At 69.8% G+C, this 46,948-nt stretch carries 31 protein-coding genes and 1 pseudogene; 13 read left to right on the forward strand and 19 right to left on the reverse strand.

The features are described from left to right. Positions 1-467: putative sugar O-methyltransferase (locus FXF52_RS27305; RefSeq protein ID WP_187413730.1), on the reverse strand; the 467-nt coding region annotated here is incomplete at its 3' end. A gap of 208 nt (positions 468-675) precedes the next feature. Here FXF52_RS27305 and rfbA point away from each other — a divergent pair. The 4 genes from rfbA to FXF52_RS27325 all read left to right on the forward strand — a co-directional run bounded on the left by rfbA (position 676) and on the right by FXF52_RS27325 (position 5,640). After that, positions 676-1,548 carry a glucose-1-phosphate thymidylyltransferase RfbA gene (gene rfbA, locus FXF52_RS27310; RefSeq protein WP_148801228.1) on the forward strand — a complete coding sequence of 291 codons (873 nt, stop codon included), beginning with the start codon at positions 676-678 and terminating at the stop codon, positions 1,546-1,548. Positions 1,549-1,556: 8 nt separating this feature from the next. Beyond that, entirely contained in the window at positions 1,557-2,624 is a 1,068-nt protein-coding gene (locus tag FXF52_RS27315; RefSeq protein WP_148801199.1) for a carboxymuconolactone decarboxylase family protein, read from the forward strand. Between the two features lie 235 nt (positions 2,625-2,859). Further along, positions 2,860-4,236 carry an NAD(P)/FAD-dependent oxidoreductase gene (locus FXF52_RS27320; protein ID WP_148801200.1) on the forward strand — a complete coding sequence of 459 codons (1,377 nt, stop codon included), beginning with the start codon at positions 2,860-2,862 and terminating at the stop codon, positions 4,234-4,236. Between the two features lie 258 nt (positions 4,237-4,494). Then, positions 4,495-5,640, forward strand: coding sequence for a hypothetical protein (locus tag FXF52_RS27325; RefSeq protein WP_148801201.1), 1,146 nt, complete (start codon positions 4,495-4,497; stop codon positions 5,638-5,640). 63 nt (positions 5,641-5,703) lie between these two features. On the opposite strand, the gene FXF52_RS27330 is transcribed toward FXF52_RS27325, so the two are convergent. The 4 genes from FXF52_RS27330 to cmdF (FXF52_RS27345) form a co-directional block, all read right to left on the reverse strand. Then, the gene (locus tag FXF52_RS27330; RefSeq protein WP_148801202.1) at positions 5,704-7,206 is read right to left on the reverse strand and encodes a 4-hydroxyphenylacetate 3-hydroxylase family protein; all 1,503 of its coding nucleotides are present in this window, start codon (positions 7,204-7,206) and stop codon (positions 5,704-5,706) included. A gap of 265 nt (positions 7,207-7,471) precedes the next feature. Beyond that, positions 7,472-8,935 carry a multicopper oxidase family protein gene (locus tag FXF52_RS27335; RefSeq protein WP_148801203.1) on the reverse strand — a complete coding sequence of 488 codons (1,464 nt, stop codon included), beginning with the start codon at positions 8,933-8,935 and terminating at the stop codon, positions 7,472-7,474. A gap of 56 nt (positions 8,936-8,991) precedes the next feature. Then, a complete protein-coding gene (locus FXF52_RS27340) occupies positions 8,992-11,154 on the reverse strand; it encodes a molybdopterin oxidoreductase family protein (RefSeq protein WP_148801204.1) in 2,163 nt (720 codons plus the stop codon). Positions 11,155-11,167: 13 nt separating this feature from the next. Then, positions 11,168-12,787, reverse strand: coding sequence for a tyrosine 2,3-aminomutase (gene cmdF, locus FXF52_RS27345; protein WP_148801205.1), 1,620 nt, complete (start codon positions 12,785-12,787; stop codon positions 11,168-11,170). 400 nt (positions 12,788-13,187) lie between these two features. On the opposite strand from cmdF (FXF52_RS27345), the gene FXF52_RS27350 reads away from it, so the two are divergent. The 4 genes from FXF52_RS27350 to FXF52_RS27365 all read left to right on the forward strand — a co-directional run bounded on the left by FXF52_RS27350 (position 13,188) and on the right by FXF52_RS27365 (position 18,083). Beyond that, complete coding sequence (locus tag FXF52_RS27350; protein ID WP_148801206.1) at positions 13,188-14,339, forward strand: DegT/DnrJ/EryC1/StrS aminotransferase family protein; 1,152 nt, start codon at positions 13,188-13,190, stop codon at positions 14,337-14,339. A gap of 204 nt (positions 14,340-14,543) precedes the next feature. After that, positions 14,544-15,800, forward strand: a complete 1,257-nt coding sequence (locus tag FXF52_RS27355) for a class I SAM-dependent methyltransferase (RefSeq protein ID WP_148801207.1) — start codon at positions 14,544-14,546, stop codon at positions 15,798-15,800. Next, a complete protein-coding gene (locus tag FXF52_RS27360; protein WP_148801208.1) occupies positions 15,800-17,146 on the forward strand; it encodes an NDP-hexose 2,3-dehydratase family protein in 1,347 nt (448 codons plus the stop codon). The genes FXF52_RS27355 and FXF52_RS27360 overlap by 1 nt, the downstream gene beginning before the upstream one ends. A gap of 7 nt (positions 17,147-17,153) precedes the next feature. Beyond that, positions 17,154-18,083 carry a Gfo/Idh/MocA family protein gene (locus FXF52_RS27365; RefSeq protein WP_148801209.1) on the forward strand — a complete coding sequence of 310 codons (930 nt, stop codon included), beginning with the start codon at positions 17,154-17,156 and terminating at the stop codon, positions 18,081-18,083. 19 nt (positions 18,084-18,102) lie between these two features. On the opposite strand, the gene FXF52_RS27370 is transcribed toward FXF52_RS27365, so the two are convergent. After that, positions 18,103-18,696, reverse strand: coding sequence for a dihydrofolate reductase family protein (locus FXF52_RS27370; protein WP_148801210.1), 594 nt, complete (start codon positions 18,694-18,696; stop codon positions 18,103-18,105). Between the two features lie 73 nt (positions 18,697-18,769). Between FXF52_RS27370 and FXF52_RS27375 the strand changes: the two genes are divergently transcribed. Beyond that, positions 18,770-19,294 (forward strand): helix-turn-helix domain-containing protein, encoded by a 525-nt coding sequence (locus FXF52_RS27375; protein WP_222870705.1) that lies wholly within the window; start codon positions 18,770-18,772, stop codon positions 19,292-19,294. Between the two features lie 199 nt (positions 19,295-19,493). Here the strand turns inward: FXF52_RS27375 and FXF52_RS27380 are convergent, their stop codons facing one another. The 4 genes from FXF52_RS27380 to FXF52_RS27395 are packed head-to-tail and all read right to left on the reverse strand — an operon-like array spanning position 19,494 to position 23,439. Beyond that, positions 19,494-20,375, reverse strand: a complete 882-nt coding sequence (locus FXF52_RS27380; RefSeq protein WP_148801212.1) for a phytanoyl-CoA dioxygenase family protein — start codon at positions 20,373-20,375, stop codon at positions 19,494-19,496. 5 nt (positions 20,376-20,380) lie between these two features. Then, positions 20,381-20,623, reverse strand: a complete 243-nt coding sequence (locus FXF52_RS27385; RefSeq protein WP_148801213.1) for a phosphopantetheine-binding protein — start codon at positions 20,621-20,623, stop codon at positions 20,381-20,383. A gap of 21 nt (positions 20,624-20,644) precedes the next feature. Further along, on the reverse strand, positions 20,645-21,826 hold the full coding sequence (locus FXF52_RS27390; protein ID WP_148801214.1) for an acyl-CoA dehydrogenase family protein: 1,182 nt from the start codon (positions 21,824-21,826) through the stop codon (positions 20,645-20,647). A 50-nt stretch (positions 21,827-21,876) separates the two neighbouring features. Beyond that, positions 21,877-23,439 (reverse strand): amino acid adenylation domain-containing protein, encoded by a 1,563-nt coding sequence (locus FXF52_RS27395; protein ID WP_148801215.1) that lies wholly within the window; start codon positions 23,437-23,439, stop codon positions 21,877-21,879. Between the two features lie 188 nt (positions 23,440-23,627). Here FXF52_RS27395 and FXF52_RS27400 point away from each other — a divergent pair, with 188 nt between their 5' ends. Further along, positions 23,628-24,998: an extracellular solute-binding protein gene (locus FXF52_RS27400; RefSeq protein ID WP_148801216.1), complete on the forward strand. Its 1,371-nt coding sequence runs from the start codon at positions 23,628-23,630 to the stop codon at positions 24,996-24,998. 360 nt (positions 24,999-25,358) lie between these two features. Here the strand turns inward: FXF52_RS27400 and FXF52_RS27405 are convergent, their stop codons facing one another. The 4 genes from FXF52_RS27405 to FXF52_RS27420 form a co-directional block, all read right to left on the reverse strand. Beyond that, entirely contained in the window at positions 25,359-26,597 is a 1,239-nt protein-coding gene (locus tag FXF52_RS27405) for an acyl-CoA dehydrogenase family protein (RefSeq protein ID WP_148801217.1), read from the reverse strand. A gap of 12 nt (positions 26,598-26,609) precedes the next feature. Further along, positions 26,610-27,950, reverse strand: coding sequence for a condensation domain-containing protein (locus FXF52_RS27410; protein ID WP_148801218.1), 1,341 nt, complete (start codon positions 27,948-27,950; stop codon positions 26,610-26,612). A gap of 12 nt (positions 27,951-27,962) precedes the next feature. Then, a complete protein-coding gene (gene cmdF / locus FXF52_RS27415; protein WP_148801219.1) occupies positions 27,963-29,555 on the reverse strand; it encodes a tyrosine 2,3-aminomutase in 1,593 nt (530 codons plus the stop codon). 251 nt (positions 29,556-29,806) lie between these two features. After that, positions 29,807-30,619, reverse strand: a complete 813-nt coding sequence (locus FXF52_RS27420) for a helix-turn-helix domain-containing protein (protein ID WP_148801220.1) — start codon at positions 30,617-30,619, stop codon at positions 29,807-29,809. A 1,495-nt stretch (positions 30,620-32,114) separates the two neighbouring features. Here FXF52_RS27420 and FXF52_RS27425 point away from each other — a divergent pair. Next, the gene (locus FXF52_RS27425) at positions 32,115-32,735 is read left to right on the forward strand and encodes a MerR family transcriptional regulator (protein WP_148801221.1); all 621 of its coding nucleotides are present in this window, start codon (positions 32,115-32,117) and stop codon (positions 32,733-32,735) included. 136 nt (positions 32,736-32,871) lie between these two features. On the opposite strand, the gene FXF52_RS27430 is transcribed toward FXF52_RS27425, so the two are convergent. The 3 genes from FXF52_RS27430 to FXF52_RS27440 all read right to left on the reverse strand — a co-directional run bounded on the left by FXF52_RS27430 (position 32,872) and on the right by FXF52_RS27440 (position 42,343). Beyond that, positions 32,872-39,057 carry a S8 family serine peptidase gene (locus FXF52_RS27430; protein WP_148801222.1) on the reverse strand — a complete coding sequence of 2,062 codons (6,186 nt, stop codon included), beginning with the start codon at positions 39,055-39,057 and terminating at the stop codon, positions 32,872-32,874. A gap of 14 nt (positions 39,058-39,071) precedes the next feature. After that, positions 39,072-39,326 carry a hypothetical protein gene (locus FXF52_RS41865; RefSeq protein ID WP_187413731.1) on the reverse strand — a complete coding sequence of 85 codons (255 nt, stop codon included), beginning with the start codon at positions 39,324-39,326 and terminating at the stop codon, positions 39,072-39,074. A gap of 62 nt (positions 39,327-39,388) precedes the next feature. After that, positions 39,389-42,343: an AAA family ATPase gene (locus FXF52_RS27440; protein WP_148801224.1), complete on the reverse strand. Its 2,955-nt coding sequence runs from the start codon at positions 42,341-42,343 to the stop codon at positions 39,389-39,391. Positions 42,344-42,609: 266 nt separating this feature from the next. On the opposite strand from FXF52_RS27440, the gene FXF52_RS27445 reads away from it, so the two are divergent. Further along, positions 42,610-43,524: a DMT family transporter gene (locus FXF52_RS27445; protein WP_148801225.1), complete on the forward strand. Its 915-nt coding sequence runs from the start codon at positions 42,610-42,612 to the stop codon at positions 43,522-43,524. A gap of 151 nt (positions 43,525-43,675) precedes the next feature. Here FXF52_RS27445 and FXF52_RS27450 read toward each other — a convergent pair whose 3' ends face one another. Next, positions 43,676-44,800, reverse strand: coding sequence for a pyridoxal phosphate-dependent aminotransferase (locus tag FXF52_RS27450; protein WP_187413732.1), 1,125 nt, complete (start codon positions 44,798-44,800; stop codon positions 43,676-43,678). Positions 44,801-45,134: 334 nt separating this feature from the next. Further along, positions 45,135-46,133 (reverse strand): dTDP-glucose 4,6-dehydratase, encoded by a 999-nt coding sequence (gene rfbB, locus FXF52_RS27455; protein ID WP_148801227.1) that lies wholly within the window; start codon positions 46,131-46,133, stop codon positions 45,135-45,137. Between the two features lie 364 nt (positions 46,134-46,497). Between rfbB and FXF52_RS27460 the strand changes: the two are divergent. Then, positions 46,498-46,948: pseudogene (locus FXF52_RS27460) on the forward strand (cyclase family protein); the annotation flags it as partial.

A 46,948-nucleotide genomic window follows, 5' to 3' on the forward strand; every position in this document is an offset into this window, starting at 1 on the left:
GCCGCGTGAAACGACACCTTGGCGAACTGCGCGGGCTCGAGCACCGCGCGCAGGTACGCGCGGGCCAGCCGCAGCGAGCCCTCCTGCTCCACGATGTGGTACTCCGCGACGTCGTGGTTGGCGATCAGCGCGTGGCACGTACGGCCGTACCCCGCGCCGATCTCGACGATCCGCGCGCCATCCAGCCGCACCCGGTCGGCAAGGAAACCGACCTCCTGCACCGCCCGCAGGTAGTCCATGTCGATCTCGTCGCCCTCGTGCCGGACGGTGATCGGATTGCCGACGTCCCGGTTCCGGGTTCGGCGCAGCCGCTCGCGGTCCAGCGGGCTCAGCCGGCCGCTGACACGGTACAGCAGCGCTTTGAGGTAACGAACCCCATTGGCCCGCGGATCCCACAGCGTCAACTTGAAGTTGGCGTCACCGGACCGGAATCCGGCCAGAATCTCCGTGTCGTGATCGACAGTCACTGTTACCGACCTCCTGGATGAGCGGAGCCCGAACGGCCCGGCGAACTGGAGTATTCGCCGTTTCCCGGACGGTTGCGCCTTTGAGAATGCGCACCGCCGGGCCGCTCGCGGGAGGGCCGAGCGCACCGCATTTCAGGAGACCTGGGGCGCCGGTCGCCCGCCACATACTGGTGCTCCGGCAGATCCGACTCGACGAACGGACCCGATGGTGAAGGGAATTGTTCTCGCCGGTGGCACCGGTACGCGGCTATACCCGCTCACGCTGGCGACGTCCAAACAGCTGCTGCCCGTCTACGACAAACCGATGCTCTACTACCCGCTCTCGGTGCTCATGCTGGCCGGGATCCGGGACATCCTGATCATCTCAAACCCGGACGTGGTCCCGCACATGCGGCACCTGCTCGGCGACGGGTCTCGGCTGGGCCTGAACGTCAGCTACGCCGAGCAGAAGGAGCCGCGCGGCATCGCGGAGGCGTTCCTGATCGGCGCCGGCCACATCGGGCACGACCGGTCCGCGCTGATCCTCGGCGACAACCTTTTCCACGGCGCCGGCTTCTACAACCTGTTGCAGCGGGAGGCCCACTCGGTCGAGGGCTGCACGCTGTTCGGCTACTCCGTCTCGGACCCCGAGCGCTACGGCATCGCCGAGACCGACGCGGACGGCCGGCTGATCTCGATTTCCGAGAAGCCCCGCCGGCCGCGCTCCAACCAGGCGATCACCGGCCTTTACTTCTACGACAACGACGTGGTGAGCATCGCCGCCGGCCTGAGCCCGTCGGATCGCGGCGAACTGGAGATCACCGACGTCAACCAGGAGTACCTGCGGCAGCGCCGGGCCGGGTTGGTGCCGCTGAGCCGCGGCTACACCTGGATGGACTGCGGCACGCACGCCAGCCTGCTCGCCGCCAGCCAGTACGTGCAGGTGATCCAGGAGCGGCAGGGGGTGCGGGTGGCCTGCCTCGAGGAGATCGCCCTGCGCATGGGCTTCATCGACGCCGAGACCTGCTACGAGCTCGGTGCCGGCATGCGCCAGTCGGACTACGGCCGCTACCTCACCGAGATCGCCTACGCACTCGATTAAGGACGACGATGGGAAGACTGCTGAGAGCGGCGACCCGCCGCATCGCGCCGGCCCACATCCGGTACGTCCGGCCGGTGCCGCCGGAGACCGCCGCCGAACCGGTCGCGCGGGTCTACCGCCAGGTCGAGGCGGACTTCGGGATGCTGGCCCCGCCGGTGGCGCTGCACGCCCCGGCACCACCGGTGCTCGCCGCGTGCTGGAGCATCCTGCGCGAGACGCTGCTGGTGCCCGGCCGGGCAAGCCGCGCCGACAAAGAGGCGGTCGCCGCGGCCGTCTCGGTGGCCAACCGCTGCCCGTACTGCCTGGACGTGCACGGCGCCGCGCTGACGGGCCTGCTCGCCGGCCCGGACGCCGCCCGCATCGCGGCCGGTGGGATCGACAAGGTGATCGACCCCCGGCTGCGCGCCCTGGTCCGCTGGGCGCGGACCGGCGAGGGGCCGGAGCCGTTCCCACCCGCGCAGCGGCCCGAACTGGCCGGGGTCGCGCTGATCTTCCACTACATAAACCGCATGGTCAACGTGTTCCTGCGGGACTCACCGCTCCCGGCCGTGCCGAGGCCGGCCGAGCGGGTCCTGCGGCGCACCGCGGCGTCGGTGCTGGGCCGGCTCGGCCGGGTCCAGGTCGCGGCGGGCTCGTCGCTGGACCTGCTGCCCGACGCCGGCCCGCTGGAGGGCACCGCCTGGGCCGCGACCGTGCCGCACATCGCCCAGGCCTTGAACCGCGGCGGTGCCGCCATCGCCGCCGCCGGCGAACGAAGTGTCCCGACCCGCGTGCGGGAACTCGTCGAGGCCCGGCTGGACGACCCGGACTTCGAGGGGCCCGGCATCAGCGCCCGGGCGTGGCTGGACGGGACGGTCCGGCCGCTGCCGCCGGCGGATCGACCGGCCGCGCGGGTGGCAATGCTGACCGCGTACGCGTCCTATCGAGTCACCCCGGAACTGGTCGCGCAGTGTCGCTCGGACGACGCGCAGCTCATCGAACTGACTGCCTGGGCGGCGTTCGCCGCGGCCCGTCGGACCGCCGGCCGGCTCGAGCCGCATGAGGGCAAGCGAGGAGATGTGAGCCCGCCCGTCTGACTGCCACGCTCATCCCGATGGCTGAGCTGTTCGCAGCCAGGGAGCGCTGGTCCCGTTCGGTGACCCCGCCGACGTGTCCGAGGCCGTGCTGTTCCCTCCTATCGTCCCGCTCGGCGTATCTCACCGGCCAGGACCTCGCCGTGGAGGACGGCCCGCTCGGTTCCGTCCCGATGACCCAGATGCCCGGCTGACCCACCAAGCAGCCGAATCGCACAGAGAAAGGGTGGATCCACCGATGGGGAAGAAACCACGCCGGGCGCTGGTGCTCGGCGGCAGCTACGCCGGCCTGTTCGCCGCGCGAGTGCTGACTGAGCAGTACGACGAGGTCCTGATCGTCGATCGGGACAAGCTGGTCGGTGAGCGGGGACCGCGCCGCGGTCGCCCGCAAGGCAAGCACATCAACGCCATGCACGTCCGCGGCCTGCAGGTGACCGAGGAGCTGTTCCCCGGCTTCATCGACGAGCTCATCGCGGACGGCTGCCCGACCGGCGACTACGCCGGCTCGTGCCGCTGGTATTTCAACGGCAAGCCGCTGGTCCGCGAGGACATCGGCTACATCGCGGTGCCGGCCACGGCCCCGCTGATGGAACGACACCTCCGGGAGCGCGTCGAGCAGCTGCCCCGCGTGCGGTTCGTCGAGCGCCGCGACATCGTTGGGCTGGAGGCCACGCCGGACCGTTCGCGGATCACCGGCGCCCGGCTGCGCGATCTGGACAACGACCGGGACGAGGTGATCGAGGCCGATCTGGTCATCGACGCCACCGGGCGCGGCTCGCGGACCCCGGCGATGCTGGAGCGGTTCGGCTACGAGCGGGTTCCCGAGGAGCGCATCAAGATCAACCTCGGGTACGTGACGCAGCACTACGAACTGGACGACGACCCGTGGGACGGCGACCTGGCCATTATCCCGGTGGCGTTCCCCGCCTCGCCGCGCGGCGCGATCTTCACCCAGACCGACCACGGCAAGGTGGAGCTCACCACCTACGGCCTGCTCGGCGACCACCCGCCGACCGACCAGGAGGGCTTCTACGACTTCATCCGGTCGTTGGCGATCCCGGATATCGCCGACGCCCTCAAGTCGGCCCGCCCGATCGACGAGCCCGTCCCCTTCCACTACCCGGTCACGCTGCGCCGGCGCTACGAGCGGATGTCCCGCCTGCCGGCCGGTCTGCTGGTCACCGGCGACGCGGTCACCAGTTTCAACCCGGTGTACGCGCAGGGCATGACGGTGGCCGCGGTCGCCGCCCTGACGATCCGCCGTCACCTGAGCCGGCACGGCGAGCCCGACCCGGCCGCGTACTTCCGGGACCTGGCCCGCGACTGCATCGATGCGCCGTGGGAGATGACCACGACGGTCGACCTGAACTTCCCGGACGTGCCCGGCCACCGTTCCTTCAAGATGCGCCTGGTGCAGCGCTACCTGCGGCTCGTGCAGGCGGCGGCGACCCGCGACCCGAAGGTCACCACGGCGTACCTACGGGCCGCGGGCATGGTCGACACCCCGCAGTCGCTGATGCGCCCCGCGACGCTGTGGCGCGTGCTGCGCGGCGCTTTCGCGCGGACCTCCCCCACCGACCGGCCGCGTCAGCCGACCCTCGCCCAGTCGAGCTGAGCCCCGCCGGTCCGGACCGGGCCCGTCGTGCATCCCCCCGCACGACGGGCCCTCTCTGTGCGGGCGGCTCCTGTCTGCAGCACGAGAAGTGCCCCCGCCGTTGGCGGGGGCACTTCCGGGAAGGGGCAGCGCACGATGCGCACCACCCAGGCAGCCGGTCTACTCCGCGCGTGCCCGCCGGTGAAAAGAGCACGATGCAAGTTGCTCCGCGCACCGTTCTTTTCACAATTGAAGGGAAATGACGGCAAAGAGGCGGCGATGACACCTACGATGCGGGACTGGCTCTTCGCCGGTATCTACCTGGCGCCCTGCCGCTTCGCGAAAGCGGAGGCATTCGTCTCCGGTGTCGAGCCCCACCTGCCCCTGGACGACGTCGTACCGGTCGGGGTGGCGACCGACATGCTGCGCCGGGCCGCCGCGTCGCTGGACGGCGACGGCGGCTGCGCGGACGACGTCACCGCGGCCCGCCAGCTCACCGCGGCCCAGCTTCGTGAGCTGGCGGATGCCCCACTGATGCTCGCCAGCAGCGGGACGGAGCACGCGGTGATCGCCGCGGCTGGGCCGCTGCGCGACCGGCTCACCGCGGCCGGCGTGGACGTGGCCGCGATGACCGTCACGGTTGGGTCGGTCTTCCCGGAGCCGTACGCCGCGTCGGAGCGCGCGTCCATCTCGCTCGGCGCGTCGCAGGCCGCCCGGCATCAGCTTGAGCCCGGTGTCTATCTGCGACTGTCCCGGCTGCGCCCGTTCCTGAGCATCACCCAGGCCGCGCGCGGGCTGGTGCACGCCGCCGCGGCCGCCGGGCCGGACGGGTCCGACCGGGGCCTCGAGCAGGGGCTCGCCGAGGTGCTCGGGCTCTGCTACGCGGCGGCCACGGTGGTGCCGCGCACGGTGTTGCGGTCGATCCTCATCCATGACCGGCACCGCGCCGCATCGTCGTGGCCGGGCGTCCGCTCCGGGCACCTCCGGCAGGCCGCGCTGCTCTACCGCGAATTCGGCATCGCCGGCCTGGCCGCACTGGTCTCCGGCGGACGGCTCCGCATCGCGGAGGCCGAGGTGGCCATTCTGACCGGCCGGCACCGTGAGCTCGACCTGCCGCGCGGGCCGGGCGACGAGGTCACCACCTGGCTGCTCGACCACCTCTGCGGCGGGCTGTTGCCGTCCTATCTGGTCTCCCCGCTCGATCTGGTGCTGCTGGACGCCGTCCAGGACGGCGCCAGCGTCGCCGACGTGTGTGCCGCCGCCGGGGTCCCGGTGTCGGTCGGCACTGCGCGGCTCGAGCGGCTGAGCGGGTCGGCGGCGCTGTTCGCGCTGTCCGGCGGGGTGGTGGCGTCCTCGATCCTGCCCCGATATCGGGAGGCGGAGCAGCAGTCCGGTCAGCCGGTGCTGCGCTGGCTGGCCGGGTGACGACGGGGCCGGGCCGGGAGCGCACCTGACGGATCGGCACGGCCGTCCGTCAGCGGGCGCCCATCAGCGTTCCGGGGTCCACAGGTCGGGGGCGGTCCAGCCGTCCAGGTCGTACTCGGCAAGGCACTGCTCGGCGAAGGCCTTGTAGCCGTCGATCAGCCCGGTCGCGGTCTGCGCGTGCAACAGCTCGACCCGGGTGTTCTCGTGGTTGCCGGCGTAGTTGCGCTCGTAGAGCTCGTGCCGGCCACCGAACTCGGTGCCGGTCGCGTCCCAGAGCAGCTTCATCACCTTGACCCGCTGCTCGGCGTCGGAGCCGTCCGAGCCGCGCAGGTACCGATCGAGGTAGGGCCGGATCTCCGGGTTGCGGAAGTCGTCGGCGCTGGAGTTCACGTAGATGAGCCCGCTGGCCACGTCCTGCTGGATGATCTCCTTGACCCGCGGGTAGCCGATCTGCATGAACCAGCGGTACGCCATGCCGTACTGCGGGTTGGGCAGCAGCGCGCCGTTCTTCCACTGCACCGGGTTGCGGGCGGCGGCGTCCGAGAGGCCCCAGAACAGATTGCGCCACGCGAGCACCTCGCCGAGGCGGCTCTGCACCCCGCGGAAGTCCTTGGTGCCGGTCAGCTCCAGGGCCTTGGCGAGCAGGCCGGCGAGGAACTCGAGCTTGACCGCGAGCCGGGTGCAGCCGTGGAAGGTGAACCGCTCGGAGAAGCCGGACTGGCCGGCGAACATCTGCACCTTGCCGAGATTTCCGTACACGAACACGCTCTCCCACGGCACCAGCACCTGGTCGAGCACCAGGATGGTGTCGTTCTCGTCGAGCCGGGACGAGAGCGGGTAGTCGAACGGCGTGCCGACCGCGGCCGCGTTCGCCCCGTACGACGGACGGCAGATCAGCTTCACCCCGGGCGCGCCCATCGGCACGGTGGCGATCAGCGCGAACTCCTTCTTGCGGATCGGCAGGCCGAAGTGGGCGATGAAGTTGTAGTGGCTCAGCGCCGACCCGGTGGCGACCACCTTGGCGCCGCTGACGATCAGACCGGCGTCCGTCTCCCGTTCGACCCGGATGTAGACGTCGGCCACCTGGTCCGGCGGCCGGTTGCGGTCCACCGGCGGGTGCACGATGGCGTGGTTCCAGAAGAGCACCTTCTCCTGCGACTCCTGGTACCAGCGTTCGGCGTTGTCGCTGTACGGCGCGTAGAAGCCGGCGTTGGCCCCGAGCGTGCCGAGGAACGACGCCTTGTAGTCGGGGCTGCGCCCCATCCAGCCGTAGCTCATCCGCGCCCAGGCCGCGATGGCGCGCTGGTCGGCGATCATGTCGTCGACGGTGTGCGGGGTGCGGAAGAACGGGTGGGTGAAGCCGCCCGAGCCGGTGTCGGTGGGCGCGGTCAGCACGTCACGGTGGGCCGGGTCGTGCAGCGCGTCGTAGAGCCGGGCGGTCATCCGCACCGGGTTGCGGAAAGCCGGGTGGGTGGTGACGTCCTTGACCCGCTCGCCGTAGAGGAACACCTCACGGCCGTCGCGCAGGCTCTCGACGTACTCCTCCCCGGTCAGCGGCCGGGTCATCGCCGTGCTCCGCCTCGCCGGGCGAGCGGGGCCGCCGCACCGTGGATCAGCTGGAGGCCGTCCGCACGCTGCCATGCGACGAGCCCGGGCGCCATGGCCCGGGCTCGTTCGATCAACTCGGTCGGGGCGGAAGGGGGTGCAGGCGGCGTGGCGCCCGGCTCACCCACGTTCGAGATGACGGTCATGCCGACAGCCTCACACCGGGGTGGTCGGCACGGCATCTCCGCCGATGCTCAGCGACGGGCGGCCAGGGTGGCCGGCCGGCTCAGGGCACGATCTCCATCTGCGCCATCATGCCGATGCTGGAGTGCTCGAGGAAGTGGCAGTGGTAGACGTAGCGTCCCACGTAGTCGGTGAAGGTCGCCTGCAGCCGCACCGAGGTGCCGGCCGGCACCCGTACGGTGTCCTTGAGCCCCGCGTCGTCCGGGGTCATCGGCGTGCCGGTGCGGCTCAGCACCCGGAACTGCGTGAGGTGCAGGTGGAAGTTGTGGGCGATGCCGGCCTCGACGTCGTCGTTGTAGACGGTCCAGATCTCGGTGGTGCCACGCTTGATGGTGAAATCGACCCGGTTCGGGTCGAACTGCTGGTCATTGATCACAGGGCGCGGTTCTTCGCTGCTGAAATCGAACCGGAGGTGCACCTCACGCTGCTTGGTGGCCGCGGGCAACGCGGGCAGCGGCCGCAACCGGAGTGGAAGCTTGCTGCGGTCGGTGGCGGTGAAGCCCACGTCGAAGCGCAGCACCGGCCCCTTGTCGGCGTCGCTGAGCACCACCGACGTGCCGATCGGCAGACCGGTGAAATCGATGACCAGGTCGGCCCGTTCGCCCGAGCTGAGGGTGACCGAGGTGCGGGCCACCGGCGCGGGCAGCAGGCCGCCGTCCGAGCCGATCTGCCACATCTGCCCCTTGTCGAGGCTCAGCGTGTAGGTGCCCTCGTTGGTCGCGTTGAGGATACGGAACCGGTACTTGCGGGCGGCGACCGGGAAGAACGGCTTGACCTTCCCGTTGACCACGACGTTGTTGCGGTCGGTCGGGAAGCCCCAGATCAGCGAGCCGTCGGCGTCCAGCTCGACGTCGGTGAGCATGATCGGCACCTCGTACGAGCCGGTCGGCAGCCCTAGGTCCTTCTCGGCCGGGTCGTCGATGAGGTAGAAGCCGTGCAGCCCGCGGTAGGTGTGCTCGGCCTCGTCGCCGTGCACGTGGTCGTGGTACCAGAGCGTGGCCCCGCGCTGGTTGTTCGGGTAGTAGTAGGTCCTGGTGGCGCCCGGCAGGATCATGTCCATCGGGTGCCCGTCGTCGATCGCCTTCACGTGACCGCCGTGCAGGTGCACGTTGGTGTGCGTGTCGAGCTGGTTGCGGTAGGTCACCTTGACTGGTCGGCCGGTGCAGCCGCGGATGGTCGGGCCCACCCAGCCACCGCTGAAGGTGAGCGCCTCGGTGGTCAGGCCCGGCACCAGCTCGAGCTGAGCGGGCCGTACCACGACCTCGTACTCGTCGTATTCCGCCGTCTGACGGATCGGCGCCGCAACCGGTGGCACCGGCATGCGCGTCTGGAACGGCGCGACGCTGAGCGGCGAAGCCTTGCGCGGCGTGGCCCCGGCCGGGCCGTGCGCATGTTTATGGGCCGCAGTGGATGTGGCCGGCTCGGTGGTGGTGGCGGCCGCCCCCCGGGAAAGCAGCACCGCGCCCGCCACCGATCCGCCCGCAACCAGGATCGCCCGTCTTCTCATCGCTATTTCCCCCCCACTCGGTTTGTGAGCGGGATTCTATGTTCGCAAATCGCGGCCTAATATCTTCCAGATTGCTCTCCTGCGGGAATGGGCTCCACGGTGACCGGTACGCCGTTGAAGACCGCATTGCCGGAGGGCACGTCCACCGCACCGCCGGTCAGTTCGTTCACGTTGACCCCGGCCCGGTCGGCGGCCACCCGTTGTCCGGTGCGCCGGTGCCCCCACCCGTGCGGCAGGCTCACCACCCCGGGCATGATCGTGTCGGTCGGCTCCAGCTCCACCTCCAGCTCGCCCGAGGCCGAGCTGATCCGGGCCCGCTCGCCGAGCCCGAGCCGGGCCACGTCATCCGGGTGGATCTGCAGCGTGCAGCGGTTGGTGCCGCCGGTCAGCGCGGGCACGTTGTGCATCCAGCTGTTGTTCGAGCGCAGGTGCCGGCGCCCGATCAGCACCATCGGCGCGGGCGGGCGGCTCATCGCGGCGCGCAGCCGGCCGGTGTCCTCGGCGAGCGGCTCGGGGGCGAGCTCGACCCGCGCGGACGGCGTCTTGAGGATCTCGGGCAACCGGGGTTCGAGCGGGCCCAGGTCGATGCCGTTCGGGTAGTCGAGCAGCTTCTTGCGGGTCAGGCCGTACGGGCCCATCCGCAGCATGGCGTCGAGCAGCAGATCCGGTCCGTCGTCGCCGTCCAGTTCGGCGCGGGTCGTCACCGGGATGGCCGACAGCAGCTGGCTCAGCATCTGCTCGGGCAGCCCGGACGGGTCGGCCTGCGCGCCCAGTCCCATCGCGATCAGCGTGAGCCGCTCCAGGATCTCGGCCTCGCTGCGCTGCTCGGGGCCGAGTGGCAGCACCGCGGGCGAGTACCGGGCGTAGTTGCGCACCTGGATGGTGGAGATGAGGAAGTCGTAGTGCGGCATCTGCAGGGTGCGCGGTGGCGGCAGGATCACGTCGGCGTGCCGGGTGGTCTCGTTCAGATAGGGGTCGACCGCCACCATGAACTCGAGGCCGTCCAGCGCGCGGTCGAGCCGGCCGCCGTCCGGGGTGGACAGCACCGGGTTGCCGGCGATGGTGACCAGAGCCCGCACCTGGCCGGGGCCGGGCTGTTCGATCTCGTCGACCATGGTGGCGGCCGGGAACTCGCCGAGCGTCTCGGGGAAGCCGCGCACCCGGCTGTGCCAGCGCCCGGCGGTGAACGGCTCGGGGCTCTTGTGCACCTCGGCGGTGGCCGGCTTGGCGTACATCACCCCGCCGGCCCGGTCGAAGTTGCCGGTCAGCACATTGAGCACGTCCACCAACCACTGCGCGAGGGTGCCGAACTCGGCGGTGCAGGTGCCGATGCGGGCGTAGACGGCGGCGGTGGGCGCGGCGGCCAACTCCCGGGCGAGCCGCCGGATCGTCTCCGCCTCGACGCCGCAGAACGGGGCCACCAGCTCGGGCGTGAACGGGGCGGCCAGCTCACGCAGCCGGTCGAGGCCGGCCACCGGCACCCGGATCGTGACCCGGTCCTCGGCCAGCATCGTGTGCACCATGGCGAACAGCAGCGCCGGGTCGCTGCCGGGCCGCACGAACACGTGCTCGTCGGCCAGCTCGGCGGTCCGGGTGCGCCGCGGGTCGATCACCACGATCCGCCCGCCGCGCTCGCGCAGCCGCCGCATCCGCCCCGGGAAGTCCGGCGCGGCGCAGAGCGAGCCGTTGGACACCGCCGGGTTGGCACCGATGATCAGCAGATGGTCGGTGCGGTCGAGGTCGGGCACCGCCACCGCCCACGGGTCACCGGTCATCAGCCCGGACGCCACGTGCTTGGGCATCTGGTCGACGGTGCTCGCCGAGAACACGTTGCGCGTGCCCAGCGCCATGGCCAGCGGGCCTCGATAAAGGATGCCGGCCATCGTATGGAAGGTCGGGTTGCCGTAGTAGAGCGCCAGCGCCTCCCGCCCGTGCTCGGCGATGACTCCCTCCAGCCCGCGGGCGACGATCGCGAACGCCTCGTCCCAGTCGGCCCGGCGCCACGACTCGCTCTCGCGCACCATCGGGCCGGTGAGCCGGTCCGGGTCCTCGTCGAGCCGGCCCAGGGTGGCGCCCTTCGGGCACATGTAACCCTTGGAGAACGGGTCGTCCTTGTCGCCGGTCACCGACGTGACGCGATCGCCGTCGAGGGTCAGGCGCAGGCCGCAGACGGCCTCGCAGAGCGGGCAGGTGCGATATGCGGTCCGCGTGCCGGTCACGAATCTCTCCTTGTCAGTGCAGGCTGACGCCGGCGTCGGCGAGGGCCTTGAGTACCGTGCCGCGCTCCAGCTCGGCGGCGACGAGTTCAAGCTCGTCGGCCATGTAGCGGTCGTCGTCGAGGGTGGGCACCAGCGACCGGATGGTGTCGTAGGTGACCCGGGCGGCCGGGCTGAGCCGGTCCCGGCGCCCGGAGACGTCCACGGCCTGCGCGGCGGCGAGGAACTCCAGGGCCAGGATGATGTTGTTGTTGCGCAGCACCCGCCGGCAGTTGCGGGTGGCGATCAGGCCCATGCTGACCACGTCCTGGTTGTCGCCGTTGGACGGGACGCTCTGGGTGCTGGCCGGGCTAATCGTGCGGTTCTCCGCGATGAGCGCGGTGGCCGGGTACTGCGCGCCGGCGAAGCCGCTGTTGAGGCCGGGCTCGCCCTTGATCAGGAACTCCGGCAGGCCGTCGCTGAGGCGCCGGTTGAGCAGCCGGTTGCTGCGCCGTTCGGAGAGCACGCCGAGCTGGGTGAGCGCGATGGTCAGGAAGTCCATCACGAAGGCGACCGGCTGGCCGTGGAAGTTCGCGCCGTGGAAGATCTCCTTGCCGGGGAAGAACAGCGGGTTGTCGTTGGCCGAGTTGAGCTCGATCTCGAGCTTGAGCCGGGTGTGCGACAGGGTGTCCCGCACCGCGCCGATGACCTGCGGGATGGCCCGCAGCGAGTACGCCTTCTGCAGATAGACGTCGGAGCGGTAGACGTTCCCGCCGTTGCCGTTGCCGTTCTCCTTGCTGGCGGCCACCTGCTTGCGCAGGTCGGCGTGCTCGACGGTGAGCTTGCTGCCGGCCATCAGCGTGCGCATGTTGGCGGCGCTGGCGATCTGCCCCGCGTGCGGCCGGGCGATGTCGTGGCCCTCCGGCTGGAACGGGCTCATCGATCCCTGCAGCGTCTCGATGACCAGCGCGGCGGCGATCTCGGCGTGCCGGGCCTGGGCCAGCGCGTACTCGGCCAGCAGGGCGCCCACCCCGGTCATCGCCGAGGTGCCGTTGATGAGGGCGAGGCCCTCCTTGAAGCGTAGCCGCAGCGGCTCGATGCCGAGCGAGCGCAGCACCGGGCCGGTCGGCGTCTTGACGCCGTCGCGCAGGAGGTAGCCCTCGCCGATCAGCGTGCTGGCGATGTGTGCGAGCGGGGCCAGGTCTCCGCTGGCGCCGAGCGAGCCGATCTCCGGTACGGCTGGGGTGAGGCCCTCGTTGAGGTAGAGGGCGAGGCGCTCGAGCACTTCGGGTCGCACCGCGGAGTGCCCCTTGGCCAGCGCGTTCAGCCGGGCGGCGACCACGGCGCGCGCCTCCGCCTCGGCGAACAGCGGGCCGACGCCGGCGCTGTGGCTGCGGACCAGGTTGGTCTGAAGCTCGGTCTCCTTGGCGGTGTCGACCAGCATGTAGATCATCTCGCCGTAGCCGGTCGTCACCCCGTACACCGGGATGTTCTGGCGCACGGTCTCCTCGAACTGCTCACGGCTCGCGGCGGCGCGGCTGAGCACCTGCGGGCCGAGGACGACCGGCACGTGCTCCTCGGCAACCTGGCGCACCCGCGGCACGTCGAGCGTCTCGCCGTCCAACTCGACTCGGACATCGGTTTCCACCGTGGTCATGTGCAGCTCCCGATTAGGTGTGATGACAGGACGCCTGATTGCGCATCGATGCCATCACCGGCGGACCGGCTGCCGCACCTCTTCGCTTGCCCTGGTGGTGTTCGGCGCGCACTGGTGCGGAGCTGCTCATCGAGGTGCACGACCTGGAGAGCCGGCTGCCGCCGCCGTGCACCTGTTGCGCGGCAAGGGGTTCACCCTCGCCGTCGGGCAGGAGACGCGGCCGGCCGGCGCCGACATGCACATGGTCTTCGCGACCCGGTCCGGACGCGGACGGCATCGACGAAGATGCGACCGCCGGCCGCCGTCCCAGAGCATGAAGCCACTGACCCGGCCGCCCGCTTCACCCGGGCCACCGCCGAGGCGCAGGCCCTGCTGAACGAGTACGCCGGAAAGGACGCCGATGATCAACGTGTTTCAGCCGAGCGTGGGCGCCGAGGAACTCGCGGCGGTCGGCGAGGCCTTCGACAGCAACTGGCTGGGCTACGGCCCCCGGACGCGTGAGTTCGAGCGCGCCTTCGGCGAGCACGTCGGCGTACCGCCGGAGACGTTGCTGTTCCTCAACTCGGCCACCTCGGCGCTGGGCCTGACCGCCAAGTTGCTCGAGTTCGGTCCGGGTGACGAGGTCGTGGTGCCGTCGGTGAGCTTCGTGGCGAACGCCAACACGATCGCCGCCACCGGTGCGCGCGTGGTGTTCTGCGACGTCGACCCGCGCACCCTGAACCCGTCCGTGGGGGACATCGCCGCCTGTCTCACCCCGCGCACCAAGGCGGTGACAATCCTGCACTACGGCGGCCACCCGGGCGAGGTGGTGGGGATCGCCGAGCTGTGCCGGGAGCGCGGCATCCCGCTCGTCGAGGACGCCGCCTGCGCGGTCTACTCCCGGGTGGACGGGAAGGCGTGCGGCACTTTCGCCGACATCGGCATCTGGAGCTTCGACTCGCGCAAAATCATCACCACCGGTGACGGCGGAATGATCTACTTGCGCGATCCCGAGCTGGCCCGCCGCGCCCACCGCCTGGCCTACCACGGCATGCAGGACCGCGGCGCCTTCGCGGCGATGGCCCGCGATCCGCGCCGCTGGTGGGACCAGACCATCCACGAGGTCGGCCAGCGGCTCATCGGGAACGACATGACCGCGGCCATCGGCCAGGTCCAGCTGCGCCGTCTGCCCGGCTTTGTCGCGCGCCGCCGCGAGATCTGTGCGGCCTACGACCGGATGCTGGCGGGCCTGCCGGGTGTGCGGCTCTGCCCGCGGCCGCCTGAAGGACACGTGTCCACGCACTACTTCTACTGGGTTCAGGTCGACCCGGCGCTGCGCGACGGCATCGCCGAGGAGCTGCTGGACAACGGTGTCTACACGACGTTCCGCTATCCGCCGCTGCACCGCGTCCCGCTCTACGGCTCGGACGCCCGCCTGCCCGGCACCGACACCGCCGCCGCGAACACCCTGCTGCTCCCGCTGCACCAAGCACTCACCGACGCCGAGGTCGAGCAGGTGGCCCGGCTGTTCCGCACGGCGGTCGAACGGCGCACGCCGGTCGTGGCGGCCTGAGAGGGGCGCCGGCCTGCCTGTAGGCGAGGCCGGCTACCTGACCGCCGGCCTGCCGCACGCCAGGCTCCAGCGGGTGCGGAAGGAACCCGGCCTCGCCCGCCAGGCCGCGCGGCCACGCGACCGCTGCGACGAACTGCCCACCCCGAACGACATCGTCTCGGCCCTCGATCGGCTGACCGCCCGTCACTCACCTACGGAGGCATCATGACCATCGGCGCCGATACGGTCGTCACCGAATGCACCGCCTGCCGGATCTGCGGCAACCCCAATCTGGTGCCGGTGCTGAACCTGGGGATGCAGGCCCTCACCGGTATCTTCCCCCGCCCCGGCGAGGACGTGCAGATCGCCCCGCTGGAGCTGGTGCGCTGCGATCCGAGCGGCTGCGGACTCCTGCAGATGCGGCACACCGCGGACCTGTCGCTGATGTACGGCGAGCACTACGGCTACCGCTCCAGTATCCGTCCGTTCATGATCAATCACCTGAACGGCAAGGTAACCACGCTCACCGGCATGGTCGAGCTGAGCCCCGGTGACCTGGTGCTCGACATCGGCAGCAACGACGCGACGCTGCTCAAGGCGTACCCGTCGAACGTCACCCGGGTGGGCATCGACCCTACCGGCGAGAAGTGGCGCGAGTACTACCCGGACGACATCGCCCTGATCCCCGACTTCTTCACCAGGGATGCCTTCACCGAACGGTACGGCGACCGCAAGGCGAAGATCGTCACTGCGATCGCGATGTTCTACGACCTGCCCGACCCGCTCGGCTTCATGACCGAGGTACGCGACATCCTGGCCGACGACGGCGTGTGGATGATCGAGATGAGCTACGCGCTGCCGCTGCTGGAGATTCCCGCGTACGACGCCATCTGTCACGAGCACCTGGAGTACTACCAGCTGCGCCAGATCGAGTGGATGGCGGCACGTGCCGGGCTCACCCTGACCACCGCGGAGATCACCGACGTGAACGGCGGCAGCCTCTGCGTCACGCTGGTCAAAGACCCGTCGAAGCACCGGGTCGACCACGCCGGCATCGAACGCATCCGGCAGCGCGAGGCGGCGCTGCGGCTCGACACCGATCAGCCGTACGAGACGTTCACCCGCCGCGTCGCCGGCCACCGCGACCAGGTGCGCGCGTTCTTCGACCGTTCGCGCAAGGCCGGCCTGCAGACCATCGGCTACGGCGCATCCACCAAGGGCAACGTCATCCTCCAGTACTGCGGCCTGACCACCGACGACCTGCCGTGCATCGGCGAGGTCAGCGAGGAGAAGCACGGCGCGGTCACGCCCGGCTCCGGCATCCCGATCGTCTCCGAGGAGGACGCCAAGGCCCGCCGCCCCGACCAGCTGTTCGTGCTGCCCTGGGTGCACCGACAGGGCTTTATCGAGCGGGAGCGGGAGTTCGTCGCCGCCGGCGGGAAGCTCATCTTTCCGCTGCCGTCGCTGTCGGAGCCGATCTGATGCAGGCCGGGTTTCTCGCCTCGGCGCTCGTCACCGACGGGCCGGTCGACGCCGATCTGTTCCTCAAGCAGCGGTCCGCCTCCGCCACGTACGACGTGACGGAGGTGCCGCTGTCGTCGCTCGCCGAGTGGCGCCTGGGTGACCAGCTGGTCCACACCTCGGGTCGCTTCTTCAGCGTGGAGGGCCTGGCGGTCCGTACCAACTTCGGTCCCATGCCCGAATGGCACCAACCGATCATCGTGCAGCCCGACATCGGCATCCTGGGCATCCTGGTCAAGCGGTTCAACGGAGTGCCGCACTTCCTGATGCAGGTCAAGATGGAGCCCGGCAACACCAGCCTGGTCCAGTACGCGGCAACCGTGCAGGCCACGCAGAGCAACTACCAGCGCGTGCACGGCGGCCGGTCCACCCCGTACCTGGAATACTTCCTGCGCCCCTCGCGCGGCCGGGTGCTGGTCGACCGGCTGCTCTCCGAGCACGCGTCGTGGTACCTGCACAAGCGAAACCGCAACATGATCGTCGAGATCCCGCCGGACGTGGACGTGCCGCGACTCGACGACTTCGCCTGGCTCACCCTCGGGCAGATCCGGGGACAACTGGCCGCGGGACACGTGAACATGAACGCCCGCACGGTGCTGGCCTGTATTTCTTATTCCGGTGGCGACGGCCCGGATCCCGAGAACGACTTCCACGCGGCTGTGGTCGCGTCGCATCGCCGGAACCGCTCGGACGCCGACCTGGCCGACGCCATGACGTGGCTGATCGACCAGAAGGAGGTCTACACGCTCGACGTCCGCCGCATCGCGCTGTCCGACATGGACGGATGGATCGCCGACGACGAGGGCATCCGGCACCGCGACGGCGGCTACTTCCGCATCGTCGGGTTGAAGGTCACCGCGACCAGCCGCGAAGTCAGCAGCTGGACGCAGCCGATGCTGGAGCCGGTGCCCGGCAACCTTGTCGCATTCCTCTGCCGGCGCCGGGCCGGCGCGCTCGAGTTCCTGGTGCAGGCGTTGGTGCAGCCCGGCTTGACAGACAAGCTGGAGCTGGCCGCCACCATCCAGCTGGCCCCCGGCTATTACCGCACCCCGTCCGATCTCCCTCCGCTGGTGGAATACCTCTCCGACGCGGGGTCACAGGTGCGGCACAACTCGGTGCAGTCGGAGGACGGCGGCCGTTTCCTGCGAGCCGACACCCGCCACGTGGTCATCGAACTGTCGCCCGGCCAGGAGGTGGACGTTCCGCCCACCCACCGCTGGATGACGCTGGGTCAGCTGGACCGCCTGGTGTCGATGGGCTACTACGTCAACGTCGAGGCCCGCAGCCTGATGGCCTGCCTTCTCTAGGAGCCGCATGGACTTCCTCCTGATCGGCAAGTCGCGCTTCGCACAGCGGCGTGTCCTGCCCGCCGCTGCCGCGCTCCCCTTCGACTCGATCACCGTGGCGAGCCGCCGCGAGGGCACGAACTGGCGCACCTTGGCCGGCCGCAAGCCCGGCCTGGTGTACGTCTCCCTGGCCAACGGTGAGCACGCCGAGGCCGTGCTGTGGGCATTGAGATGCGGAAACCACGTGGTGGTCGACAAGCCCGCGTTCCTGACCCTGGCCGAGGCGAGGTCGGCCATGGCCCTGGCCCGAGAGTCGTCGTTGGTCCTGGCCGAGGCGACCTGCTACTCGTACCATCCGATGTTCGCCTGGGCCCGCGCACTGGACGCCACCTTCACCAAGGCCGTAGCCGTCTTCACCCCACCGGTGCCCGCCACCGATTTCCGGCATGATCGCTCGCGGGGCGGCGGAGCTCTCCTGGACACGGGCCCCTACTTCGCGTCCCTGGGCCGTGTCCTGTGGGGCGCCGAGCCCGACCGCGTCCAGGTCATCGTCGGCGACCGGGCTCCCGACGGCCTGGAGCTCTCCTACAGCGTGCTGGCCGGTTATCCCGGCGACCGCACGGTCATCGGCCAGTTCGGTTTCACCACGGGCTACCGCAACGCCCTCCACCTGCTGGGCCCCGACGCCGGCGTGGACTTCGAGCGCCCGTTCTCGGCGCCGCCCGACCTCTCCCCCACCGTGCGCGTGGCCGTCCACGGCACCGCCGAGTCTCACCAGCTCCCGCCGGCCGACAGCATGCTCCTGTTCCTGACCCGGGTGCTGGAGGCTGCCGGATCGGGTACCCGGGAGTTCGACGAGCCGCTGCTGAGCGACGCCCGGACCCGGGACCACCTCACCCGCGCCGCCGACCTCGGTCTCTCCGGAAGGGTGGATCAGGCTGGTGGTACACGCGGTTGATCGCCTGGCGGGACCCTCGTCACGGGCTCGTCTCGCTCGCATCGCAGATGGCGTAGCGATGCATCGTGACGCCCTGCTTGAACGACCGCTGCTCGATCAGGTCGAGCTCGATGGGAACGTCGTAGTCGTCGAAGAGCGGCCGGCCGAAGCCGAGGATCGCCGGGTGGGTGAAGAGCAGCAGCTCGTCGAGAAGGCCCGCCCGGAGCAGCTGCGTGGCCAGCGCCGCGCCGCCCACGCCGATGGTGCCGTCGGTGTTGGCTCGGAGGGCGGCGAGTTGCTCGATCGCGTCGTCCCCGCCGATGATCCGGGTGTCGTGGTCGGCGTCGTGGCGGGTGCGGGAGACGAGCACCTTGGGCTTGGCGGTCCAGATCTCGCCGTATTCACGCAGGAAATCCGGCAGCGACACGTCCCCGCGGGCGCGTGGCCAGTATTCCTCCATGATCTCGTACATGACGCGACCCTGGACCATGAGCGTGAGCGCGCGCGCCTGCGCGTTGAACTCGCGGTGCAGCTCCTCGTCGATGCGCAGCCACTCGCCGGCGCCGTTGTCCCCGGGAACCTGCTCGATGCGCAGGTCGAGGGACACGTTCATCCAGTACACGAAGCGGCCCATCGTCTTCTCTTCTCATAGTGATTGCGCTCTGCAACTACTATATGGAGGGCGACATACCTGTCAAGGAGGAAGCGTGGAACCACGGTCCGGGTGTCCGATCAACGCCGCCGTCGAGGTGCTCGGAGATCGCTGGTCGATGCTCGTGCTTCGCGACGTCATCTTCGGCGACCGCCGCTACTTCCGGGCGCTGCTCACCGGGTCGATCGAGGGCATCGCGTCGAACATCCTCGCCGACCGCCTCGTGCGGCTCGTCGAGGCAGGGATCCTCACCCGCGGCACCGCCGCGCGGGGGCAGCGCGCGCGCTACAGCCTCACCGAAAGTGGTATCCAGACCCTTCCGATCATCCACGCGCTCGGCAACTGGGGCCTCGACTGGCGCCCGGGCGGCGACGCGCTCCGCAGCCGGCAGCAGTTCATGCGCGACGCGGGCCCGGCGTTCCTCGAGGAGCTCATGGACGAGCTTCGGGTGCGCCACCTGGGCGCCCCGCCGAAGCCGCGTCACGGCCCGGGCCCCTTCGAGCGCCTCAACGCCGCGTACGCCGCCGAGCGGGAACGCCTCGGATGTGAAGGCGTGGCGGGTCCGTCAGCGGACCGATGAGCCGACCCCGCCACGTCCCGAGCGGCCCCGTCCGACCGTCGGACGGGGCCGTGCCCGCCGAGCTCCGCCGGGCGTCACACGCCGCAGCCGGTGCGTCTGCTCTCGCAGAGCGCACCGGCTGCGTCTGGTGACGGCGCGGACCGGCTCACGATCGGCGCGCCGCCGGAACCGACCGGGTCGGGCGAGACCCGGGCGGGCGCTACATCAACGGATTCGCACCACGCGGCCGGACGGCCAACTCCTCTAGCGTCCGCTCCAGCAGCAGGTGCGGGTCCTGCGCCTCGACCTGGCCGAGGCCCGGCGGGCAGCGGTCCCAGCCGAGCAGCCGCTGCACCTCCTCCGGCAGGGTCTGCACGGTCTCCCGCGGGACCGCGAGATACTGGTTCTCCTCCTGCCGCAGGTTGCCCAGGTCGAGCGCGACGGAGAGGCTCATCCGCGACGAGTCCGTGGTGTTGGCTCCGCCGCCGTGGTAGACACCGCCCGGCCAGAGCAGCGCGGAACCGGCGGGCATGACGGCCGGGACCGTCTCGGCGTACGCCGGCGCCCGCTCGTCGTCCCAGTGGTGACTGCCGGGGATGACCAAGGTCGCGCCGTTCGCCGCGGTGAAGTCGGTCATGGCCAGCATCAGCTGCAGCCGGCACGGTGGTCCCGGATGCCGCCACAGATGCATCGCGTCGTCGCGGTGCAACGGCTGCCGGCCCTGGCCCGGATCGATGCGTATCGCCTGGGTGAAGCTGATCTGGATGCTCGGCGTCACCTCCATCCGGACCTTGCCGATCCACATGTGCGTGGGCTGCTGCAGCAGGCGCCGGGCCGCGCCGAGGTACTGCGGCTGAGTGACCACGCTGGTCATGTGGCGCGGTGACCGGTGGAACAGGCTGGACAGCCGCTTGGTCTTCTGCCCGTCGTAACCACTCTCGCTGTAAGCGGCAGCCTCGAGGCCGGGCCCGAGGTCCGCCCGGAGCCCGGCGAGGGTCTCGGCGTCGACGAAGTCCTCGACGATCACCGCTCCGTCGCGTTCCAGGATCTCCACGACGTCGTCGAGCGAGGTGGCCGGGGTGACGTGGGTCAGTTCGGCCATCCCCCTCACCCCTCGACGCGGGCCAGGATGTTACGGGTGAGGGTCTCCAGGTCCGGGTCCTCGAACAGGTCGCCGATATCGAGGGTGACGCCCAGTTGCTCCTCAACCGCCGCGGCGATCTGCACGGCGGCGATGGACTGCCCGTTGAGCTCGAAGAACGTGCCCGGCTGATCGCCCAGGACATCCGTCCAGATAGCCGCGACCCGCTGGGCGATGTCCGCGGTGGCCGGCTGCTGCTGAGTGGTCATGTCGCTCCTCCTGGCAGGAGATCAGAGGTACTGGGTGTTGGGGGCGAGCCCGCAGGCCACCCGCCCGTACAGTTCGAAGTTGGTGTCGGGGTGCATGATCGCGTGCAGGTTCAGCGCCTTGATGTCGCGCTCGATGCGCTGGATCGGCACGTCGAGCTGGAGCGAGGTGCCGCCGCTCGCGCCGGCCAGCAGGTCGGCGGCCTCCTTGGCGCGCAGGCACACGGCGCCCAGGTCGAGCCGGGCCCGGGCCCGCTCCTCGAGCGTCCACGGCTCGCCGGTGGCCGCCTTCGTGTCGATCTGGTCGGCGGTCCGCAGGATGTGGAAGCCGGCCTCGTCCACCCGGATCGTCGCGCCGGCGACCTGGTGGTGGGTCAGCGGCGCGGCGCTCTGCTCGTCGTAGTCGGTGTAGGTGATCTTGCGACCCGGCAGCCGGGTGAGGAAGGCGTCCCGGGCCGCCTGCGCCAGTCCGTAGGCGACCGCGCCCACCGTGGTGCAGGCGATCGGCATGAACGGCGCCCGCCACATCGGAGCCGACGGATCCTGCTGGAGCGGGTGTGCCCCGCCGATGACCGGGCCCATCGGCAGCAGCCGGTCCTCGGGTACGAAGACGTTCTCGGCCACCGTGGAGACGCTGCCCGAGCCGCGCATTCCGGTGGTGTGCCAGTCGTCGATGACCTGCAGGTCAGTCATCGGGATCAGGACCATCACGGGCTCGTACTGCCCGTCGGGGGTGGGCCGGACGGCGGCGTTGACGTTCCAGGCGCTCTGCAGGCAGCCGGTGTTGAACGACCACTTGCCGTTGACGTGGTAGCCGCCGTCGACCGGCACGGCCATGGCGCTCGGGCTGAGGATGCCGCTGATCCGCACGTCCGGGTCCGCGAAGACCTCCTCACGCACGGAGTCGGGGAACAGGCCGACCATCCAGCTGCTGATCAGCCAGACCGCCGCGGTCCAGGCGGTGGAGCCGTCGCCGCGCGCCAGCTCGGCCAGCACCTCGGTGACGGTCCGCATGTCGGACTCGTAGCCGCCGAAGCGCCGCGGCACCCGCATGCGCAGCAGGCCGGATCCGCCCAGCGCTTCGAGTGTCTCGATGCTGAGCCGCCGCTGCTCCTCCGACGCCTGCGCGTTGTTCCTCAGCAGGGGGCCGAGCTCGACCGCGCGCCGCAGCAGCTCCGCTCGTGGCAGCGTGGTGACTGTTTCCATTGATTCTCCTTGAGTCCGAACGCCGTTAGGTGTGACTCTGGCCGCTGGGGTCACTGCGATGCATCTCCTGAGCTGCTGTCTTGGCCGTCGGCCGGCGGTGTCGGCTGCTGGCCCAGTTCGGCCAGCAGGCGGCGGTCGACCTTGCCGGTCTCGTTGCGGGGCAGCGCGCGCGGCACAACCCGAAAGACCATCGGCAGCATCACGTCGCCGAAGCGCTGCCGCATGTGGGCGCGCCAGTGGGCCGGGCTCGGCCCGTCACGCGGCACGACGTATGCGGCCAGTTTGGTGACGATGCCGTCGGCGCCGGTCACGGCGAGCACGGCGCACTCGGCGATGGAGCCGTGCTCGAGCAGCACGGACTCGATCTCGGCCAGTTCCAGCCGATGCCCCTGGATCTTCACTTGCTGGTCACGGCGGCCATGGAACTCCAGCAGCCCGTCATCGCGGCGCAGGCCGAGGTCGCCGGTGCGGTACCAGGGTCCGGGGCCACGGCCGGGCACGGCGCGGAAGGCCGGGTCGCCGGGTTCATGGCCGAGGTAGCCCGGGGTCACGTACGGGCTGCGGACCACGATTTCGCCCACCACGCCGGGTGGGCACTCGAGGTCCAGCTCGTCGAGTAGTAGCACGTCCCGGCCAGGAATCGGCCGCCCGATGGGGACGACGCCCCGGCTGGCGGGCGGAATCTGGTACCAGGTCGCGGCCACGGTCTCGGTCGGGCCGTAGATGTTGGCCAGGGCCATCCCCGGCGCCGCCGCCTGGAATCCCTGGACCAGGCTCTCCGGCACGGCCTCGCCCATCAGCAGCAGCCGTCGTAGAGCCAGGGGCACCCGGGATCGTTCGGTGCTCTCCGTCAGCAGCTGCCGGGCGAAGCTCGGCACGGTTTGCAGGACGTCGATCCGCTCTGCGGCCAGCCAGGCGAGCAGGCGGCCGGGGTGGGCGCGGACCGGATCCGGCACGGGGCAGAGCACCGCGCCGGCCACCAGCGTCGCGAAGGTCTCGCACAGCGCGGGGTCGTGGTCAGGGGCCACCCACTGCGCCATCCGTACGCCGGGGGCCAGCCCGAACTCGGTGGCGAACCAGTTGCTGAACTGCGCCAGCGCGGCGTGCGTCTGTGGCACGCCCTTGGGACGGCCGGTGGAGCCCGAGGTGTGCGCGAGGTAGGCCCATGCCTCGGGCGGGACGGACGGCTCGGTCGATGTCACGTCCGGCAGGGCGGTCACGTCGATCTGCGGGACGCCGGTACGTTCGGTGTGCCAGTCGCTCAGCTCGTCGCCGGTACCGCCGGTCAGCACGGCAGCCGGGCGCACCGCGTCGAGGATGGCGCGGCCGCGCTCGCCGGCCGCGCCGGTGCCGGACCACAGCAGGAAGGCGCCGGCGCGCAGCACCCCGAGCAGTGCCGCGTACCGGTCGGGCCCGGGGGGCACCCGCACGGCGATCGGGCGGCCGGCGAAGCCGGTCAGCGCGGCGGCGATCCGTGCGGCGTGCCGGTCGAGATCGCGCGCGGAGACGGCGTCGTCACCCCACGATATGGCGGTGGCTTCGGGCGCGGCCTCGGCGCGGCGCCTGACGAGCAGGTGCACCGGCGCGCCGGGCGCGAGAACGGGTGCGGTCATGGCGGACACCTCCACTACGGTCCGGCCTCCGGACCTGAAGTCTGGCCCGCGGCGCCGGGGGCGGTCCTCTTCACGCGTGCCCGCCTGCGGGAGGTCCGAAGCAAGCGAGGAGATGCGACCGCCGGTGACGGCGCAGAGCATGAAAACCGTACGAATATCCCCGGCGCCGACCTGAGGTGGCAGGACTGATGCATGAATCAGCCGACAAGCTCACGATCAAGCTCTGGCTGAATCGCTGGCCGATGTGGCAACAGCTCGTCGACCCGATCCGGAGACAGGCGGAGGAGTTCAACCGCAGGCACCCGCAGTACCGGGCTGTCGTCGAAGCCGTCAACGTAGGGGCCTTCCCCAGGGAGATGGCGCGGGCCGCGCGCGAGGGAACGGCGCCGCACATCGCCTCGTACCAGTACACGTATCTGCAGGAGGTCCAGGACCTCCGCGACCCGGAGGGGCGGCCGTTCTTCACCTCGGTCACCGAGGCGGTGGGCGGGCGGGCGGAGATCCTCGGTGAGCCCGTGGTCCTCGACAACATCGTGTCCAACATGCGGGCGTACCACACGTTCAACGGTGAGCTGCGCTCGATGCCGCGCAACACCTCGACCCTTCTGCTGTTCTCCAACATGGACGCGCTGCAGGCCGCCGGGATCGCCGAACCACCGACCACCTGGTCGGAGGTGGAGGCCGCGTGCGCCGCCGTGGCCGGACGGGACGGCGCGCGTCGCGGCGGGATCACCTGGCCCAATTTCGGTTGGCTGTTCCAGCAGTCCGTGGCCCAGCAGGGCGGGCTGCTCGCCGACCACGACAACGGCCGGTCGGGCCGCAGCGAGAAGGTGTACTTCACGTCTCCGGAGATGCTGGCCTACGCGACCTGGTGGCGGGACCTGCACCGGGCGGGCCACTACCTCTACACCGGCAAGTCGTCGGACTGGTGGGGTTGCATGGAGACGTTCGCCGCCGGAGACGCGGCGATGCTGGTCAGCACCTCGGTCGAGGCCGGGCCCATCGTCCGGGCGGCCCAGCGGGCCGGGTTCCGCGTGCAGGCGAGCCCGATGCCGCACAACGAGCGGGCCGGCTACGCGGGCAGTGTCATCGCCGGTGAGTCGCTGTGGCTGCGCGACGGGCTGGACGAACGGACCCGTGACGGCGCGCTGGCCCTCATGCAGTTCCTGAACAGCCCGCGCAACGCCCGCGGCATCTACGACCACGGGCGGACGTTCATCCCCTCCACCGAGGCGTCGATCGATCTGCTCGCCAGCGAGGGTTGGTACGACCGGAACCCGCACGAGCGGGCCGCCATCGACCAGCTCCGCATGAGCCCCGACTCCCCCGCCACCCGGGGCGCGGTGCTGGGCAACTTCCTGCCCATCCAGAGCGCGGGTGTGCAGGCCATGCACGACGTGCTGGTCGACGGCGCGGACCTGGTCGCGCGATTCAGCCAGGCCAACGACCAGGCTCAGCAACTGCTTGACGAGTACGCGCGACGGGTGGATTCGGGCACCGCCAACGACGCCCAGGCGCTGCCGCAGTCGGAACCGGAGCGGCTACGGATCGGCGCCTGACCGACCGTCCCGGTCGTCGAGGGCCAGCAGCCGGGACCAGGCCCGCGGCCACGCCGCCAGCCGCTGTCTTCCTGAGGGAGGCAGCGGCTGGCGGCTTTTCCGGTATGGACGGCGTCCCTCGCCACGGCGTGCTGGTTAGCAGGACGTCGATGACCCGAGCATGGCGGCGCGCCCGCGCCCCGACCACCGCAGCGGGGACGCACGCGCAGCGGCCGGGCGCACGGGGGCGCACCGGGCGAGGACACGGATCCAGTCGCGGTTCCGTGTCCTCGATCCGGTGCGCCCCCGCCCGGTCGCCTCAGCAGGCGGACGATGTCCGGGGCCGGCCGCTTTGGGCGGGCCTCAGCGCCACGATCGCCGTCACCGGCGCTCGCTCTGCAGCCGCAGCTGGGTGTATGCGCGGTTGGCCATGGTGGTGAGTAGCACGGCGGAACTGACGTGGGTGCGCCCGGTGGAGAGGTCCCGCCAGACCCGTTCGAGGCGTTCCCCCTCTCGCACGGAGGTGCTGCCGCCCGTCGGTTGGATGATCTCGTCGACGGCCCGCCAGGCCAGCGACGTGGCCTCTCGGCAGGTCAACGCGATCCGCAGGTCCTCCTCGGCGGTGAACGCTCCGAGCGGCTGCTCGGACAGCTCGTGCCAGCGCCGCGCCGTGGCGAGCACGAGCGTCTCGGCGGCGTCGATCATGCTGCTGGCCTGCCCGTACCAGAGCTGGAAGTCGGGGTCTTCCACCCTGGGCGGGAACGGCGGGAGGATCGTGGGGCGGGAGAACATCAACTCGGTGTACGCGTCAAGCGCGCCCTGGCACATGCCGACCGCGATGTGTGCGCCCTCCAGGGCCATCGAGCTGGCCGGCGCGCCGCCGTACTGCGGGTGCTCGTGCAGGTCCCGTCCGGGGGTGCCGCCGGTCACCGAGATCTCCTCGAAATTGACCTCCAGGGCGAAGTGGCTGGGGATGTGCCCGTCGGTGATCCGGATGCTGTGCGATCCGCTGCCCTTGAGGCCCAGCTGCCAGCCCCAGTCGTCGAGCATCTCCCACTGATCGCGCGGCGCGATGAACAACAGCGGGCGTGGCGGTTTCCCGTCCTCGACGATCATCGTGTTGCCGATCAGGTGGGTCGCGTACGGCGCGCCGGAGCAGTACTTCCAGACGCCGTTCAGGATCCAGCCGCCGTCCGCGGCGCGCCGGGCTGTGCCATGCGGGGCGTTGACGAGGGGCGCGATGAAGTCGCCGCCCTTGAAGATCTCGGCCTGCGCCTTCTCCCCGAACATGCTGCCGGCGAACAGCGAGTGCGCCGCGCCCAGGCAGTACATCCAACCGGTCGACGCGCAGGCCCGGGTCAGGATCATCACGATTTGCAGGAAGGTGTCGAAGCCGAACTCGTAGCCGCCGTAGCGCTTGGGCACCGTGATGCGGTAGAAGCCGGCGTCCCGGAACGCCCGATGGGTGTCCTCGGCGTAGTAGGTTCGCTCCTCCGTCTCACGCTGGCGGGCCACCAGGGCGGGCGCCATGGCCTTGGCCCGCTCGATCAGCACGGCCGGGGTGACGTCGGGCTCGGATGGCAGGGCCATGCCCTGCACGTCGTTCGCGGTGACGGTCATGGTGTCAACCTCTCAGATCGTCGAATCCGGGTCGGCCACCATCTCGCCGATCACGCTGAGAAACCCGGCCACCTGCTCTTCGATCTCGGCCCGATCGAACAGGTGGCGGCTGAAGCTGAGCCCGCCAACCACTTCGGTGTTGCTCAGGTGCATCGACCAGATCATGCCGTCCGGGGTTTCCGAGCCGACCGGCTGCGGCATGACCCGCCGCCAGATCGCCGTGTACTCGAGGTCGCCGATCCGCTTGCCCTGCATCAGGTAGGGCGGCTGGACGGCTTGGAACAGGCACGGCACCGCGTCGGGGCCGACCGATGCCATCAGCTCGGGCGCCTCGGCGAGCACGTGCAGCAGCGGCAGCTCATGCTTGAAGGCGCCGACGCAGGCCGTCCTGGTGCGGGCGACGACATCGCGGAAGGTGCGGCAGTCGCGCAGATCCACCCGGAGCGGGAGGAAGTTGAAGAACGACCCGACCGTGGACTGGAAGCGGTGCTGACGGCCCGGCGCGAACGTGGGCACCACGATGTCGGTCGCCTGGGTGCGCCGGTTCACAAAGACGGCGAACGCGGCGAGCAGCACCATGAACGGCGAGCTGCGCGTCTCCCTGGCCAGCCGGGACACTTCCGCGCTCAGGTGCGCGTCGGTGGTGAAACGGTGATAGCTCGTCGCCGGGGCCACCTGCTCGTCGCGGCGCGTCGGCGCGACCAGGATCCGGGCGCCGCGCAGCGTCTCACGCCAGTAGGCCCGTGCGGCAGCCACCGTCGGCCCCGCGGCCTCCTCCTGCTGTGCGGCGATGTAGTCGCGGTACTGGGTCACCTCGGGCAGCTGCGGCTCGTCCCCGGCGACGCGAGCCGCGTAGCACTCCGCCAAGTCCCGCAGGATCACCTGGAGCGACCAGACGTCCGCGGCGCTGTGGTGGGTGCAGAGCACCAGCACCGAGTCCTGCTCGTCGAAGCGGCCGAGCACGGCCCGCAGCAGCGGGACCTCGTCGATCGGGAACGGCCGGGTCTCCGCCTCGATCATGAGCTGCTCAGCGCGCCGGTCCCGGTCCACGCCCGGCGAGCCGTCCAGTTCGATCAGCTGCAGCTCGGGTTGCCGGGCCGGCAGCACGCTCTGCGTGCCGCCACCGTTCTCCAGGTGCAACACGGTACGCAACGCCTCATGCCGCTCGACCACGTCGGCCAGTGCCAGGCGCAGGACCTGCGCGTCGACACGTCCGTGGAGCCGCCACCCGCCGACCTCCACGTAGTGCGGCCCGAACGGCCCGGCTTCGAAGCCCTGGGCGAACAGGCAGAGGAACTGCTGCTGGAGTGAGAGCGCGGTAGGCGCCTGCGGGGCTTCCGGGGTGATGGTCATGGCAGTTTCTCCTTACTGGAGGTTGACGTCGGCGTCGTGGAGGGCATCGATCAGCGTGCCGCGTTCTAGCTCGTCGGCGACCAGCTGAAGTTCGTCTGCGAGGTAGCAGTCGTCGTCGAGAGTGGGCACCAGCGACCGGATGGTGTCGTAAGTGATCCGGCCGGCCGGGCTCAGCCTGTCGAGGCGCCCGGAGACGTCCACCGCCTGCGCGGCGGCGAGGAACTCCAGGGCCAGGATGATGTTGTTGTTGCGCAGTACGCGCCGGCAGTTGCGGGTGGCGATCAGGCCCGTGCTGACCACGTCCTGGCTGTCGCCGTCGGAGGGCATGCTGTGGGTGCTGGCCGGGTCGATCGTCCGGTTTTCCGCGACCAGCGCGGTGGCCGGGTACCGCGCGCCGGCGAAGCCGCGGTGCAGGCCATGCTCGCCCTTGATCAGAATCTCCGGCAGGCCGTCGCTGAGGCGCCGGTTGAGCAGCCGGTTGCTGCGCCGTTCGGAGAGCACGCCGAGCTGGGTGAGCGCGATGGTCAGGAAGTCCATCACGAAGGCGACCGGCTGGCCGTGGAAGATCTCCCGGTCGGGGAAGAACAGCGGGTTGTCGGTGGCCGAGTTGAGTTCGATCTCGAGCTTGAGCCTGGCGTGCCCGAGTGTGTCCCTGACCGCGCCGATCACCTGCGGCACGCAGCGCAGCGAGTACGCCTGTTGAAGACCGACGTCGGAGCGGAACACGGAGCCGTTGCCGTTCTTCATTCTGGCGGCCACCCGCCGGCGGCGATCCGCGTGTTCGATGATCAGCCTGCTGCCGCTCATCAGCGCGCGCATGTTGGCGGCGCTGGCAATCTGGCCGGCGTGCGGGCGGGCTTCGTGGCCCGCCGGCTGGAATGGGCTCATCGAGCCTTGCAGTACCTCGATGACCAGCGCCGCCGCGATCTCCGCGTGCCGTGCCTGGGCCAGCGCGTACTCGGCCACCAGGGCGGCGACGCCGGTCACCGCCGAGGTGCCGCTGATCAGCCCCAGACCTTCTTTGAAGTGCAGCCGCAGCGGCTCGATGCCCAGCGAGCGCAGCACCGGACCGGTCGGCGTCCGCACTCCGTCGCGCAGCAGGTAGCCCTCGCCCATCAGGGTGCTCGCCAGGTGCGCCAGCGGGGCGAGGTCGCCGCCTGCGCCCAGCGAGCCGATCTCCGGCACGGCCGGTGTGAGGCCCTCGTTGAGGTGGAGTGCGATACGTTCGAGCACTGCGGGCCGCACGGCCGAGTGCCCCTTGGCGAGGGCGTTCAGTCTCGCGGTGACCATGGCCCGCGCCTCGACCTCGCTCAGCAGCGGGCCGATGCCGGCGCTGGGGCTGCGCACCAGGTTGGTCTGGAGCTCGGTCTCCTTGGCCGTTTCGGAGAGGATGTAGATCATCTCGCTGTAGCCGGTGGTCACCCCGTAGACCGGGATGTTCCGCCGCACAGTCTCCTCGAACTGCTCCCGGCTCAAGGCCGCGCGCTGTAGCACCCGGGTGCTGAGGGCGACCAATGCGTGGTCCTCGGCGACGCAGCGCAGATCTGGAAGGCCGAGCGTCTCACCGTCGAGATCGACGTTGACGTCGGTTCCGACCGTGGTCATTACGCTCCCTAGTGGTGTGACGAACGGATGGTCACTGCCCTGCTACCTGGCCGCGCCCCGATTGTCATGACCGTCGGGAGGGCCTTGCATCTTCGTGGATGCCGCCGCCTGCCCGCCGGTCAAGAGGTGCGCCAGGTGGCCCCATGACGCGTGCCACGCGACGTCCCGCATTGATGGAGATGCGACCGCCGACGGCGGCGCTCGGCCGGCGCATGTGGATCGTCGTGCGCACCGAAGGTGCGAGGGGCCGGTCAGGCGGCGGCGGCGATGCGCTCGTATCCCGGCTGCGGGGCGTCCTGCGTCTCGCTCCTCCGGTCCATCGCGTACTTGCGCGCGTCGAGCAGGGCAAGCAGCACCGGCGGGTCCAGGTCCCGGGTCGGCCGCAGCTCCAGGTCTGCGGCGATCATCGAGTCGGCCCGTACCGTGAACGGACCGTAGGTGGCGACCGACACCGGCCGGTCGGCGATGTCCGCCCCGGTACCGACCTCGGCTCCGTCCAGTGACACTGACTGCGCGAGCAGGTACCAGGTGCCGAGCGGTACCGAGTTGAAGACGACCCGGCCGGGTTGATCAAGCACCGCGCAGCGTACCGGTCGGCCCTCCGGGATCCGGTGGGCGAACATGCCCACGAAGATCACCGCCTGGTCCGGCTCGGGCAGGCGCAGCCGACAGGACAGCCGGGCGTTCGAACGGCGGCTCGCGCTGTCGGCGGCGGCCTGGATGGCGACGGCATACCCGGCGCGGCGCCGGTACGCTGTCGGCGACATGCCCACGCTGCGGCTGAAGCGCGAACTGAACGTACCGACGCTGTTGTACCCGACCTGCACGCTGATGTCCGCGACGTTCATTGATGTGGAAACCAACAGATGCTTGGCTCGCTGCAGGCGCAACGCCGACAGGAAACGACCGGGCGAGACGCCGGTGAGCCGCTGGAAGATCCGCGTGAAGTGGAACTTGCTGAACATAGCCGCGCGGGCCAGGTCGTCGATGGTCAACTCGTCGCCCAGCCGCTCGTGCATCGCTTCGATCGCCCGCCGCACGGCCCGTTCGGCAACGTCCTCCATGATATCCCCCTGATGGCAGTCGACGACCCTGGAATGGCAAAGCAATTCGGGACCACATTTCTCGCCTGCCTCGACAATGACAGGGAATAGTCGCCGAAATTGTCCTTTGGCATCGGTATCATCGATGGATGTGGAACTCCCTGATCCCCGGAGACAGGCTAGCCGACCCCCAGATGGCGAGCAATACCCTCCACTTACGAGCCGAGTACGCAGCGCACACGTGAAGTAAATTTGGATACTGATGCTCACTGCTGTCGGCAGCAGGAATCGTCAACCTCGACGCGTCGTCCGCGATGATGGATACCGATGCTCACCGCTGCCCGCAGTCTGAATCACCAACTTCAATGCATCATCCATTTCAGAGGTGCTCGAAAACGGGCGTTCTACACCATGGCGAATCGCCGCGCAAATCGTTCCCAGAAACGCCTCCATTTCTTGGGACCGACGCCGCGCGCTGCCGGTATTACAAATCGGTACAGGACGGTCGAGCGCTCAGGCGCCAAGCGTCCGCAGATCGTGGTACAGCGTCCGCCCGACCTGGCGGTCAGCTGCCGGGCTCGCACATGACGTCCGCCGCACCAGGTCGGCTTCGCCGTGACCGGCCGCCCGGCACTTTTCGCCGGCCGCGTCGGTGACCCGGCGCGACGCCCACGCGGTCGGCCGCGCCAGGCGCCCGGCCGCACGCTCGTCCGGCGCGAGCCCGGCGACCTCGCGCGCCAGCCGTGCACGCCGCCACCGCGATCCGCGGTTCTGGCCGGAGTCCGAGCGCTCCGACCCACGCCGAGTCGATCCAGCGGTCCACAGCGGGTGGCCCCGGCCACCGCGTCGTCCCCGAACTCACGCTGTCACGGCGCGTGCGCGGCGGCCTACCGATGACGGTACAGATCGGACTGATCCCGCCGCCGCCCATCACACAAAGTGTCGATTCAGCTACACCGCACGGATCGAGAAGACATCGCATACGAGATACGCCGACAATATCCATGCCCGCATAGCCACACCCGCTGAGGGAGACCCGTTGCCAACGCAACCCGCCGGACTTCCGCGCCGGCTGTCGCCAGGCCTTGTCGGCACCGTCATAGTCAAATCACGGCACCTCGCCGCGCAGCCATCTTGGGCACTTCATGGGTAACACCGCACTGCCGCACCATTTCATAAAAACGTTCCCGAGGGATTCCGAATGATTATTCCGACACCCGAACAGCACTCAACTCGGCACTAACGAGAAAGGCTCCCTCGCCATGGGTCGGGTCGGCGGGTTTGTGGGCGGCCACGGTCGCGTAGCGCGACCCGAGGCAACACCGGCCACCAATCGGCGTTCCCTCGGGCACCAACCAGGCGCGTGTCTTCTTTTGCACAGTCGCGGGGTCGCCTCGTCAAAGTACAATCGCCCCGACCTTACGACGAACCTGGTCTATGAACAGAACACCGACGTCGTGCAGCGAGAGCACCGGCACGGGCGGGTGACCGTTGACGTGCGGGATGTGGGGTTTCCATGCGCATATCGGATCTGAGCAGGCAGACCGGTGTACCGGTACCCACGATCAAGTTCTACCTTCGCGAACGCCTGCTCCCGCCCGGCGAGCCGACCGGCCGCAACCAGGCCGCCTACGGCGAGGCGCACCTGCGCCGACTGCGGCTGATCCGCGCGTTCACCACCATCGGCCAGCTCGATCTCACCTCGGTCCGGACACTGCTCGCCGCGATCGAGAACGAGAAGCTCCCTCTGCCGGGGCTCTTCGATGTTGTCAACCGTACGCAGGTCCCTCAGGAGGGTCCCCGGCCGGACAATGCCAGCGTGTTGCGCAGCGCGCGCGACAGCGTCGAGGGCCTGATCAAGGAGCACGGCTGGCAGGTCGACCCGGACGCGCCGGTCAGTACCCACCTGGCGCAGGTGCTGGCGGCGCTGCGACAGCTGGGCTGTGACTGCGAAATGGACTTCTTCACCGCGTACGCCGAGGCAACCGAGCAGCTCATCGTGCGGGAGCTCGACCTGCTCTCGCCGGAGAAACCCAACCGCGCGGCTGCGGCCGCGCGCAGCGTCCTGCTCGAGGTCGCGCTGACCGCGATCCGCAGGATGGCCCTGGAGCACCACGTCGCCCTACGGTTCGGCTGACCGGCTCACTCGTCGACGGCCGGCTGACGCAGGCGGTGCGCGAATGCGGGCCAAAGCCGCAAAGTCGCGGCCAGAGCCTCCCCGGAATGATGTCCCGAGGAGGCTCTGACCTTTACTGGAGGGCGGTTCGGCTATCTCATGGGCGCGGGTCCTCCTGGACCTTCAGCGCGTTGAGGATCGGCTCGCGCTCACCGATCTCGCTGCGGAGCTCGACCTTCAGGTCGCCGCCGGTGTGCTTGACGGTGACCGTGTTCACGTCCGCGGTCAGCGCGCCCGCCTTCGCCTGTACGTCGTGGTCGTGGAGCACGGCCTTGCCGTCGACCAGGACATCGAAGGTACGCATGCCGGCCTTGACCTTGTCGATCTCCGCGAAGTCGAGGCCGATCTGGTACGTGCCGGCGGGTGCGTTCTTGAACACGTAGGCGAACGTCTTCCCGGTCCGCTGGGTCCGGAACAACGCGTCATCCTCGGTGCCGGCGATGTCCGCCTTGGTGGCGCGCGCGGCGCCTCCGACGTACCCCCACGGTCCCGAGCCCAGCGGCTGGTCGGGCGACCAGACGAAGCCGTCGGCACCGACGTGCCCGGAACCGCCCACGTCGACGCCCTGCCAGTAGGCAGAGGTCGCCAGACGGACCGGCGTGTACTGGGTTTCGCCCTTGCCGGTGTTCGACGCCACGAGCACGTCACCGACGAGTACGCCGGGCTGGACCCCGGTGTTGTCGACGGTCGCCCTGACCGTGGTGGACTCACCGACCGCGAGTTGGACCGTGCCGGTCGCGGCCGCACCCGTCAGCGTCAGCCATGGAAGATCGGCAGCCTCGTGTCCGTCCTTGGTGCGGCGTTGCTCGCTGAGCCGGACCTGCAGTGGCGCGGAGCCGGTGTTGGTCACGGTCACGTCGGCGCTGGCCGTCTGGTCGGAGTTGAGGAACCAGTCGAGGCCGGCTCCGGTGATGGTCGCGATGCCCGTGGTGAGCGCAGTGTCGACCACCTCGGCCTGGTCCTTCTTGGCGATCGTGACCGGGCGGCTGGCCGTGACGTAGTTCGGCGCCGCGACCTCCACGGTGTTCTCGCCGACCAGCGCCTGAGCCTTCCAGCGACCCGCGGCGTCGGCCGTGATGACCCGGTCGCCATTCGGCGACTTCAGCGTGACGACCGCACCCGCGATCGGTTTGCTGTCGTTCGCGTCGGTGACTGTGCCCTCGATCGTGCCCGCGGCCGGGAGGGTGTACTGCAGCCCCAGGCCGGCCGTGAGGACGGGCTGGTTGAAGGAGTACTGGCTCGCGGGGTTGCGGTTGAGGCTCTCCACGCCGACCGTCGCCGAGGACCCGCGGGTCACGGGCTTCTCGCCGCCGATACCGTCGCCGTACCCGATCTGGATCCGTCCGTCCGCGATCAGGGTGACCGAGAAGCTCACGCGGGCCGTCCGGTCACTGTAGAAGGTGACGTTGCGCCACTCGATGACTTGCGCCGCCAGCCCGTCCACCTCGGTCGTGCCGAGGTAGATGCCTGCCTGGGCGTCGACGATGAGGTCGTCCCAGAGCGGATAGATCGCGTCGATCGGACTCCGCGACGGCAGTGCCGTGTTGTTCCCCAGCGAGCTGGCCCGGTCGAAGACCAACGATCCGTTGGTCGTCACGCACACGCCGTCCCAGGCCGTGTCGTAGAACGGGAAGAGGAAGCTGGAGTCGAACCACAGCACTCCGCAGAGGTCGTCGCCCGTCCAGCCGGAGTTCTCGGTGCCCTGGCGGTAGAGCCCGTCGGTCACCTTCAACGAGTAGGAGCGACCGGCGGGAGCCACCGGCACCTCGCCCGGCTTCGGCTGCTCGGGCTGCGGCTCCGGCTGGGCCTGGTCGGCGCGCGGGTCGAGCGTCACACGCAGCGCGGCGATGCTCGGGGCGCGCAGGCCCCTCGAACCCCGCAGCTCCACGGTCAGCGGACCGCCCTCGTGCTTCACGACGGCGGTGCGCCAGTCGGCGGCGTTCGACCCCACGGCCGCGGCCGCGTCGTACGCGTACTCCGTCAGCGAGCCGTCCACGAGGACGTCGAACACCCGCTTCCCCTCGGCCACCTTCTCGATCTCGGCGAACCCGAGATCGATCGCGTAGGTGCCCTTGGGCGCGTCGGGGAAGGTGTAGGTCAGGTCCTTGAGCGGCGTGGTGCGCTGCGCCTGGAACAGCTTGTCGTCCGTCGTGCCTTCGATCCCGGCCTGCGTGGAGGTGACCTTCGTCTTCCCCTCGTAGCCCCACGCCCCGTCGCCAGATGCCTGGTCGGCGGACCAGGTGTAGCCGGAGCCGTCGGTGAACGAAGGGCCGCCGGCGTTGACGCCGACCTGGTACTTGGTGGTCGTGAGTGTCACCGGGACGTAGGTCTTGGACTGGCGTCCGGAGTCGGACCTCACCACGATGTTCGCGCCGAGGACTCCTGGCTTGGCGTCCTTCGAGGAGAGCGAGACCTTGACGGTCGTCGACTCACCCGGGGCCAGGGTGCCGCCGGTCGAGGAGAGCGACAGCCACGGCAGGTCGGTGAGCAGGTCGTCCTCGACGTCGACGAGCAGGACGTCGTCGGCGATCTGGTCCGCGGCCCAGAGAGCGCCGGTGGAGTCGGTCTCGAGACCGCCGCCCTGGCCCGTCTTCTGGCCCGGGAACCACCACGCGTTGACGAGCGAGCAGTCGTCGGGGTTCACCTGCAGCAGGCGGGTGGGCCTGTTCGAGGTGAGATCGGTGTACCAGATGGTGTCGGACGCCTGGTTGTAGGCCAGGCCCATCACCTCGGGCAGCGGCGGGGCGCAGAAGGACAGCATCTCGCCCGCGTTGTCGTGCGAGGTGCCCGCGACGGTCCCGATCATGCCGTTCCTCCGGCCGCCGACGTAGAACACGTCCTCCGCCGGGTTGTAGGCGAGTCCGGTCAGCTGCAGCGTGGACCAGGCCCCCTTGATCTGCCGTGTCTCCTTCCCGGTCTCCCGGTCGAAGCAGTGGATGTAGCTGGCCGGGCTGTCCTCCATCTGGCACATGTCGCCGGTCTTCGTATCGAGCGCCATGTCGAACGCCCGGTACGCGGGGTTCCACGACGCGTCAAAGACCTTGCCGGTCGGCTTGCCTGTCACCGTGTACGCGGTGTTGGTCCGCTTGTCGTAGTCGTGGACCCAGACGTCACCGTCGTACCCGATTCCGCTGGGCTCCTTCTCGGCGATCGTGCCCGGAATCTCGATGCGGGCGATGACCTCGCCGCCGGAGGTCGTGCCGACCTTGGCGGCGGCCTGTGCCTCCGCGGCGCTCACCGTCGCGCCCTTGCCGTCGATGTTCGACGGCTTCATGCCGCTCGCGCCGGCCTTCCAGGCGGTGAGGTCGATGGTGCTGTTCGCACCCGTCCCGGTGCGCGTGGTGGCGCCGGCGGCGTCGAGCTCGGGGTGGCGCGCGGCCTCCCCCAGGTCGTACGTCAGCGGTGCCGAGCCGGTGTTGGTCAGCGTCAGCGTGCCGACGCCCTTCTGGTCGGTGCCCAGCACCGCGTCGAGGCCGTCGGCCTTCAGGCCGGCGACACCCGTGGTCAGCCGCGCGTCGATCTTGGCCTTCGCGTAGAGCTTGTCGAGGGAGAAGGGGTATGCCGCGGTCGTGTAGTTCGGCGCGTCGACCGTCATCGTGTAGTCGCCGACCGGAAGCTGGCGATGCACGAGGCCCGTCCCGTTGGTCGTGACGGCCTCGACGAGCCCATTCTTGTTCGTGAAGGAGACCTTGGCCCCGGACACCGGCAGCCCGTCGTTCTGGTCGACGACGGTCGCGTCGAGGTAGCCCCAGTCGGGCAGGTCGTAGGTGACGATCATCCCGTCGTGCAGCACCGGGGCGTTGTCGGAGAACCGGATGCCGTCGACGCCGGCCCAGCCCTGTATGCCGGTGATGGCGCGGGCGCCGCCGGTCACCGGGTCGTCGGTCCCGATGCCGTCGCCGTACCCGAAGATCACCTTGCCCGAGCGGGTGAGCGTGGCCGAGAAGCTGACCGGCTCCGTGTACTCCGACCGGATCGGGTAGGCCCAGATCTTGGCGTTGCGGAACTCGATGACGAACGCGTCCTCGCCGTCGACCTTGGTGGCCGCCGTGAAGACTCCCCCGCCGGGGGCGAACTGGACGGGGGTCTGGACGTAGAACGGGAAGATGCCCGCACCACCGGTGCCGGGACCGGTGGCGGCGTCCGGGGCGATCACGCCGCGCAGGCTGATACCCAGGGTGTCGTGGCTTCCGTTGTAGAGCGCGACCGGGAACGGCAGCTTCACCGTGGCCCAGACGCCGCTCGGGAACGCGACCGGGTCCGTGCCGCGCAGGTACTCGCCTTCGGAGACGGAGCAGGTGTAGCCGCCCTCGTCGACGACGAGCGCAACCGGGATCTCGCGCGACTCGTTCTGCGCGCCGACGGTCAGCGGGACGGTCGTGGGCGAGAAGCAGGCGTTGGGCTTGATGTTCAGCGCGTACCCGCCCTCGGGGACAGCGGCGATCGTGAACGCGCCGTTGGCATCCGTGCGCACCGCGGCCAGTGGCGTGTCCTTGACGGAGACGTCGGCGTTCGGGACGGGCTTCTTCTTGTCGTCGACGACCTTGCCGCTGATGTCGTGGCGCGCCGCGGCGGTGAGGGGAACCTCGAGGGAGGTGTTCTGGCCGAGGGTGATCGTGGCGCTCGCGGTCGCGGTCAGGTAGCCGAAGACCTTGGTGCTGATCTGGTAGTCGCCGACCGGGAGGTTCATCGTGAACCGGCCGTCCTTGTCGGTCCCGATGGACCGGCTGAACGGTCCGCTGATCGTCACCTCGGCGGCGGGGACCGGGGCGCCGTTGGCGGTGACGATCCCGGTCAGGGTGCCGCCCTGGCGCGGCGCGAGCTGGAGCAGGCGGACGAGGTCGAGCCGGCCCTCGCCGTACTTGTTGTTGAAGGCGGCGGTGCCACCGCACTCGGTGTCGTCGACGTCGACGGCCGACTCGGCGAGCAGGCGGCGGGTCTCCTCGACCTGCCCGATGAGGGTCGGGTCATAACTCCACAGCGCCGCGACGGCGCCGGCGACGTGGGGAGCCGCCATCGAGGTGCCGGACATCTCGGTGTAGCTGTTGTTCGGGTAGGACGACCGGACGGTCACGCCGGGGGCGGTGATCTCGGGCTTGATCCGGCCGCCTTCACCCTCGCCCTTGCGGGAGAACGACGCGAGCGTGCCGTTGGACGCGTAGGCGCCGACGGAGTAGGCGCTCTCGGCGGAGCCGGGCGAGGAGACGGTGTCGCAGGCCGCGTACGGCGAGGTGTTACCCGATGACCAGACGCTGAAGATGCCCGCGGCGCTCCAGGCCTCGTCGATGGCCTGGAAGAAGTCGTCGAAGTTGTGCTCCGCGCTCTGGCCCCACGAGTTGTTGATGACGTGGGGGCGCTTGGAGACGTCCGGGTTGTTCCCGTGGACGTCGGTCGGTGCGAGCAGCCACCAGCCGGATTCGAGCAGCGACTCGGGGCCGTTGGACGCGCAGCACCCGTTCGTCGCGATCCATTGCGCGTCCGGGGCGACGCCGACGTGGTTGGTGCCGTCGTCGCCGACCATGGTGCCCATGGTGTGCGTGCCGTGCCCGTTGTCGTCGCACGGCGTGGCCGCACACGTGCCCCGGGTGGCCATCCAGTTGTAGTCGTGGTTGAACGTGCCGTCGCCCTTGTTGCCGCGGTAGGAGCCCACCAGCGCCGGATGGTCGAACTGGACGCCAGAGTCGAGGTTGGACACGGTGATGCCCGCACCCGTGGCACCCATGGCCCAGGCCTCCGGAGCGTGAATGGCCTCCAGACCCCACGAGACGGTGCCCGCATCGGCGCCGGCCTTCGGGGCGGCGGGGCGGACGGCCTGGTCAGCCGGGCTCTTCTCGTCCACGGGCTCGACCAGCGCGACCTGCGGCGTCGCGTGGATCTCGGCGACGTGCACCACCGAGGCCACGTCGAGGGCGAGGTTCTCGGTGCCGCCCTTGACGAGCACAGCGTTGGCGATCGGGTAGGAGGTGTATTTGACGCCTGCCCGGTCGAGTTCGGTGGAGACGGATGCCACGGAGTTCTTCGCCGCTGCGGTCAGCGCATCGTAGACGAACTGCCCGCGAGTGGTCCAGTCGGCGATCTTCTTCGCCGGCGCGAGGTCGGCCTTGGTGTCGAACGTGATCCAGAAGTCGGAGACCGGCTTCGTGCGGAAGCGGTCCTTCAGGTCCGACGCGATCTTGCTGGCGGCCGCACCGGGATCCGGCTCGGCGGCCGACGCCGACGGTGGCGCGATCATGCTCAGGCCGACCGCTACGGCCAGCGAAGCGACGAGGGATTTGAGTCTCATGCGGGGTCCTCCGCCTACAGGGGCTGGTAGGGGTCGTGGCTCTTGTGGTCGCCGGCATCGCCGGCGTCGCGGGCATCGCCGGCATCGCGGGCATCGCCGGCATCGCGGGCATCGCCGGCATCGCGGGCATCGCAGCGGGCATCGCTGGCGTCGCGGGCATCGCCGGCGCTGACGCGCGGTTCGCGCGACAGCTCAAGTGGTGGCTGGTGCTCGATGACGGAGTCGTCACGCGCGACAGGTCGCTCAGGCATGCGCTGCCCCAGGGCCATGGATCATGGAGTCATGCTCGGGGGGGCGAGCGGCCTTCGCTATCCAGCGGATACGTCAATTTTCACGACGGGTCGTCGAGGGAATCCTCTTCTGCGAACACTCCGGCCTCTACCGCCTTGACCGCGAGCGCGGTCCGGGAGGTCACCTTCAACTTGCGCATCGCCGCACGCAGCTGTTGATCCACGGTGGCCGGCGACTTGGCCAGAATCCGGCTGATCTCCCGGTTCGTCTTGCCGCCGACAACCAGTCGGACCACGTCGAGCTCACGAGGTGAGAGCTGGTCGCCGTACCCCCGTCGACCGCCGCGCCACAATCGCGGAACCTCGGCGCCGTGTTCGCGAAGCCGCTGTGCGACACGGTCCGCATCGCCGCGGGCTCCGAGCCTGAACAGTTGCTCGTACTGTGCGGCCAGCAGCTCTCGGCCCTGTTCGATCTGGCCTTGCGCTATGAGCGCCTCGGCTTGACGCTCGCGGGCGAGCATGGCGTCGTAGGGGCGCGGCAACGTGCTCCAGGCCCGCGCCGCCCGATCGTATGCCGCCGCCGCGCGAGCGTGGTCTCCGGCTGCGGCGACCAGCAGGGCACGGCATACGGTGAGCGCCGCGCGAGGCGCAGGCGCCGTACGGCCACGCAGTCCTCTGGCGAACTGGTCGCCCAGGCGTGTCGCGGCCTCAAGGTCACCCGCGGCGAGGTGCGCCTCGATCCGGGCGGGGACGAGGTCCGTCGCCCAGACCCAGATGCCTTTTCTCCGGACTGTGTCCATCGGCTCGTTCGTGATCTGCAGCGCCCGGCCGCTGTTTCCGTCCGTCAGCCACAGTCTGGCCAGCGCAGCGGCGGCCTCCATCGTGTCGTCGGCTGCGCCGAGACGGGCAGACTCCTCGAGGACCAGCCGGAACTGCTCCTCCGCAGCGCGCCGCCGTCCGGCCGCGGCTGCCAGCCGGGCCGCGAGCCGAATGCTGCCGAGATAGAGCGCCGGCCGGTCTCGGTCGGCATCGGCGAGTGCCGCGCTTCGCTCCGCGAGCCCCTCCCACCGACCGGTGAGCCACGCCAGGTTGGCCTGTTCGAGTCGGACGTTGTATTGCAACCGAGACGCCTGCTCGGCCTCGGCAAGGCGCATGGCCACGACGAGATGTTTCTCCGCCTCGACGTACCGACCCCAGATCAGTGCGCCGGTCCCGACATTTGCGTGGATGCGGGCCACGTCGAGACGCTCCGCCGAGGTCGCACCGTCGATGGGCAGGTCGGCGACGACGTCCCAGGCCTCCTCTTCGCCGAGCATGAGCAACGCAGCGGCACGGTTGCCGGCCAGGTTCAGCCGCACTGCGGGAGAATCGACTTCGGCGGTGAGCTCAGCGGCGCGATCCAGCCAACGCCGATGAGTCGACGCCGGCCACGGCCCCGCATAGGCCCAGCCAAGATAGGTCATCGCCCGCGCCGCCTCGACCGGGTCATGGTCGAGGTTGGCCACCGCCTGCTCGAGCTCGCTGAGTGCGGCCTGCGCCTCACCCCCGGTGATCAGGAGCCGACCCAGGGGGTTGCGGATCTCGGCCTGCTGGCGTGCGGAGAGACCGGGGGTCTCCAGCACCGAACGCAAGGTACGGATCACGCGGTGGTAGACCTCGTCGACCGGTTCACGACGGCCCAGCGCGGCTACTCCGGCGATGCGCGCGACTCGTGCTCGATCCGACGGCGGCAGCTCGGACCACGACAACAGATCGACCAGCAGGGCGACCGCCTTGGTGTGGTCACCCGAGGCCATGGCCAGCTCAGCGCCCTGCTCGGCGTACCGCGCCCAGGACTCCGTCTCGCCCGCCTCACGGAAGTGGCGGGCAAGGCGTGCGACAGGCGGCGGATGGATGTCCTCCAACGCCCGGCCGGCCAGCAGGGGGAAGTGTCTGCGATCGGTCAACGGGATCGCTTCGTAGACAGCCGTGGCGGCCAGCACATGCCGGAACCGCCACTGGCCGCGGTCGTCTCCGTCCAGGACGCCGGCATCGGCCGCCTCCGCGATAGCGCCTCGACACGCATCTGGTGACAGACCAGCGGTCACCGCGATCGTGGCCACCGACGACTGCTCAGCCAACGTCGCCGCGGCTCGCAACACCTGCTGCGCCGTCGGCGACAGCCGGCCCACCCGCTCCCGGGTGGAGTCGCGCACCGTTGGCGGCACCTGCAGCTCGCTCAGCTTCAGCCGGACCCACTGCCCGTCGCGGAAGACGAGGTCGGCACGGTCGCACATGAGGCGAACCGACTCCTCCAGCGCCAGCGGAACGCCACCGGTCCGCTCGTGCATGAACGTCGTGAACTCCTGCGATATCGGGTTGCCGTCGAGCATCGAGGACACCAGCGCCGCCGTGTCGCTGGGTCGCATCGGCGCCAGAGCGATCCTCAGCTGGGTCACGCCAGCAGGCAGCCGGGACGTCAGCCGCAGCAACAGCGATCCGACGTCCACCTCCTCCGGCCGATAGGAGATCACGAGGCTTGGCCCGTCCGACTGCTGTCGGGAGGTGACGAACAGCAGGAACTCCAAGGTCACCTCGTCGGCCCAGTGAGCGTCCTCGATCACGAGAACGTCGACACGCAGAGCCCGGAGCAGCTCGTCCAGGGCGCGGAACAGGCGATGCCGTGCCGCCTTCGCATCGTCCAAGGGCTCCAACGCGGGCGGCAGGTCCGAGGACCATTCAGGGAACAGGGGCCGTAACGCACCCGCAAGATCGGTGAGCCGCAATCGCGACGCCGGCCGGTCGATCCCACGGAACGCGTCGACGATCGGCCCCAACGTCAGCGACTCTCGAAGCGGTGGGCACACCGAGACCAGGGCAGTGCGCTGGTGCGGCGCGGCCAACCACTCTCGCAGCAGTCGGCTCTTCCCGATCCCCGCCTCGCCCTCTACCAGCACGATCGCCGGTGGCCGGGCCAAGGCGCCCCGGAGCGCCGCCATCTCCCGATCACGACCCACGAAAGCCGGCGTAGAAACCGTCGGTGAAGTCCCGTCGTCCTCGGGCGAGGGGTCGAGCATGCGTGATGATCTCGCTTTTCGGGGCTCGGGCGCAAGTACCATCGCGGCGACTCGCGTTGCGATCCTCAGCCGGAGTGAGCGATGTCCACCGACAATGGTGACGGCGCCCCGCGCCCAGGGTGACCCTCTGGGGACGTGATATCAACGGTCATCGCGGGATATGGCTCTGGCACAGCCATGGTGACCGTTGTTCGTTTGATGTCAGGCGGAGAGGATGATCCAGTGGCGTATCGGCGATGCGGGACGCCGATGTCGGATGCGCGCAGGTGAGCCGACGTGGCTGGGCGTTGTTCGCCCTTATGTCCACCGTATGGGGCGTTCCCTACATGCTCATCAAGGTCGCGGTAGTCGGCGGGGTGTCGGCGCCCGTGCTGGTCTTCGCGCGGACCGCGATCGGGGCCGCGCTGCTCCTGCCCTTGGTGTGGCGAGGCGGGCAGTTGTGGCAGGTCCGGCGATACTGGCGGCCGGCGCTCGCGTTCGCCTTCCTGGAGATTCTCGCACCCTGGTTGCTGCTGTCGGACGCCGAGCAGCGGCTGTCCAGCTCGACCACCGGGCTACTGATCGCCGCTGCGCCGATCCTCGGCGTGGCGCTGGTCCGGCTGACCGGCACCGAACGGCTCGACAGGGTCCGCTGGGCCGGGTTGGCGCTCGGCCTGGTCGGCGTCGCCGCGCTGGTCGGGCCCGGCCTGGGCGGCGGGGATGCCAGGGCGGTCATCGAGGTCGTGCTGACCGCAGTCTGCTACGCGCTCGCCCCGCTCGTCGCCGACCGCTATCTGCAGGACGTGCCCACCATGCCGCTGACCGTGGCCTGCCTCAGCTTCGCCGCTCTGGTCTACACCCCTGCCGCGATCTGGACGTGGCCGAGCGCCATGCCCAGCGGCGAGGTGCTGGCAGCGATCGCCGCGCTGGGGGTCGTCTGCACGGGGCTCGCCTTCGTGGCGTACCTGGAGCTCATCAAGGAGGCCGGCCCCTCGCGCGCCCTGCTGTTCATCTACGTCAACCCGGCGGTGGCGGTCGCTGCCGGGGTGCTGCTCCTCAACGAGCCGTTGACCCTCCTGATCGTCGCCTCCTTCGTGTTGATCATGGCTGGATGCGCCCTGGCCACCCGGGCCGACAAGGCTGCACCTCCCCCGGACCCCGCAGCCCGCCCCGCCCAGCTGAAGCCAGAACTCCGATCGTGAAGCCAGCTCAAACCCCGCCGGACCTCAGGTGCCATCGGGGCCTTCTGGTTCCGATTGGTGACGACCTGTGGTCCGGCCGTCATGCCGCGCCACCAAGGCAACCTCGCGCGGACACCGCCGGCCGGCTGGAGGCCGGCGAAGCAGATGACATTCACAGACCGCCGCTCGCCAGTCTCTTGACGACTTCGGCTATCACCTCGTCCGGAAGGGAGAAGCACACGCGAACGTACGGACGCTCCGGCGGGTTCAGGTAGAACGCCTCGCCGGGCACCGTGCCGATGAGGGTTCTCTTCAGCAGGACCTCGGCCGCCTCCGCCCCGCTCGCCACTCCCATCGGCGAGCAGTCGACCAGCAGGTAGTAGGAGCCCTCAGGTTCGTTGGGCGACAATCCGGCGGCCGCGAAGCCTTCCGCCAGGGCACGGCGCTTGCCGTCGTACATGGCACGCAGGTCACGGTAGTACTCGTCGCTCATCCTCAGCGCCCTCGCGCCGAATTCCTGCAACGGAGTCGGCGCGCATCCCACGAGCGCGTCGGCGGCCACCCTGACCGTACTCATCAACTGCTCCGGACCGCAGACGTAACCCAGTCTCCACCCGGGAATGCTGAATGACTTCGACAGCGAAGAGATCGTCAGCGTCCGCTCGCCGAGATTGCCGACAGTCGCCGGGGCGACATGCGGGGCGGGACCGAAGTAGATGTCCTCATACACCTCGTCGGTGATGACGAGCAGATCATGTTCTTCCGCGACAGCCGAGACGATCATCAGCTCCGCCTCGGTGAACCGTCGCCCGCTCGGATTGTTCGGCGTGCAGACGATCATTGCGCGCGTCTGGTCGGTGATGGCGGCCCGCAGCGCTTCCTCGGTGATCTCGAAGGTCGGCGCGACAAGTCTCACCGGTTCGGGGCGCAGGTTCAGCACCTTGAGCGCCGACAGGTGGTAGCTGTAAAAGGGTTCGAAGATGAGTACACCGTCGCCCTCATCCAGCAGCGCCGTGAGCGTCGCCATGAGAGCGCCCGTCGCGCCGATCGTGGCCACGACCCCGGTCGCCGGCTCCACGCTGAGCCCGTTGTGCCTCTTGAGCCTGTCAGCGACGGCTTCACGAAAGACGGCAAGGCCCTCGGCAGGACTGTACGAGTGGTCGACCTGCCCGAAATCGCGGGCGCCTTCCGCAAGCAACGAAGCCGGTGGCGGCACCTGGCACAGTCCTTGCGCGAGATTGATGGCGTCGAGCTCCTGACAACGCGCAGTCATAGCCCTGATCGAGGACTGCTGCATGCCCCGCATCCTCTTGCCGACCTTTGCCATGGTTGGTCTCCGAACTCTGGTAGCTGACGCTATCGGTACAGCGGGGTGAACAGTTCAACAGGCTTTGCGCGCGTGGTTGGCCTCTGAGCGGCGCACACCTCCACCGGCGAATTCCGGGCTCCTGGCGCCTCGCATCGGCCAGCGCCGCTCTCATGATCGCTACGCCAGGCCGGCGTTGTCTTCTCTCACGTTGCCCGGGTCGGACACCGCCTCGGCCCTGGCTCGCGCCTGCCGAACACGACATCGTCGGACGGAGGGGCCGAGCCGGTCCCTATCGTCGGCACGACCGGTCGGGCTGGAGCGGTCAGGCCGATGTCCTGGGCAGAGCCGCCCGCTGCCGCAGCGGCTCCCACCAGGCACGATTGTCCCGATACCAGGCGTAGGTCTCGGCCAGCCCCTCGGCGAAGGTCAGCCGGGGCGTGTAGCCCAGCTCGGCGGAGATCTTCCCGTGGTCGAGCGAGTAGCGCCGGTCGTGGCCGAGGCGGTCGGGAACCACCCGCACCCGGTCCCAGCCGGCGCCGCAGACCTCCAGCAGCCGCTCGGTGAGCTCCCGGTTGGTCAGCTCCTCGCCGCCACCGATGTGGTACACCTCGCCGGGGCGGCCGCCGGTCAGGACCAGGGCGACGCCCCGGCAGTGGTCGTCGACGTGCAGCCAGTCGCGGACGTTGCCGCCGTCGCCGTACAGCGGGACGGGCAGGCCGTCCAGCAGGTTCGTCAGGAACAGCGGGACGACCTTCTCCGGGAACTGGTACGGCCCATAGTTGTTGGAACACCGGGTGACCAGCACCGGCAACCCGTGGGTGTGGTGATAGGCCAGCGCCAGCAGATCCGAGCCGGCCTTCGCAGCCGAATACGGCGACCGCGGAGCCAGCGGGAAGGACTCGTCCCACGATCCCTCGTCGATCGAGCCGTACACCTCGTCGGTGGACACGTGCACGAAGCGGCCGATCCCGTGGCGTACCGCCCGATCCAACAGCACCTGGGTGCCCAGGACGTTCGTGGTCACGAACGCGGCACCGCCGCTGATCGACCGGTCGACGTGAGTCTCGGCAGCGAAGTGCACCACCGCGTCGTGGCCGGGCAGCACGGTGTCGATGAGCTCTGCGTCGCCGATGTCGCCGTGCACGAATCGCAGTCGCGGATCGTCGGAGACAACGGCGAGATTGTTCCGGTTCCCGCAATAGGTCAGCTTGTCGACGACGGTTATCCCGCAGCAGTCGACATGGGGGTACGCGCCCCGCAGAATGGAGCGGACGAAGTGGGATCCGATGAAGCCGGCGCCGCCGGTGACCAGAATTCTCATCGACGCGGACGCTACCGAAGAATGGTGGCGAAGGCTTCTTCCAGCAAGCCTTGACGCCCTCGGGCACCGACCTCCGGATACCCAGAGACGCAGCCGCCGCGGAGGCCCCGCCACCCGCCAGCAGCGACGCACCTGCGCCACCAGTCGTTGATCTCCGCCAACACGCTCTTACGTAGCTTTGTCACTCGGTTACTGCACCCGCAGTACCTCGCACGCAATATCAACGGCTACCGGCGCCACAGCACCACAGGTGTGTCGTACCCTACCTCCTGACCGGCCGACTGCTGGCCCGCTGGTCTAGCGTCATGCCAGTTCAGCGGGCCTTGGTGCCTCGAACCGCGTGACCGGAGGAGTCGATGCTGGGATGACGGCAAAGCGATCGATGCCCACACAGGACGACGTGCTCGGGTACTTCGACACGCTGTCGAACTGGGGACGGTGGGGCGACGACGACGAGCTCGGCACCCTGAACCACATCACCGACGACGTTCGGCTGGCTGCGGCGCGGGCCGTGCGCCACGGCAGGAGCGTGTCGTGCGCATGGGAGGTTGCCGTACCGGAAGACATGGAGCGGTCGACGACGACGTGCCCATGCGCCGCCGATATGCCGGGTGCCGAGAACATGCCGGTGCCCGCATTCCATGCCGACCGGCGCTGGGGCTTTTCGTCCGAGCGGCTCGGCATCACCTTCCACGGCAACACCCTCACCCACATCGACTCGCCGTGCCACATCTTCTGGGACGGCACGATGTACAACGGGCGGTCGCACTCGTTGGTCGACGCCGCAACGGGATCGGCGTGGGCGGCCGTCACGG

The sequence above is a fragment of the Micromonospora sp. MP36 genome, assembly GCF_008119785.1.
Classification (GTDB): Bacteria; Actinomycetota; Actinomycetes; order Mycobacteriales; family Micromonosporaceae; genus Micromonospora.

Coding starts and splice junctions, on each gene's coding strand:
- rfbB (WP_148801227.1), bottom strand. CDS start 46,133: ATGAGAATTCTGGTCACCGGCGGCGCCGGCTTCATCGGATCCCACTTC.
- FXF52_RS27380 (WP_148801212.1), bottom strand. CDS start 20,375: ATGGCCGAACTGACCCACGTCACCCCGGCCACCTCGCTCGACGACGTC.
- FXF52_RS27395 (WP_148801215.1), bottom strand. CDS start 23,439: ATGACCGCACCCGTTCTCGCGCCCGGCGCGCCGGTGCACCTGCTCGTC.
- FXF52_RS27430 (WP_148801222.1), bottom strand. CDS start 39,057: ATGAGACTCAAATCCCTCGTCGCTTCGCTGGCCGTAGCGGTCGGCCTG.
- FXF52_RS27335 (WP_148801203.1), bottom strand. CDS start 8,935: ATGAGAAGACGGGCGATCCTGGTTGCGGGCGGATCGGTGGCGGGCGCG.
- FXF52_RS27355 (WP_148801207.1), top strand. CDS start 14,544: ATGACCATCGGCGCCGATACGGTCGTCACCGAATGCACCGCCTGCCGG.
- FXF52_RS27350 (WP_148801206.1), top strand. CDS start 13,188: ATGATCAACGTGTTTCAGCCGAGCGTGGGCGCCGAGGAACTCGCGGCG.
- FXF52_RS27365 (WP_148801209.1), top strand. CDS start 17,154: ATGGACTTCCTCCTGATCGGCAAGTCGCGCTTCGCACAGCGGCGTGTC.
- FXF52_RS27325 (WP_148801201.1), top strand. CDS start 4,495: ATGACACCTACGATGCGGGACTGGCTCTTCGCCGGTATCTACCTGGCG.
- FXF52_RS27400 (WP_148801216.1), top strand. CDS start 23,628: ATGCATGAATCAGCCGACAAGCTCACGATCAAGCTCTGGCTGAATCGC.
- FXF52_RS27410 (WP_148801218.1), bottom strand. CDS start 27,950: ATGACCATCACCCCGGAAGCCCCGCAGGCGCCTACCGCGCTCTCACTC.
- FXF52_RS27315 (WP_148801199.1), top strand. CDS start 1,557: ATGGGAAGACTGCTGAGAGCGGCGACCCGCCGCATCGCGCCGGCCCAC.
- FXF52_RS27370 (WP_148801210.1), bottom strand. CDS start 18,696: ATGGGCCGCTTCGTGTACTGGATGAACGTGTCCCTCGACCTGCGCATC.
- FXF52_RS27440 (WP_148801224.1), bottom strand. CDS start 42,343: ATGCTCGACCCCTCGCCCGAGGACGACGGGACTTCACCGACGGTTTCT.
- FXF52_RS27390 (WP_148801214.1), bottom strand. CDS start 21,826: ATGGAAACAGTCACCACGCTGCCACGAGCGGAGCTGCTGCGGCGCGCG.
- FXF52_RS27385 (WP_148801213.1), bottom strand. CDS start 20,623: ATGACCACTCAGCAGCAGCCGGCCACCGCGGACATCGCCCAGCGGGTC.
- FXF52_RS27420 (WP_148801220.1), bottom strand. CDS start 30,619: ATGGAGGACGTTGCCGAACGGGCCGTGCGGCGGGCGATCGAAGCGATG.
- FXF52_RS41865 (WP_187413731.1), bottom strand. CDS start 39,326: ATGGCCCTGGGGCAGCGCATGCCTGAGCGACCTGTCGCGCGTGACGAC.
- FXF52_RS27330 (WP_148801202.1), bottom strand. CDS start 7,206: ATGACCCGGCCGCTGACCGGGGAGGAGTACGTCGAGAGCCTGCGCGAC.
- FXF52_RS27405 (WP_148801217.1), bottom strand. CDS start 26,597: ATGACCGTCACCGCGAACGACGTGCAGGGCATGGCCCTGCCATCCGAG.
- FXF52_RS27320 (WP_148801200.1), top strand. CDS start 2,860: ATGGGGAAGAAACCACGCCGGGCGCTGGTGCTCGGCGGCAGCTACGCC.
- FXF52_RS27360 (WP_148801208.1), top strand. CDS start 15,800: ATGCAGGCCGGGTTTCTCGCCTCGGCGCTCGTCACCGACGGGCCGGTC.
- FXF52_RS27425 (WP_148801221.1), top strand. CDS start 32,115: ATGCGCATATCGGATCTGAGCAGGCAGACCGGTGTACCGGTACCCACG.
- cmdF (WP_148801219.1), bottom strand. CDS start 29,555: ATGACCACGGTCGGAACCGACGTCAACGTCGATCTCGACGGTGAGACG.
- cmdF (WP_148801205.1), bottom strand. CDS start 12,787: ATGACCACGGTGGAAACCGATGTCCGAGTCGAGTTGGACGGCGAGACG.
- FXF52_RS27450 (WP_187413732.1), bottom strand. CDS start 44,800: ATGCAGCAGTCCTCGATCAGGGCTATGACTGCGCGTTGTCAGGAGCTC.